The 55,673-nt window shown below is 71.6% G+C and carries 55 protein-coding genes and 1 tRNA gene (1 of these 56 only partly in view); 36 read left to right on the forward strand and 20 right to left on the reverse strand.

Translation table 11 applies throughout. The features are described from left to right. Nucleotides 1-128 precede the first annotated feature (128 nt). Nucleotides 129-314, forward strand: coding sequence for a DNA-binding protein (locus ACIBQZ_RS00250; protein ID WP_396086240.1), 186 nt, complete (start codon nucleotides 129-131; stop codon nucleotides 312-314). A 196-nt stretch (nucleotides 315-510) separates the two neighbouring features. Here the strand turns inward: ACIBQZ_RS00250 and ACIBQZ_RS00255 are convergent, their stop codons facing one another. Further along, a complete protein-coding gene (locus tag ACIBQZ_RS00255; protein ID WP_396086241.1) occupies nucleotides 511-1,008 on the reverse strand; it encodes a hypothetical protein in 498 nt (165 codons plus the stop codon). Between the two features lie 181 nt (nucleotides 1,009-1,189). After that, nucleotides 1,190-1,558: an STAS domain-containing protein gene (locus ACIBQZ_RS00260; RefSeq protein ID WP_396086243.1), complete on the reverse strand. Its 369-nt coding sequence runs from the start codon at nucleotides 1,556-1,558 to the stop codon at nucleotides 1,190-1,192. 227 nt (nucleotides 1,559-1,785) lie between these two features. On the opposite strand from ACIBQZ_RS00260, the gene ssd reads away from it, so the two are divergent. The 7 genes from ssd (at nucleotide 1,786) to ACIBQZ_RS00295 (ending at nucleotide 7,076) form a co-directional block, all read left to right on the forward strand. Next, nucleotides 1,786-2,883 carry a septum site-determining protein Ssd gene (gene ssd / locus ACIBQZ_RS00265; protein ID WP_396086244.1) on the forward strand — a complete coding sequence of 366 codons (1,098 nt, stop codon included), beginning with the start codon at nucleotides 1,786-1,788 and terminating at the stop codon, nucleotides 2,881-2,883. Nucleotides 2,884-3,071: 188 nt separating this feature from the next. Next, nucleotides 3,072-4,232: a TadA family conjugal transfer-associated ATPase gene (locus ACIBQZ_RS00270; protein WP_396086245.1), complete on the forward strand. Its 1,161-nt coding sequence runs from the start codon at nucleotides 3,072-3,074 to the stop codon at nucleotides 4,230-4,232. Then, nucleotides 4,229-5,008, forward strand: coding sequence for a hypothetical protein (locus ACIBQZ_RS00275; protein ID WP_396086247.1), 780 nt, complete (start codon nucleotides 4,229-4,231; stop codon nucleotides 5,006-5,008). Before ACIBQZ_RS00270 ends, ACIBQZ_RS00275 begins: the two co-directional genes overlap by 4 nt. A gap of 208 nt (nucleotides 5,009-5,216) precedes the next feature. Then, a complete protein-coding gene (locus tag ACIBQZ_RS00280; RefSeq protein ID WP_396086248.1) occupies nucleotides 5,217-5,915 on the forward strand; it encodes a type II secretion system F family protein in 699 nt (232 codons plus the stop codon). Between the two features lie 26 nt (nucleotides 5,916-5,941). After that, nucleotides 5,942-6,118 carry a DUF4244 domain-containing protein gene (locus ACIBQZ_RS00285; RefSeq protein WP_396086249.1) on the forward strand — a complete coding sequence of 59 codons (177 nt, stop codon included), beginning with the start codon at nucleotides 5,942-5,944 and terminating at the stop codon, nucleotides 6,116-6,118. Further along, nucleotides 6,115-6,501, forward strand: a complete 387-nt coding sequence (locus tag ACIBQZ_RS00290; RefSeq protein WP_396086250.1) for a TadE family type IV pilus minor pilin — start codon at nucleotides 6,115-6,117, stop codon at nucleotides 6,499-6,501. Before ACIBQZ_RS00285 ends, ACIBQZ_RS00290 begins: the two co-directional genes overlap by 4 nt. Nucleotides 6,502-6,746: 245 nt before the next feature. Next, nucleotides 6,747-7,076, forward strand: a complete 330-nt coding sequence (locus ACIBQZ_RS00295) for an Rv3654c family TadE-like protein (RefSeq protein WP_396086783.1) — start codon at nucleotides 6,747-6,749, stop codon at nucleotides 7,074-7,076. On the opposite strand, the gene ACIBQZ_RS00300 is transcribed toward ACIBQZ_RS00295, so the two are convergent. After that, the gene (locus ACIBQZ_RS00300; protein WP_396086252.1) at nucleotides 7,025-9,433 is read right to left on the reverse strand and encodes a DEAD/DEAH box helicase; all 2,409 of its coding nucleotides are present in this window, start codon (nucleotides 9,431-9,433) and stop codon (nucleotides 7,025-7,027) included. The two genes, ACIBQZ_RS00295 and ACIBQZ_RS00300, sit on opposite strands and share 52 nt — an antisense overlap. A gap of 142 nt (nucleotides 9,434-9,575) precedes the next feature. Here ACIBQZ_RS00300 and ACIBQZ_RS00305 point away from each other — a divergent pair, with 142 nt between their 5' ends. The 6 genes from ACIBQZ_RS00305 (at nucleotide 9,576) to topA (ending at nucleotide 17,818) form a co-directional block, all read left to right on the forward strand. Continuing rightward, entirely contained in the window at nucleotides 9,576-9,947 is a 372-nt protein-coding gene (locus ACIBQZ_RS00305) for an STAS domain-containing protein (RefSeq protein ID WP_396086254.1), read from the forward strand. Continuing rightward, nucleotides 9,944-10,384 (forward strand): ATP-binding protein, encoded by a 441-nt coding sequence (locus ACIBQZ_RS00310; protein ID WP_396086255.1) that lies wholly within the window; start codon nucleotides 9,944-9,946, stop codon nucleotides 10,382-10,384. The genes ACIBQZ_RS00305 and ACIBQZ_RS00310 overlap by 4 nt, the downstream gene beginning before the upstream one ends. Nucleotides 10,385-10,692: 308 nt before the next feature. Next, complete coding sequence (locus ACIBQZ_RS00315; protein ID WP_396086256.1) at nucleotides 10,693-13,059, forward strand: sodium-translocating pyrophosphatase; 2,367 nt, start codon at nucleotides 10,693-10,695, stop codon at nucleotides 13,057-13,059. A gap of 75 nt (nucleotides 13,060-13,134) precedes the next feature. Further along, a complete protein-coding gene (locus ACIBQZ_RS00320) occupies nucleotides 13,135-13,665 on the forward strand; it encodes a hypothetical protein (protein ID WP_396086257.1) in 531 nt (176 codons plus the stop codon). Nucleotides 13,666-13,859: 194 nt separating this feature from the next. Further along, on the forward strand, nucleotides 13,860-14,795 hold the full coding sequence (locus tag ACIBQZ_RS00325) for a hypothetical protein (RefSeq protein ID WP_396086258.1): 936 nt from the start codon (nucleotides 13,860-13,862) through the stop codon (nucleotides 14,793-14,795). 197 nt (nucleotides 14,796-14,992) lie between these two features. Beyond that, nucleotides 14,993-17,818, forward strand: coding sequence for a type I DNA topoisomerase (gene topA, locus ACIBQZ_RS00330; RefSeq protein ID WP_396086259.1), 2,826 nt, complete (start codon nucleotides 14,993-14,995; stop codon nucleotides 17,816-17,818). Here the strand turns inward: topA and ACIBQZ_RS00335 are convergent. Together ACIBQZ_RS00335 and ACIBQZ_RS00340 are read right to left on the reverse strand one after the other, a co-directional pair. Next, complete coding sequence (locus ACIBQZ_RS00335) at nucleotides 17,805-18,734, reverse strand: DUF559 domain-containing protein (RefSeq protein WP_396086260.1); 930 nt, start codon at nucleotides 18,732-18,734, stop codon at nucleotides 17,805-17,807. The two genes, topA and ACIBQZ_RS00335, sit on opposite strands and share 14 nt — an antisense overlap. A 49-nt stretch (nucleotides 18,735-18,783) precedes the next feature. Further along, entirely contained in the window at nucleotides 18,784-20,073 is a 1,290-nt protein-coding gene (locus ACIBQZ_RS00340; RefSeq protein WP_396086261.1) for a D-arabinono-1,4-lactone oxidase, read from the reverse strand. A 137-nt stretch (nucleotides 20,074-20,210) separates the two neighbouring features. Between ACIBQZ_RS00340 and ACIBQZ_RS00345 the strand changes: the two genes are divergently transcribed. Next, on the forward strand, nucleotides 20,211-20,840 hold the full coding sequence (locus ACIBQZ_RS00345) for a TetR/AcrR family transcriptional regulator (protein WP_396086262.1): 630 nt from the start codon (nucleotides 20,211-20,213) through the stop codon (nucleotides 20,838-20,840). A gap of 88 nt (nucleotides 20,841-20,928) precedes the next feature. Here ACIBQZ_RS00345 and ACIBQZ_RS00350 read toward each other — a convergent pair whose 3' ends face one another. After that, entirely contained in the window at nucleotides 20,929-22,134 is a 1,206-nt protein-coding gene (locus tag ACIBQZ_RS00350) for an amino acid deaminase/aldolase (RefSeq protein WP_396086263.1), read from the reverse strand. Nucleotides 22,135-22,340: 206 nt separating this feature from the next. Here ACIBQZ_RS00350 and tmk point away from each other — a divergent pair, with 206 nt between their 5' ends. The 5 genes from tmk to ACIBQZ_RS00375 all read left to right on the forward strand — a co-directional run bounded on the left by tmk (nucleotide 22,341) and on the right by ACIBQZ_RS00375 (nucleotide 27,526). Next, nucleotides 22,341-24,992, forward strand: a complete 2,652-nt coding sequence (tmk, locus tag ACIBQZ_RS00355; RefSeq protein ID WP_396086264.1) for a dTMP kinase — start codon at nucleotides 22,341-22,343, stop codon at nucleotides 24,990-24,992. Further along, the gene (locus ACIBQZ_RS00360; protein WP_396086265.1) at nucleotides 24,989-26,182 is read left to right on the forward strand and encodes a DNA polymerase III subunit delta'; all 1,194 of its coding nucleotides are present in this window, start codon (nucleotides 24,989-24,991) and stop codon (nucleotides 26,180-26,182) included. The genes tmk and ACIBQZ_RS00360 overlap by 4 nt, the downstream gene beginning before the upstream one ends. A gap of 102 nt (nucleotides 26,183-26,284) precedes the next feature. After that, nucleotides 26,285-26,611: a YbaB/EbfC family DNA-binding protein gene (locus tag ACIBQZ_RS00365; protein ID WP_396086266.1), complete on the forward strand. Its 327-nt coding sequence runs from the start codon at nucleotides 26,285-26,287 to the stop codon at nucleotides 26,609-26,611. A gap of 1 nt (nucleotide 26,612) precedes the next feature. Further along, nucleotides 26,613-26,909 carry a hypothetical protein gene (locus tag ACIBQZ_RS00370; protein ID WP_396086267.1) on the forward strand — a complete coding sequence of 99 codons (297 nt, stop codon included), beginning with the start codon at nucleotides 26,613-26,615 and terminating at the stop codon, nucleotides 26,907-26,909. Then, nucleotides 26,909-27,526, forward strand: a complete 618-nt coding sequence (locus tag ACIBQZ_RS00375) for a hypothetical protein (RefSeq protein ID WP_396086268.1) — start codon at nucleotides 26,909-26,911, stop codon at nucleotides 27,524-27,526. The genes ACIBQZ_RS00370 and ACIBQZ_RS00375 overlap by 1 nt, the downstream gene beginning before the upstream one ends. 367 nt (nucleotides 27,527-27,893) lie before the next feature. On the opposite strand, the gene ACIBQZ_RS00380 is transcribed toward ACIBQZ_RS00375, so the two are convergent. Next, complete coding sequence (locus ACIBQZ_RS00380; RefSeq protein ID WP_396086269.1) at nucleotides 27,894-29,528, reverse strand: hypothetical protein; 1,635 nt, start codon at nucleotides 29,526-29,528, stop codon at nucleotides 27,894-27,896. A 151-nt stretch (nucleotides 29,529-29,679) separates the two neighbouring features. Between ACIBQZ_RS00380 and ACIBQZ_RS00385 the strand changes: the two genes are divergently transcribed. Continuing rightward, entirely contained in the window at nucleotides 29,680-30,516 is an 837-nt protein-coding gene (locus ACIBQZ_RS00385) for a stage 0 sporulation family protein (RefSeq protein ID WP_396086270.1), read from the forward strand. Here ACIBQZ_RS00385 and ACIBQZ_RS00390 read toward each other — a convergent pair. Further along, nucleotides 30,507-32,270, reverse strand: coding sequence for a metallophosphoesterase (locus tag ACIBQZ_RS00390; RefSeq protein WP_396086784.1), 1,764 nt, complete (start codon nucleotides 32,268-32,270; stop codon nucleotides 30,507-30,509). The two genes, ACIBQZ_RS00385 and ACIBQZ_RS00390, sit on opposite strands and share 10 nt — an antisense overlap. A 189-nt stretch (nucleotides 32,271-32,459) precedes the next feature. Here ACIBQZ_RS00390 and ACIBQZ_RS00395 point away from each other — a divergent pair. From ACIBQZ_RS00395 to ACIBQZ_RS00435, 9 genes are all read left to right on the forward strand, one after another. Continuing rightward, nucleotides 32,460-32,536: transfer RNA gene (locus ACIBQZ_RS00395), tRNA-Thr, on the forward strand. 374 nt (nucleotides 32,537-32,910) lie between these two features. Then, nucleotides 32,911-33,984 carry a hypothetical protein gene (locus tag ACIBQZ_RS00400; RefSeq protein ID WP_396086271.1) on the forward strand — a complete coding sequence of 358 codons (1,074 nt, stop codon included), beginning with the start codon at nucleotides 32,911-32,913 and terminating at the stop codon, nucleotides 33,982-33,984. Between the two features lie 318 nt (nucleotides 33,985-34,302). Further along, nucleotides 34,303-34,779 carry a CoA-binding protein gene (locus ACIBQZ_RS00405; protein ID WP_396086272.1) on the forward strand — a complete coding sequence of 159 codons (477 nt, stop codon included), beginning with the start codon at nucleotides 34,303-34,305 and terminating at the stop codon, nucleotides 34,777-34,779. Between the two features lie 113 nt (nucleotides 34,780-34,892). Beyond that, the gene (locus tag ACIBQZ_RS00410; protein WP_396086273.1) at nucleotides 34,893-35,846 is read left to right on the forward strand and encodes an ATP-binding cassette domain-containing protein; all 954 of its coding nucleotides are present in this window, start codon (nucleotides 34,893-34,895) and stop codon (nucleotides 35,844-35,846) included. Further along, on the forward strand, nucleotides 35,806-37,521 hold the full coding sequence (locus ACIBQZ_RS00415; RefSeq protein ID WP_396086274.1) for a hypothetical protein: 1,716 nt from the start codon (nucleotides 35,806-35,808) through the stop codon (nucleotides 37,519-37,521). Before ACIBQZ_RS00410 ends, ACIBQZ_RS00415 begins: the two co-directional genes overlap by 41 nt. Next, complete coding sequence (locus ACIBQZ_RS00420; RefSeq protein WP_396086275.1) at nucleotides 37,521-38,315, forward strand: alpha/beta fold hydrolase; 795 nt, start codon at nucleotides 37,521-37,523, stop codon at nucleotides 38,313-38,315. Before ACIBQZ_RS00415 ends, ACIBQZ_RS00420 begins: the two co-directional genes overlap by 1 nt. Nucleotides 38,316-38,418: 103 nt before the next feature. Beyond that, a complete protein-coding gene (locus ACIBQZ_RS00425; protein WP_396086276.1) occupies nucleotides 38,419-39,411 on the forward strand; it encodes a phosphotransferase enzyme family protein in 993 nt (330 codons plus the stop codon). Nucleotides 39,412-39,559: 148 nt separating this feature from the next. Further along, nucleotides 39,560-40,312 carry an ABC transporter ATP-binding protein gene (locus ACIBQZ_RS00430; protein WP_396086277.1) on the forward strand — a complete coding sequence of 251 codons (753 nt, stop codon included), beginning with the start codon at nucleotides 39,560-39,562 and terminating at the stop codon, nucleotides 40,310-40,312. Nucleotides 40,313-40,315: 3 nt separating this feature from the next. Further along, entirely contained in the window at nucleotides 40,316-42,829 is a 2,514-nt protein-coding gene (locus ACIBQZ_RS00435) for an FtsX-like permease family protein (protein WP_396086278.1), read from the forward strand. 10 nt (nucleotides 42,830-42,839) lie between these two features. Here the strand turns inward: ACIBQZ_RS00435 and ACIBQZ_RS00440 are convergent, their stop codons facing one another. The 3 genes from ACIBQZ_RS00440 to ACIBQZ_RS00450 are packed head-to-tail and all read right to left on the reverse strand — an operon-like array spanning nucleotide 42,840 to nucleotide 45,204. Continuing rightward, the gene (locus tag ACIBQZ_RS00440; protein WP_396086279.1) at nucleotides 42,840-44,030 is read right to left on the reverse strand and encodes an MFS transporter; all 1,191 of its coding nucleotides are present in this window, start codon (nucleotides 44,028-44,030) and stop codon (nucleotides 42,840-42,842) included. Further along, nucleotides 44,027-44,641, reverse strand: coding sequence for a TetR/AcrR family transcriptional regulator (locus tag ACIBQZ_RS00445; protein WP_396086280.1), 615 nt, complete (start codon nucleotides 44,639-44,641; stop codon nucleotides 44,027-44,029). The genes ACIBQZ_RS00440 and ACIBQZ_RS00445 overlap by 4 nt, the downstream gene beginning before the upstream one ends. Continuing rightward, nucleotides 44,638-45,204 carry a sugar O-acetyltransferase gene (locus ACIBQZ_RS00450; RefSeq protein ID WP_396086281.1) on the reverse strand — a complete coding sequence of 189 codons (567 nt, stop codon included), beginning with the start codon at nucleotides 45,202-45,204 and terminating at the stop codon, nucleotides 44,638-44,640. The genes ACIBQZ_RS00445 and ACIBQZ_RS00450 overlap by 4 nt, the downstream gene beginning before the upstream one ends. Before the next feature lie 64 nt (nucleotides 45,205-45,268). On the opposite strand from ACIBQZ_RS00450, the gene ACIBQZ_RS00455 reads away from it, so the two are divergent. Continuing rightward, on the forward strand, nucleotides 45,269-46,432 hold the full coding sequence (locus ACIBQZ_RS00455; RefSeq protein ID WP_396086282.1) for a geranylgeranyl reductase family protein: 1,164 nt from the start codon (nucleotides 45,269-45,271) through the stop codon (nucleotides 46,430-46,432). 7 nt (nucleotides 46,433-46,439) lie between these two features. Here the strand turns inward: ACIBQZ_RS00455 and ACIBQZ_RS00460 are convergent, their stop codons facing one another. From ACIBQZ_RS00460 to ACIBQZ_RS00490, 7 genes are all read right to left on the reverse strand, one after another. After that, on the reverse strand, nucleotides 46,440-46,994 hold the full coding sequence (locus ACIBQZ_RS00460; protein ID WP_396086283.1) for a DUF6226 family protein: 555 nt from the start codon (nucleotides 46,992-46,994) through the stop codon (nucleotides 46,440-46,442). Between the two features lie 201 nt (nucleotides 46,995-47,195). Then, entirely contained in the window at nucleotides 47,196-47,393 is a 198-nt protein-coding gene (locus ACIBQZ_RS00465) for a DUF397 domain-containing protein (protein ID WP_396086284.1), read from the reverse strand. Between the two features lie 186 nt (nucleotides 47,394-47,579). Further along, a complete protein-coding gene (locus ACIBQZ_RS00470; RefSeq protein WP_396086285.1) occupies nucleotides 47,580-47,777 on the reverse strand; it encodes a DUF397 domain-containing protein in 198 nt (65 codons plus the stop codon). A 66-nt stretch (nucleotides 47,778-47,843) separates the two neighbouring features. Beyond that, entirely contained in the window at nucleotides 47,844-48,755 is a 912-nt protein-coding gene (locus ACIBQZ_RS00475; RefSeq protein ID WP_396086286.1) for a helix-turn-helix domain-containing protein, read from the reverse strand. Between the two features lie 177 nt (nucleotides 48,756-48,932). Next, nucleotides 48,933-49,379, reverse strand: a complete 447-nt coding sequence (locus tag ACIBQZ_RS00480) for a DUF6232 family protein (protein ID WP_396086287.1) — start codon at nucleotides 49,377-49,379, stop codon at nucleotides 48,933-48,935. A gap of 276 nt (nucleotides 49,380-49,655) precedes the next feature. Next, nucleotides 49,656-50,090, reverse strand: coding sequence for a DUF6232 family protein (locus tag ACIBQZ_RS00485; protein ID WP_396086288.1), 435 nt, complete (start codon nucleotides 50,088-50,090; stop codon nucleotides 49,656-49,658). 258 nt (nucleotides 50,091-50,348) lie between these two features. After that, a complete protein-coding gene (locus tag ACIBQZ_RS00490) occupies nucleotides 50,349-50,753 on the reverse strand; it encodes a DUF1304 domain-containing protein (RefSeq protein WP_396086289.1) in 405 nt (134 codons plus the stop codon). 123 nt (nucleotides 50,754-50,876) lie between these two features. On the opposite strand from ACIBQZ_RS00490, the gene ACIBQZ_RS00495 reads away from it, so the two are divergent. After that, nucleotides 50,877-51,341 carry a DUF2231 domain-containing protein gene (locus ACIBQZ_RS00495; protein WP_396086290.1) on the forward strand — a complete coding sequence of 155 codons (465 nt, stop codon included), beginning with the start codon at nucleotides 50,877-50,879 and terminating at the stop codon, nucleotides 51,339-51,341. 29 nt (nucleotides 51,342-51,370) lie between these two features. Next, entirely contained in the window at nucleotides 51,371-51,916 is a 546-nt protein-coding gene (locus tag ACIBQZ_RS00500) for a type 1 glutamine amidotransferase domain-containing protein (RefSeq protein WP_396086291.1), read from the forward strand. 101 nt (nucleotides 51,917-52,017) lie between these two features. On the opposite strand, the gene ACIBQZ_RS00505 is transcribed toward ACIBQZ_RS00500, so the two are convergent. Together ACIBQZ_RS00505 and ACIBQZ_RS00510 are read right to left on the reverse strand one after the other, a co-directional pair. After that, complete coding sequence (locus ACIBQZ_RS00505) at nucleotides 52,018-52,506, reverse strand: NUDIX domain-containing protein (protein WP_396086292.1); 489 nt, start codon at nucleotides 52,504-52,506, stop codon at nucleotides 52,018-52,020. 13 nt (nucleotides 52,507-52,519) lie between these two features. Then, nucleotides 52,520-53,584, reverse strand: coding sequence for a Ku protein (locus ACIBQZ_RS00510; RefSeq protein ID WP_396086293.1), 1,065 nt, complete (start codon nucleotides 53,582-53,584; stop codon nucleotides 52,520-52,522). A gap of 93 nt (nucleotides 53,585-53,677) precedes the next feature. Here ACIBQZ_RS00510 and ACIBQZ_RS00515 point away from each other — a divergent pair, with 93 nt between their 5' ends. The 3 genes in view from ACIBQZ_RS00515 to ACIBQZ_RS00525 are tightly spaced (at most 32 nt apart) and all read left to right on the forward strand, a layout consistent with a single transcriptional unit that may run on beyond the window. Then, entirely contained in the window at nucleotides 53,678-54,628 is a 951-nt protein-coding gene (locus tag ACIBQZ_RS00515) for an ATP-dependent DNA ligase (protein WP_396086294.1), read from the forward strand. Between the two features lie 30 nt (nucleotides 54,629-54,658). Further along, nucleotides 54,659-55,570: a non-homologous end-joining DNA ligase gene (gene ligD, locus ACIBQZ_RS00520; protein ID WP_396086295.1), complete on the forward strand. Its 912-nt coding sequence runs from the start codon at nucleotides 54,659-54,661 to the stop codon at nucleotides 55,568-55,570. A gap of 32 nt (nucleotides 55,571-55,602) precedes the next feature. Beyond that, nucleotides 55,603-55,673, forward strand: the 5' end (the start) of a protein-coding gene (locus ACIBQZ_RS00525) for a PadR family transcriptional regulator (RefSeq protein WP_212991311.1). The gene runs 271 nt beyond the window's last position; only the first 71 of its 342 coding nucleotides appear in the window; the start codon lies at nucleotides 55,603-55,605; the stop codon falls past the right edge of the window.

The raw sequence follows: 55,673 nt of genomic DNA on the forward strand, positions 1-55,673 counted from the left end.
GGGAAGCAGTTGCCCGAAGAACTCCTCTCGGGGGATTGCCGACGATCGCGGCGTACTGTCGCGCGCCTCCCGACGGACCCTCGCGCCCTCCGCCGCATAGCGTGATCGTCGTGGGGAAGCTGAGGGTCATGGGCGCGGCAGAGATCGCCAACCGCCTTAAGGTCACCCGCCAACGCGCCTACCAAATCACCAGTCGCCGCGACTTCCCCGAACCGATCGCGCATCTTGCAATGGGCCAGGTCTGGGAGACTGAGGACGTCGACGCGTGGATCCGTGAGAAGCGACCCCACCTCGACGACGCTGACGAAGCCTGAGCACGTTACGCCGCGACGGATTCGCCGTGATTCGTATACATCCGCTCGGCGTGCGCTACTACACCCGGGGACGAACCGCGCGTCTCGGCGGCGTTGGCATCCGGCACGGAGGCACCGCGCGCCTTCCTCTCATGCCGAGATGCGGACGGCGCCTCATCACGACGTGGGCCAGCTTCCCCATACAATCGCGAGGGGCCTAGGCGACGACCTTTACTATGACGGATTCGTTGGCTGAGGCTGCTTTGGCGAACAAAGCAGTCAGTTCCTCGGTGTCCCGGACGAGCGCTTGCGCCCATTCGTCGTCGAACGGCCGGCTGTACCCCACGTCCTGCGCAGTGTCGGACAGTTCCGCGCGAAATCGGTGTACCCAGGTTGCCGGCTGTGCTCGTGACAGGAAGTCGGCCACCGCGACAACCTGCGCGCCGGTCAGCACGCCGACCATGTCGTCCTCCACTCCGTCAGCGCCGTCCACGGTGAGCCAGGCACTCTCCGCGTCCGCGCCGCCGCCGGCGCCAAGCCGAAGAAGCTTGTCCATCAGGGCGGCGGTGTCCGTCGTGCCCACCGTGATCCCGGCGTCGCTCTCATATTCAAAGGACGCGTCAAACCAATACGGCACAACCTCATACAGTTCAGCGGCGCCAAGTCCGTCTACATCGCCCTCGGCGACTCGCCGCCAGAAGTAGTCGACTCCCACGCCAGCATCATGTCGGTGTCAAACATTGCGAGCAAGCCCAGGCGCGCCAACAATTGCTGCATCCCTTGTCTGGCTCTGTCATCGTCACGGCAGATCGCAGGTGGAGTCAGTTCTCACTCGCAGAGTCAACCCGCGTTGAGCCGCGCGTCAAATTTCCCGCGCTGGTTGCTTCGCTGGTTGGCTATGCGCCGGTTGTCGAGCTCAGGGAGCTTTCCTCGTCGGCGAGGTCTTCCTGGTCGGTCATGCCGAAGAGCTCGCACAGCCCGGTCACGGTCAGCACCCGGCGGAATCCCGGATTCGGGTTCACCACGACGAAGCCGATATCACGCTCGGCCGCCGCCCGATAACCCTCGATCAGTGCGCCGAGGCCGGTCGAGTCGATGAAGGTGGCCGCGCGGAGGTCGACCCGCAGCACCGGCGGGGACCATTCGGCGACGACATCCCGGAGCGCCTGGGCGACCTCGTCGGCATTGGAGAAGTCGATCTCTCCCAGGACGGCCACGAGTGCCGTGCCGTCATCGCCGAGCGTGCACTCAGTCGGGTGCTCCATGCCAACTCTCCATCGGTCCGGGTCGGCACCAACATACCCAACCCCCTGGCTTCTCACCCCCTATGTATCGGCTGCGCGACCTGGCCGCGATAGCAGATCAACGGCCGCAGTGTGCGTTGTCCACAGCACCGGGGTTATCCACAGAACGGCGCCGAGCCGGTTGAGCGGTGCCGCGCCGGGACGCGACTGTGGGCGCCCAACCCGCCCGTCGTACCCGTGGAGCCGCGATGTCAGCCCGCACCCCCGTCCGTTCCGGACCGCGCCTGCCGCTCGTCGTGACCGCCGACCCGGACCTGCTGGACGACCTGCTCCGCCTCGCCGCGGCCGGTGGCACCGAGGTCGACGTCGCCCCGGACCCCGCGTCGGCCCGGCCCCGCTTCGCCACGGCCCCGCTGGTGATGATCGGCGCCGACCAGGCCGTGGCCTGCCTGCACGCCCGCCTGCCTCGCCGCCCTCGCACGGTCGTCGTGGGCCACACCGCGGCCCTCGGAGCGGTCTGGGAGGCCGCCCGCAGCCTCGGCGCCGAACACCTGGCCGAGCTCCCCACTGCCGAGCCGTGGCTGGTCGACCGCTTCGCGGAACGCGCCGCCCCGGCAGCACCCGGCCGGGTCCTCGCGGTGATCGGCGGCCGAGGCGGCGCGGGAGCGAGCATCCTGGCGGCCGCCCTGGCGGTGACCGCGGTCAGCGAGGGCCACCGCACCCTGCTCGTCGATGCCGACCCGGCCGGCGGCGGCCTGGACCTGGTGCTCGGCTGGGAGGGCATGTCCGGCCTGCGCTGGCCGGCCCTCGCCGGAACGGGCGGCCGGGTTGACCCACCGGCGCTGCTCAAGGCACTGCCGCACCGAGGCGACCTGGTGCTGCTGTCGTTCGCCCGCGACGAGGTGCTCCCGGTGCCCGGCGAGGCGATGGCGGCAACGCTCGACGCCGCCCGCCGAGGCCGCGACGTGATCATCGCGGACCTGCCCCGCCAGCTCGACGACGCGGCCACGCTGGCCCTGGAAGCCGCCGACCAGGCAATCATGATCGTGCCGGCCGAGCTGCGGGCGACGGCGTCGGCGGCCCGGATCGCGGCGGTGCTCCGGACGCACTGCGAGAACCTGGCGGTGGTGGTCCGCGGGCCGGCGCCCGGGAAGCTGAAAGCGCGCGAGGTGGCTCGCTCGATAGGGCTCCCGCTGGCGGGATCGCTGCGGCCTGAGGCGGCAATCTGCCAGGCGTTGGAGCGGGGTGATGCGCCGGCGGCTGACGGGCGAGGGCCGTTGGCGGAGCTCTGCAAGCGGCTGATCCGGCAGCTGATGGGTGCTGACCGGGCGGGGGTGGCCGCGTGAGCACGCCGCCTTGGTCCGGTGCGGTCGGCCGGCATGCGTTGTCGGGTCCTTTGGTTCCGCTTGGTCCGGCTTACCGGGCCGTTGGTCGGCCTGGTCCGGCTGTGGGCCGCGCTGGGTCGGCTGCGGCTCAGCTTGGGCCGGGCGGGAGTGGCTCGGGCAGGGGCGGGTCGGCAGAGGTTGCCGAGCGGGTGCGGCGGCGATTTGCCGCCGACGGTGTGGAGGCGACTCCGGCCGCTGTGGTCTCCGCGGTGCGCGCCGAGCCGGGCGCGGAGGTGCTCGGTGACACCGTCGTGCTCCGGCTGGCCGGCCGGGTGCACGACCAACTCGTCGGTGCCGGGCCGCTGGCGCCGCTGCTGGCCGATCCGACGGTCACGGACGTGCTGGTCAACGGAGTGCAGGTCTGGGTGGACCGGGGCGCCGGGCTGGAGCGTGCGGCGGTCACCCTGGGCGACCCCGATGATGTGCGGCGGCTGGCCCAGCGGCTCGCGGCGGCTTGCGGGCGGCGGCTGGACGACGGTCAGCCGTATGCCGATGCCCGGCTCGCCGACGGCACCCGGCTGCATGCGGTTCTGCCGCCGGTGGCTACCAGTGGGCCGTACCTGTCGTTGCGGACGTTCCGGCAGCGGCCGTTCAGCCTCGGTGAACTGGTTGAGCACGGCACGGTGCCCGCGGGGCTGGCTCCGCTGCTCGCCGCTGTCGTGGCTGCGCGGCTGGCGTACCTCGTCACCGGTGGCACGGGTTCGGGCAAGACGACGCTGCTCGGCACGCTGCTCGGGCTCGTACCGCCCACCGAACGGATCGTGCTGGTTGAGGACGCCGCGGAGTTGCGGCCGGTGCATCCGCACGTGGTGGCGTTGCAGGCGCGCACCGCGAATGTCGAGGGCGCCGGCGCGGTCGGGCTCACCGATCTGGTGCGGCAGGCGCTGCGGATGCGGCCGGACCGGCTGGTGGTCGGCGAGTGCCGGGGCGCCGAGATCGTCGACCTGCTCGGGGCGCTGAACACCGGGCACGAGGGCGGGGCGGGGACGCTGCACGCGAATGCGCCGGCGGACGTACCGGCCCGGTTGGAGGCGCTGGGGATGCTCGGTGGGCTGCCGCGGGCGGCGTTGCATGCGCAGGTGCTGGCGGCGCTGCAGGTGGTGTTGCAGGTGCGGCGTACCGAGCGTGGCCGGGTCCTGGAGTCGGTGGGAGTGCTGCTGCCGGCGGGGGACCAGCGGCTGGTGACCGTCGTACCCGCCTGGCAGCTCGGGCGGGGAGCGGGCCCGGGCGCGGCGACGCTGGCCCGGCACCTGGCCGACCGCGGTGTCGCCGTTCCGCCGATCCTCCAGGCCGGGGGAGTGCGGTCGTGAGCGGGCCGGCGTGGGCGTTCGCGATCCTGCTGCTGGCAGCCGCGGCGACCGTGGCGGCCTGGCCGGCGGGCACGGTGCTCCGGCGGCTCCAGGGCCGGCGACCACTCCCATGGCACGCCGTCGACCTTCGCCGGCTGTGGTCCCAGATCCACGCGCTCGTCGAGGGATCGCCACGACGGGCAGTAGGCGCTGCCGTGCTGCTCGGCGCGACGGTCGGCCTGTTGCTGGGCGGTCCGGTCGCGGCGCTCGTGCTTGCCCTGTACGGCGCGCTCGGAGCCCGAGCCGCAGTGCGTCGCGCCGCGCATCGTCGGGCCGCGGTGGCACGGTCCCGCAGCCTGGACGACCTGAACGCGCTCGCCGCGGACCTGCGGGCGGGCCTCGCGGTGGGTCCCGCCCAGGGCACACTGCCCGGAAGCGGAGCCGTCGTCGACCCGCCGGAGGCGCGGCTGGCCGAGCTCACCGCGGCCGTGTGGCGGCTGGCCGAGCAAACCGGCGCGCCCGCCGCCGATCTGGTCGAGCGGATCGAGGCCGACGCCCGGGCCGGCGACCGGTCCCGGGCCACCGCGGCGGCTCAGGCGGCGGGTGCCAGGGCGACGGCCCTGCTGCTCGCGGCTTTGCCGATCGGTGGCATCGGCCTCGGGTACGGCATCGGCACCGACCCCTTGCACGTGCTGCTGCGCACGCCGCTGGGCGGGCTGTGCGCGGTTGCCGCCGTCCTGCTGCAAGGAGCGGGCCTGCTGTGGGCCGACCGCCTCGCGAACGGCCCGGCCCGATGACCGAGCCTCTGTGTGGCGCCGCTGAGTTCCTGCGGCTCGGTGGGCCGGCTCAGGTGCCGTTCCGGCTCTGTTGCGCCGCCGCCCTGCTGCAAGCCGCGCAGGCGCCGGATGCGACCCCTGCGCCCTGTCCCCGGCGTCGGGAGTCTCTGGTGGCCGCCGTTCCCGGGGATTCCGGGTTCGCCATGTCCGCTGTCGAGGTGATCCCTTGATGACGCTGCTCGGGCTGGCCGCCGTTGCCGGGCTGCTCGGCCTGTCGGTCGTCCGGCGGCGCGCGGTCAGCCGCCGACTCTCGCGGCTGCGTGAGCCCCGGCGCGGCCGGAGCCCGCGGGTTGTCATCGCCGCAGCCGCGGGGCTTGCGGTGGTGGCGGTGGTCGGCAGCTGGTGGGCCGTGCCGTTCGGGGTCGCCGCCGGGGTCGGGGTCGACCAGTTCCTGCGGCGCCGCGAGCCGGCCGAGGTGCGGGCGGCGCGGCTGCGGGCGGTCGCCGACCTGCCGCTGGGCGCGGATCTGCTCGCCGCGGTCCTGCGCGCGGGCGCGCCCGTCGACCGGTCGGTGTCGGCCGTCGCCGCCGTGCTCGGCGGGCCGCTCGGCGAACGGCTCGATCGGGTCGGCCGGTCGCTGCGGCTGGGCGCGGAGCCGGCCGAGGCGTGGGCGCACCTCGCTGAGGTGCCCGGCGCCGACCGGCTCGTCGCGGCGGCCGTCCGGTCCAGCGCCAGCGGGGGAGCGCTGGCCGGCGCCCTGACCCGGCTCGCCGACGACCTGCGCGGGGACCGTTCGGTGGCCGTCGAGGCGGCCGCGCACCGGGCCGGCGTCCTCATCGTGCTGCCGCTCGGGCTCTGCTTTCTGCCCGCCTTTGTGCTCGCCGGCCTGGTGCCGGTCGTGGTCGCCGTCCTCGGCGACGTCCTGTGACAACCCACCACAAGAAGGAGAACCACGTGCGCAGACTCATCGTCCGCCTGGCCGGCCTGCGGGGCGACGACGGCATGAACACCGCCGAGTACGCGGTCGGCACGCTTGCCGCCGTCGCGTTTGCCGGCGTCCTGCTCAAGGTCCTCAGCAGCCCCAGCGTGCAAGCCTCGCTGACCGGCGTGATCAACGGGGCCCTGAAGTGAGCGGGCGCCGGTGGCCCGGCCGCCTGCGGGCGCTCGGCTGCGACCGGGGTGCGTTCACCGCCGAACTGGCGGCCGGGCTGCCGGCGCTCATGCTGCTCCTGCTGGCCGGGCTGACGGCGGTCAGCGCGGTCACCGCCCAGGGCCGCTGCGTGGACGCCGCCCGCGAAGGCGCCCTGGTCGCGGCCCGCGGCGGCCCGGGCATCACGACCGCGGCCCGGATCGCTCCGGCCGGCGCCCAGATCACCCTGGCAGAAGGCGAGGAAACGGTGACGGTCACGGTCCGCGCCCCGGTCCCGATCGTGGGTGGCCACTTCCCAGCAATCACGGTACGGGCCGAAGCGGTCGCCGCTCGAGAACCCGACCTGATCGGCGCAGTTCCATGAAAACCACCCGACCTGGACCCGGCGGTGGTTATGAACCCGGTCCCGAACTCGGTCCCGGTCCCGAACTCGGTCCCGATCCTGAACTCGGTCCCGACCCGGAACCCGGCCGAGGCCGCAGACCCAGACGCAATCCCGACCCGGAACCCGGTCGTGATCCTGGACCGGAACCCGGGCTCGGAGCGCGAGCCGGCGGCAGGCGAAGTTGGTGTGCTCGGGGACGAGCGTGCGACCGCGGAGCGGCGTCAATCTTCGTGCTGGCGATCGGGCTGGTGCTGGTCGCCGCCGGGGTTGCCGGAGCCGCTGTCGGTGCCGCGCGGGTGGGCCGCCATCAGGCCCGGACGGCCGCCGACCTGGGTGCCCTCGCCGGCGCGGCGCGGGCCGTCGAGGGTGCAGCCGTCGCTTGCGAGCGGGCGGCGCGGCTCGTCTACGCGAATCATGCCCGGCTGACCTCCTGCCGCGTGGACGGCTTGGAGATCGTCGTTGAGGTGCAGGTGACCGTGACGCCCCTGCCCGGTCTTACCCGCTACGCGTCCGCTGCTGCGAGGGCCGGGCCGGTTTCCGTGCCCGCCGGATGAGTGGGCAGGGCCGCCAGCACCGCGTCCAGCACTTTGACCGCGCCCCTCTTGTCCAGGGGGTTGTTGCCGTTGCCGCACTTCGGGGACTGGACGCAGGACGGGCAGCCGGTTTCGCACCCGCAGCTGGAGATCGCCTCCCGGGTGGCCCGCAGCCAGGCCGCCGCCGTTCCGTAGGCGCGTTCCGCGAAGCCCGCCCCGCCCGGGTGGCCGTCGTAGACGAACACCGTCGGGGCCTCGGTGTCCTGGTGGTTCGCCGTGGAGAGGCCGCCGATGTCCCAGCGGTCGCACGTCGCCATCAGCGGCAGCAGGCCGATCGCGGCGTGTTCCGCGGCGTGCAGGGCTCCCGGCACGTCCGGCGGCTCCACGCCCGACCTTGCCAGCAGGTTCGGCGACAGCGTGAACCAGACCGCCACCGTGCGCAGTTCTCGGGGTGGCAGGTCGAGGGGGCGGGTGTCGATCACCTCGCCGGAGCCGATCCGGCGGCGCTGGTACGAGACCACCTGGTTGGTCACGTCCACCTCGCCCAGGAACAGGCCGACCGGGCCCGCGTCCACGTACTCGCGGATCGAGACCACCGACAGGTCCGTCACGTCGCGGGCGTGGGTCGACCAGTCCGGTTCCGCGGCGTGGACCAGGGCCACCGCGTCCGCCAGATCGAGGTTGTCCACCAGGTACGACACGCCCTGGTGCAGGTACACCGCGCCGGTGTGCAGCATGGCGTGGGACGAGCCCTGGTCGACCGTGCCCAGCAGCCGGCCGGTTGCCGACTCGACAACCGAGACCGGGGCGCCGCCGGTGCCGCGCAGGTCCACGTCCGGGCGGCCGCGGTGGGTCCAGTACCAGCCCGACGGGCGGCGGCGCAGGGCTCCCGACTCGGTCAGGGCCTGCACCGCGGCCAGCGCCGGCGCGCCGCCGAACAGGTCCAGGTCCGTTTTCGTGAGCGGGGCCTCCGCGGCCGCGCAGCACAGTTGCGGGCCCAGGACGTACGGGTTGGTCGGGTCCAGGACCGTCGCCTCGACCGGTCGGCCGAAGAGCGCCTCCGGGTGGTGCACCAGGTACGTGTCCAGCGGGTCGTCCCGGGCCACCAGCACCGCCAGCGCCTCGCCCCCGGCCCGCCCGGCCCGGCCCGCCTGCTGCCACAGCGACGCCCGGGTGCCCGGATAGCCGCAGATCAGCACCGCGTCCAGGCCCACCAGGTCGACGCCCAGCTCCAGCGCGTTCGTGGAGGCCAGCGCCAGCAGGTCGCCGGTGAGCAGCGCCCGTTCGATCGCGCGCCGGTCCTCCTTCAGGTAGCCGGCGCGGTAGGCCGCCACCCGGGCGCCCAGGCCCGGCACCGCCTCGTCCAGGGCGCGCCGGGTCATCGTGGCGACCACCTCGGCGCCGCGGCGGGAGCGGACGAACGCCAGCGTCCGGGTGCCCGCCACCACGGCGTCGGTGAGCAGGTCGGCCGTCTCGCTCAGCGCCGAGCGGCGTACCCGGGGCAGTTCCGCCGCCAGGTCGTCGAGCTCGGGCGGCAGCAGCGGCGGTTCCCACAGCGCGAAGGTCGTCGCGCCGCGTGGTGACGCGTCCTCGGTCACCGCCCGGACCGGCAGGCCGGTGAGGCGGCCGGCCGCTTCCGCCGGGTCGCCCGAGGTCGCCGACGCCAGGATGAACGTCGGCTCGCTGCCGTAGCGGGCCGCGACCCGGCGCAGGCGGCGCAGCACGTGTGCCACGTGCGAGCCGAAGACCCCGCGGTACGTGTGGCACTCGTCGATCACCACGTACCGGAGACGGCGCAGGAAGGCGCCCCAGCGCGCGTGGCCCGGCAGCAGCGCGTGGTGCAGCATGTCCGGGTTGGTCAGCACGAAGCGGGAGTGCTGGCGGATCCATTCGCGCTCCTCGCGCGGGGTGTCACCGTCGTATGTGGCCGGCCGGACCCCGTCCACGCCGAGCCGGACCAGCGCGCGCAGCTGGTCCGCCGCCAGCGCCTTGGTCGGCGACAGGTAGAGCACCGTCGCGCGCGGGTCCTCGACCAGCGCGGTCAGGGCGGGCAGCTGGTACGCCATCGACTTGCCCGACGCCGTGCCGGTCGCCAGCACCACGTGGCTGCCCGCGCGGGCCAGCTCGGCCGCCGACACCTGGTGCTCCCAGGGCTCGACGATCCCGCGGCCGGCCAGCGCGGCGACCACGGGCGGCGCCGCCCAGTCCGGCCAGGGCACCGGGCGGCCGGGCCGGGCCGGCACCTGTTCCACGTGCTTGACCGGGGAAATCCCGGCCGGATCGGCGCTGCGGGCGCGCAGCCGGTGCAGCAACTCCGCAGGTCCGAGCGTGGCCGACGCACCGCGTGCGGCGGGAATGCCGGGGACGGTCGTGGTCACGTCTGCACTGTGACATCGGTATGCCCCGAACCTCAAACGGGTACGACGGGAGGGTGCGACGCGTCGGCGCTGGAGCGACGGTGGTTAGATTCGCTGTGGAGATCGGCTACCTGAAGGCTTTGCCCCCGAGGGAGGAGGACCGATGGAGCTGTCGCTGACGACCCGTACTGTCGGCGAGCACACGGTGCTCGACGTCGGTGGTGAGGTCGACGTCTACACCGCGCCGCGCCTGCGTGAGCGGCTCGTGGAACTGGTCGACGGTGGGTCGCGCAACGTCGTGGTGGATCTCGCCCGCGTTGACTTCCTCGACTCGACCGGCCTGGGTGTGCTGGTCGGCGCCCTGAAGCGGCTGCGCGCCGCGAACGGCACCTTCGGCCTGGTGTGCTCGAAGGAACCGCTGCTCAAGATTTTCCGGATCACCGCGCTCGACCAGGTGTTCCCGATCTACCCCTCCGTCGAGGCGGCCACCTCGACTTCGGCCGGCGATCGCGACGACACCCCCCCGACGGCGTGATGGCGACGGTTCGGCTGTCGTTCTCGCCGGCGCCTGTTCACGTGCGCACAGCTCGGCTGGTGGGCGTGGCGGTGGCCCGGCGGGCGGGGGTGGCCGAGGAGTTGCTCGACGAGGTCCGGCTGGCGATCGGTGAGGCCTGCACCCGCGCGGTCGCCCTGCACCGCCAGTACGGCCTGCCCGATCTCGTCATGGTGGAGATGTCCGACACCGACGCGTACACGGTCCGCGTGATCGACCGTGCCCCGATCGAGGCCAGCGTGGGCCTGGCCAAGCTGCCGCCGGACGAGCTGGCCGACGAGTCGCTCACCGACGAGGCGCTGACCACCGGCGTGGGTTTCGCCCTGCTCGCCGGCTTCGTGGACGACCTGCAGGTGCGCCCGGTCGACGAAGGGGCCGGCACCGAGGTCCGGATGGTCTGGCCGGTGCACCGCCGCTGAGGTGGTATCACCACTCGGCGCACAAAGCGCGCCGCTCGGCGCAAGGCATGGGAAAACGCCACCAGGGGGGCGGAGCCTAAGCCGTAACCGATTCGGGTGCCAAGCGCTAACACAGCGGTAAACATCACCCTGACACGGCCGGATCCAGGTGTGACCATTACCACGTTCGGCCGCTACAGTACGCCGGTAATCCATTACTGCTCCCTGGTCCCGCGTCCGCGGGACCGGGTTGTCGTCTCCTCGAGCAGGGAGTGCTCCCGGCAGTTTCGTCCACTGCCCGGGTGCGGTCGGTGTACAGGAGGACATTGATGTCCGGGACCTCCATAACCCTCGCTGCGGAAAGCAGTGCGGGGTCGCTCAGCAGTTCGAACGTCACCTTTGTCATCGTCGCGATCGCCTTCGCGCTGGTGGCCCTGGCCTTCGCTGCTGTCTTCGTCAAGTCGGTGCTCTCCGCGGGCCGCGGCACGACCAACATGCAAGAAATCGCGGGGGCGGTGCAGGAAGGCGCTTCGGCGTATCTGTTCCGGCAGTTCAAGACCCTCGCCATCTTCGTGGTCATCGCGGTGGTGCTGCTGTTCCTGCTGCCGGTGCACAACACCGACAGCGAGACCGCGGTGAAGGTCGGTCGGTCGCTGTTCTTCATCGTCGGCGCGGTCTTCAGCTCGTTCATCGGCGGCGCGGGCATGGCGCTCGCGACCCGGGCCAACCTGCGGGTCGCCGCGGCGGCCGGTGAGCCCGGCGGCCGTGAGAAGGCGATGGGTATCGCGTTCCGCACCGGTGGCGTGGTCGGCTTCCTCACCGTCGGCCTGGGCCTGTTCGGTGGCGCGCTGGTCGTCATGATCTACCGCGGCGACGCCCCGACCGTGCTCGAGGGCTTCGGCTTCGGCGCCGCGCTGCTCGCCATGTTCATGCGGGTCGGCGGCGGCATCTTCACCAAGGCCGCCGACGTCGGCGCCGACCTGGTCGGCAAGGTCGAGCAGGGCATCCCCGAGGACGACGCGCGGAACCCCGCCACCATCGCCGACAACGTCGGCGACAACGTCGGCGACTGCGCCGGCATGGCCGCCGACCTCTTCGAGTCGTACGCGGTCACGCTGGTCGCGGCGCTGATCCTGGGCCAGGCCGCGTTCGGCCAGGACGGCCTGATCTTCCCGCTGATCGTCTCCACGGTCGGCGTGGTGATCGCGATCGTCGGCGTGTTCATCACCCGGCTGCGGGCCTCGGACAAGAGCGGCCTGACGGCGATCAACCGCGCCTTCTACATCTCGGCCGTGCTGTCGGCGGTCATCGTGGCGATCGTCAGCTTCGTCTACCTGCCGAACAGCTTCGCCGGCTTCGGCGCCGAAGCGGGCATCGACCAGGACGTGATCGACAGCGGTCGCAACCCGCAGTGGGTCGCGATCGGTGCGGTTGTCATCGGCATCGTGCTGGCCGCCGCCATCCAGGCGCTGACCGGCTACTTCACCGAGACTCAGAAGAAGCCGGTGCAGGACATCGGCAAGTCGTCGCAGACCGGCGCGGCCACCGTCGTGCTCGCCGGCATCAGCGTCGGCCTCGAGTCGGCCGTCTACTCGGCGCTGCTGATCGGTGCGGGCGTCTTCGGCGCGTACCTGCTCGGCGGCGCCTCGATCACGCTGTCGCTGTTCGCGGTCGCGCTGGCCGGCACCGGCCTGCTGACCACGGTCGGCGTCATCGTCGCGATGGACACCTTCGGCCCGATCTCCGACAACGCGCAGGGCATCGCGGAGATGTCCGGCGACGTCGACGAGCACGGCGCGCAGATCCTGACCGAGCTCGACGCGGTGGGCAACACCACCAAGGCGATCACCAAGGGCATCGCGATCGCCACGGCCGTGCTGGCCGCGACCGCGCTGTTCGGGGCGTACACGAACACCCTGCAGTCGTCGCTGGCGGACGCGGGCATCTCGGCCGACCGGATCGGCGTGGAGATCCTCGGCCTGCTGAACATCTCCGACCCGCGCAACGTGGTCGGTCTCCTGATCGGCGTCGCGGTGGTGTTCCTCTTCTCCGGCCTGGCGATCAACGCCGTGTCCCGCTCGGCGGGCGCGGTCGTGATGGAGGTACGCCGCCAGTTCCGCGAGTTCCCCGGCATCATGGAGCGCACCCAGCGCCCCGAGTACGGCAAGGTCGTCGACATCTGCACCCGGGACGCCCAGCGTGAGCTGCTCACCCCGGGTCTGCTGGCGATCCTGGCGCCGATCGCGGTGGGCTTCGGCCTGGGCGCCGGCGCGCTGGCCTCGTACCTGGCCGGTGCGATCGGCGCGGGCACCCTGATGGCTGTCTTCCTGGCCAACTCGGGTGGCGCGTGGGACAACGCCAAGAAGCTGGTCGAGGACGGTGCGTACGGGGGCAAGGGCTCCGAGGCGCACGCGGCCACGGTCATCGGCGACACGGTGGGTGACCCGTTCAAGGACACCGCCGGCCCGGCCATCAACCCGCTGCTCAAGGTCATGAACCTGGTGTCGCTGCTGATCGCCCCGGCCGTGGTGACCCTGAGCATCGGTACGGACGCCAACGACCCGGTGCGGATCACCCTCGCGGTGGTCGCGGCGCTGATCGTCGCGGGTGCCGTCGTGTGGAGCAAGCGCAAGCCCATCTCCATGGGTGAGCCCAGCCCCACCGCGGAGACCAAGTCCGAGCGGATCAGCGCCTGATCCGAGCACGTCGACGGAGGGCACCCGGCATTCGCTGGGTGCCCTCCGCCAGCTCTTGGCCGTACGCTGCACTCCATGCGCACGGCCCGCACCACACCCTTACTCCTCGTTCTCTCGCTCGTCGTGACAGTGGGTGGTTGCGCGGGCGGTCCCGCGCCCCGCGCCTGGGCCGCCTCGGTCTGCACGGTGCTCGCGCCCTGGCGTTCGGAGATCGGCACCCTGGCGACCCGCACCCAGCAGCAGATGACCGCCGAGACCACCCCGGCGCAGGCGAAAGAGAACCTGACCCGGCTCTTCGGCGGCGCGGAGTCGGCCAGCGAGAAGGCCCGGGCCGGGGTGCAGAAGGCCGGCGTGCCGGACGTCGAGCAGGGCAAAGAGGTCGCCGAGAGCTTCGCGGCCTCGCTGGGCGCGATGCGCGACGCCTACGGGCGGGCCCGGGCCGGCATCGAGGCGCTGGCGACCAGCCCGTCGAAGGACTTCTACAGCAAGGTCGGCTCGGTGGTCGACACCCTCAACGTCGAGTACAAGCAGAGCGAGCTGGACACCAGCCGGCTCGACTCGGAAGAACTGAAGCAGGCGTTCGACGAGGCGCCGGAATGTCGATGACGGAGCGCTCTCAGCCATGACCGATTGCACCGAGCGTCGCTGGCTGGCGGTCGGCCGCGGCCGTGACCGCGAGGGCCATGAGGGCATCGCAAAGGAAGCTCTGCGATGACCGATTGCACCGAGCCTCGCTGGCTGGCGGTCGACGACGGCCGTGACCGCGAGGGCCATGAGGGCATCGCAAAGGCAGCTCTGCGATGACCGAGCCGGGGTGGCCGCTGATTCCGCGTGAGGTTCTGCCCGCGCCGGTGCAGCCCACCCCGAAGGGCCGGCGTCGGGCCGCGCTGACCGTGCCCGCCGGTCGGCAGCTGTCGATCTTCGGGGTGGAGGCGGCCGAGAAGTCGCTGGCCGATCTGGCCGGTCTGCTCACCGGCCCGGGGCGGCTGGGCCGGATGGGCGGTACGGCCCGGGTCGCCGTGCGGGTCGACGCGGCGTGGCGGGTCCATGTGCTGGTCGAGGAGCTGGTCGCGCGGGGTTTGGTGGTCACCTGGGCGCCGGTGACCCCCGACGAGGCGGACGAGCACGTGGCGGAACTCACGGCCGAGCCGCTGGAGCTGACCCTGGCGGCCGCCGAGGAACAGCCCGAGGACCCGGCCGAGCAGTCGCCGAACCCGGCCGACGACCCGGCCGAGCAGTCGCCGGAGCTGGCCGACGACCCGGCCGAGCAGCTGACGGAGGCGGCCGACGACCCGGCCGGAGGCGGGCCGGAGAGCGCGACCACCGACGAGCCGGCCGACGTCGTAGCCGGGACGGTAGATAAGAAGGTGAACGCGGAGCCCCGTACCGTTTCTTTTGAGGTTCGGACCGCCTACAGCAGCAGGTTGAACGGGCTCGCCCGGGCCTGGCCGCCGGCCGGCGACCGGCTCTTCCTGACCGGGGCGCAGCTGCGGCTCTGGGTTGCCGCGGCCGGGGCGCCGCGGCCGGAGGGGTACGCGCTGGGTCTGGATCCCGACGGGAATCTTGACAAAGTCGCGGACGCGGCCCTGACCCGGCTCGGTCTCGCCGGCACGGTCCAGGCCGGTCCGGCGTACGTCATCGCAGGTCGCAGGCGTCTCGCCCGGCTCGCCGAGCTGGTCGGCGAACGGCCCGCCGCGGCACCCGAAAGGCTGTGGCCGGGCGGCGCAGCTGCATGAACTTCGGAGATTGTGTCCGACACGACGCCTTGTTCCCGGTGTACGGTGTCGCCGTCGGAAGCATGCGGTGGCCGGACCGTTACCATCCGACTTCTCCGTGCCCGGGGAATGCAGGCTCGTCCGGCGCGTTACGTTGAACGTCCGCGTGTCCGTCGTCCGCGACCGGGCGACGATCGATCGAGAAGTGTGGGAGTGCCGTGCCGGAGAAAGCCAGGACGACCCGTCTGGTCATCGTCGAGTCCCCGTCGAAGGCCAAGACGATCGCCGGCTACCTGGGGCCCGACTATTTCGTCGAGGCCTCCTTCGGCCACGTCCGGGACCTGCCGAAGAACGCCGCCGACGTGCCCGCCAAGTACAAGGGTGAGCCGTGGGCGCGGCTCGGCGTCGACGTCGACAACGGCTTCCAAGCGCTCTACGTGGTCTCCGCCGACCGCAAGCAGCAGATCGCCAAGCTGACCAAGCTGGCGAAAGAGGTCGACGAGATCCTGCTCGCCACCGATGAGGACCGCGAGGGCGAGGCCATCGCCTGGCACCTGGTCGAGACGATCAAGCCCAAGGTCCCGATCAAGCGGATGGTCTTCCACGAGATCACCAAGGCGGCCATCCAGGCCGCGGTCGCCAACCCGCGCGAGATCGACCAGGACCTGGTCGACGCGCAGGAGGCCCGGCGCATCCTCGACCGGCTCTACGGGTACGAGGTCAGCCCGGTCCTGTGGAAGAAGGTGATGCCCCGCCTGTCCGCCGGGCGCGTCCAGTCCGTGGCGACGCGCATCGTGGTCGAGCGCGAACGGCAGCGCATGGCGTTCCGTTCGGCGGAGTACTGGGACATCAACGCCCAGCTGGCGGTGCAGGGCAAGGCTGAGGGCACCCGCTCGTTCAGCGCCACCCTGATCGCGCTGGACGGCGACCGGATCGCCACCGGCCGCGACTTCGAGCCGACCACCGGCAAGGTCAAGCCCGGTGCCGGCGTGGTCCACCTGGACGGCGACGGGGCCCGCGGGCTCGCGGCGCGTCTGGAGGACCGCCCGTTCACGGTCACCCGGGTCGAGGAGAAGCCGTACCGGCGCAAGCCGTACGCGCCGTTCATCACCTCGACGTTGCAGCAGGAGGCCGCCCGCAAGATGCGGTTCTCCTCGTCGCAGACCATGCGCACGGCCCAGCGGCTGTACGAGAACGGCTACATCACCTACATGCGTACGGACTCGGTGAACCTCTCCGAGACCGCGATCAGCGCGGCCCGTCGCCAGATCGCCGAGCTGTACGGCGCGAACAACGTGCCGCCGCAGCCGCGCCGCTACACCGGCAAGGTCAAGAACGCGCAGGAGGCGCACGAGGCGATCCGCCCGGCCGGGGACAACTTCCGGACGCCCGGCGAGGTCGCCAAGGAGCTCTCCACCGACGAGTTCAAGCTGTACGAGCTGATCTGGCGCCGCACCGTCGCCTCGCAGATGACCGACGCGGTCGGTAACTCGATCTCGGTGCGGATCCGGGCCATCTCCACCGCCGGCGAAGAGGTCGACTTCGGCGCCAGCGGCAAGACCATCACCGACCCGGGCTTCCTGCGCGCCTACGTGGAGTCGTCCGACGACGAGAACGCCGAGGCCGAGGACGCCGAGCGCCGCCTGCCGAACCTGAGCAAGGACCAGCCGCTGACGGCCGAGGAGCTCAACGCGGTCGGCCACCACACCTCGCCGCCCGCCCGTTACACCGAGGCGTCGCTGGTCAAGGCCCTGGAAGAGCTGGGCATCGGCCGCCCGTCCACGTACGAGTCGATCATGCGGACGATCCAGGACCGGGGGTACGTGGAGAAGCGCGGCCAGGCGCTGATCCCGTCGTTCATCGCGTTCGCGGTCGTCGGCCTGCTCGAGGGGCACTACCCGCGGCTGGTCGACTACAACTTCACCGCCGCGATGGAGACCCAGCTCGACGACATCGCCGGCGGCGACCACGCGTCGCTGGACTTCCTCACCTCCTTCTACTTCGGCAGCGATGTCGGCGCGGACGACTCGATCGCCAAGGCCGGCGGCCTGAAGAAGATGGTCACCGAGAACCTCAGCGAGATCGACGCCCGCGCGGTCAACTCGATCCCGCTGTTCACCGACGACCAGGGCCGCAACGTGGTGGTCCGGGTCGGCCGCTACGGTCCGTACCTGCAGCGGGCGTTGCCGGAGGTCACCGAGGAGGCGCCCGAGGACCGGGTGTCCATCCCCGAGGGTGTCGCGCCGGACGAGCTGACCGTCGAGAAGGTCACCGAGCTCTACCTGGGCGGCGGCGGCGAGCGCAGCCTCGGCGACGACCCGGTCACCGGCGAGTCGGTGTCGCTCAAGTCCGGCCGCTACGGCCCGTACGTGCAGAGCGGCGAGCGCAAGTCCTCGCTGTTCAAGTCGCAGACGCCGGACACGCTGACCCTCGAGCAGGCGCTCAAGCTGCTGGAACTGCCCCGCACGGTCGGCAAGGACGAGGCGGGCGTGGAGATTCTGGCGGCCAACGGTCGCTACGGCCCGTACGTGAAGCGCGGTGACGACTTCCGCTCGCTGGAGAGCGAGGACAAGCTGTTCACCGTCACGCTGGAGGAGGCGCTCGCGCTGCTCTCGGCGCCGAAGGCCCGCCAGCGCCGGGCCGCCGCGCCGCCGCTGCGCGAGATGGGCAACGACCCGGCGACCGAGAAGCCGATGGTGATCAAGGAAGGCCGCTTCGGCCCGTACGTGACCGATGGGGAGTTCAACGCATCGCTGCGGCGGGGGCAGACGCCGGAGGAGCTGACGGTTCAGCAGGCTTCGGAGATGCTGGCCGAGAAGCGGGCGAAGGGGCCGGCACCCAAGAAGAAGGCTGCCGCCAAGAAGGCGCCGGCCAAGAAGGCCCCAGCCAAGAAGGCCGCTGCGGTGGACGCGACCCCAGTCAAGAAGGCGCCCGCCAAAAAGGTGGCCGCCGCCAAAAAAGCAACCCCCGCCAAACGCGCCACCAACGCCTCCCCCGCCGCCAAAAAAACCGCCCCTACGCGCGCCACAGTCAACGCCGAGTAGATCTTGGTAATCGGTGGCCCCTCTGGGGGCCACCGATTACCAAGATCTTCTGGGGCGGGCGCCAGCCGGCAGCGATGAGGGCGGCGCGAAGCTGGGCTGCGACGGCAGTGGGCGAGTGGCGGAGCGCCCACGCGGGGAAGCGCAACACCCGGTCACCGGTGATCCACAAGTCGTTCTGGCGCTGCATGTCGGCCCAGGCGTGCCGGGGATCAAGGTGCTGGCTGCCGTCGATCTCGATGTGCACACGCCAGTCCTCGTAGTAGGCATCAAGGTAGCGGCGGCGGCCGGTCGCGTCACGTCGGACGACCTGGCGGGCCGGCTGGGGCAGGTCGTTGACGTGGCACAGCCGGCCCAGATCGATCTCCGCGAGCGAGTGCGCGCCACCGGTGGCGTCGCGTGCTGTGTTCAGGATCAGCTGGCGGCGGGGCACCCGGGTGAGCCGGCGCAGCACGGTCTCCACGCCTCGGAGAGCTACCAGCCGCTGCTGGAACGCTGCCGCTACGACGGCCCGTGCGTGATCGTCCGTTCGCGCCCATGAGGCCGCGTCGACAACCGACCGTGCCATTCTCGTTCGTGGTGGCCTTCCGATGGCAACGTCCGGGTGTGTCGTGCGGTGCACGACGACGGCCGGTGGGAGTCTCACGGGCCGGCGGCCGTCCGGCACGAGGACATGGATGTTCTTGTCCTCGTAGCCGCGCAGTCCACCGACCTCGGCCGCGCTGACGCCGGCGAGGGCCGCGCCCTCTCCGGCGGCCAGCACCGCGATCCACCGGTGCTCTCCAGTGGAGATCGGCCCGCTGTGGGTGACCAGGACCGACCGGTGCGGCTGCTGCCAGCGCCCGGACGCGACGCGGTGGCGCACGGCCTTCCGGGACAACTGCGTGAGGGCCTGCGCCATGGAGATTACCGAGTCCACGGGACCAGGGTGGCGGAGGCGGCGGGCCTGTGGATGGGGCTGTGGATAACTAGCCCAGGACACGGTCCAGGTAGGCGTTGGTGAAGACCCGGGCCGGGTCGAGCTGGTCGCGGACCGCGCGGAAGTCGTCAAATTTCGGGTACGCCGCCCGCAGTGATTCCGCGTCGCGATAGTGCATTTTGCCCCAGTGCGGGCGCCCGCCCAACGGCGCGCACACCGCCTCGAACGCCCGGAAGTACGGCTCGTACGGGCTCCCGGCAAACTGGTGCACCGCGATGTACGCCGAGTCCCGCCCGTACCCGTGCGACAACCACACGTCGTCCGGCCCGGTGAACCGGACCTCGACCGGGAACTGCACCTTGAACGGCAACCCGTCGATGATCCGGGGCAGCGCCGACAGCGCCTCGCCCAGACATTCCCGGGGGATCTCGTACTCCATCTCGGTGAAATGCACCCGGCGGGGCGTGCAGAAGACCCGGTCCGAGCGGTCCGTGTAGGTCCTCGCCGTCAGCGCCCGTGCGGCCACCGCGCTGATCGCCGGCACGGTCGCCGGGATCGCCCGGCCCAGCCGGCAGGCGCCCTGGTAGACCGTGTTGGCCAGCAGCTCGTCGTCCAGCCAGCCGCGGAACGCCGACAGCGGCCGGTCCGACACCGGCACCTTGTTGTTCCGCTTGAGCTGGGCCCGGTCGGTGTACGGGTACCAGTAGAACTCCAGGTGATCGTTCTCGGCGATCCCCTCGTCGAGGCCGGCGAGCACCTCGGCCAGCGGCAACGGCCGTTCGTCGGCCAGCAGCACGAACGCCGGTACGCAGCGCAGGGTCACCTCCACCAGCACACCCAGGGCGCCGATGCCGAGCCGGGCCGCCGGGAACAGCGGTGAGCTCGCGTCGATGCGCTGCACCGCCCCCGTACCCGTGACCAGGGTGACCGCCTCGACGCAGGAGGCCAGCGTGGAGTATGCCTGGCCGCTGCCGTGCGTACCGGTGGAGATCGCGCCCGCCACCGTCTGCTGGTCGATGTCGCCCAGATTGGGCATCGCCAGGCCGTGTTCGGCCAGGACCCGGTTGAGCCGGTGCAGCGGCATGCCGGCCTGCACGGTGACCAGTTCGCCGTCGACCGCGACCAGCTCGCCCAGCCGGTGCAGCAGCAGCCGGCGGTCGTCGGCGACCGCGATGTCGGTGAACGAGTGCCCGCTGCCCACCGCCTTCACTTTGTGTCCGGTGGCGGACGCCTCCTTGACGAGGGCAGCCACCTCGTCGACAGTGCCAGGGGTCAGCACCTCGGTGGCAATGGACTGCTGGTTGCCACCCCAGTTGCGCCAGTGCAGAGACATAGTCATTCCGGCTTTGTCCTCCCGACGAGCGGACAGTCGCACAAAACCGGGAATGCCGCGTGTCCCCGGCGTCCCGTCGATGCGTCTCGCTCGTTGATCCGAGTAACGTTCCGATTATCACTGCTGAGAGGGAGTGGCGACGCGTGTCGACACCAACCGTCACCACCGGACCGCTGCGGCGGGTTCCGGTGCAGGGCAGAAGCGTTGCCCGGGTCCAGCGCATGCTCGACGCCTGCGCGGAGCTGGTGGACGAGGTCGGGTACGAGGGCCTGACCACGACCCTGCTCGCTGAGCGGGCCGAGGTCGCCATCGGCTCGGTCTACCAGTTCTTCCCCGACAAACGGGCCATCGTTCAGGCCCTTGCCATGCGCAACATGGACGCGTACCTGCAGTCTCTGTCGGCACGCTTCGCCAACGAGACGTTCGCCCACTGGTGGGACGGCGTGGACGCGGCGATAGACGCCTACATTCACATGCACCGCAGCGTGCCGGGCTTCCGGACGCTGCACTTCGGCGACGTGGTGGACCTGCACCTGCTCGACGCCGAACGCGACAACAACGCGGTCATCGCCGACCGGCTGGCCGAGCTGCTGGTGGAGCAGTTCCAGCTGATGGACCGGGCGCGGCTGCGCTTCGCCCTGCTCATCGCGGTGGAGGCGGCGGACGCGCTGATCAAGCTGGCGTTCCGGCGGGACGTGACCGGTGACGAGGCCGTGCTGACCGAGGCCAAGGCGCTGATCCGGGAATATCTGCACCGCCACGTCCCGGCATGACCGCCTGCGCCGAACCGATGCTGCCGTGAGCGAGAAACGGCCGCGACGGTGAGGGCCGGAAGGGCATGCCGGGCCGGCGCCGCGTGAGCTAACCGAGGAACGCATACCCCTCTCCCCGGTACGTCGGGGTCGGCGCCGCGGTGTCGCCGTCAACGAGGTGCACCCCGTTGACGTGCTCACACAGCTCGCCGGCCTTGGCGTGGCGGAACCACACCCGGTCGCCCGGCCGCAGGCCCGCGGCCGCCGGCCCGGTCAGTGGCGTCTGCACCTCGCCGGCGCCCTCGTCCCGCAGGAAGCTCAGCCCCTCCGGCAGCCACGGGGTGGGCTGGCGGGACGGACCGGTCGGCCCGGAGGCGATCCAGCCGCCGCCGAGCACGGTCGCGATGCCCGGCGCCGGGCGGCGGACCACGGTGAGCGCGAAGAACGCCGCCGGGGTGGGCCGCCAGCTGCGGTAACCGTCGAACAGGGTGGGGCCGAACAGCCCGGAACCGGCGGCGATCTCGGTGACCGAAGGGTCGGCGGCGGTCGCGGCCATGCTGCCGGTGCCGCCGCCGTTCACGAACTCCAGGTCGACGTGCTCGCGGACCGCCCGGACCGCGGCCATCCGGCGGCGCAGCAGCTCCGGCAGCGACCGGCGCTGCATCATCCGGATCGCCCGGGCCCGCAGCGCCTGCCCGGGCGGTGCGTCGCCGAGCCCGGCGATCTGCGCCTCGTAGGCCATCATCCCGACCAGCTTGAAGCCCTGCCGTTTGACCAGCCGGGCGGCGAGCGCGCCGGCCTGGGCGGCGGAGTGCACGGGGGAGCGCCGCACGCCGATGTGCAGCGGCCCGGCGGGCCGCCAGGAAGCGTCGAGCTCCAGGCAGACGCGCACGTCCGGGCGCCGCCCGGGCGCCGCGACGGCGTCGATCAGGTCCAGGTGGGCGGGGCTGTCGGCCATGATCGCGATCGCGGCGGCCAGCTGCGGATCCGCGGCGAGCTCGGCGATCGCGGTCCGGTCAACCGTGGGGTACGCGACCAGCACGTCATCCGTGACACCGCTGCGGACCAGCCAGATCGCCTCCGGCAAGGTGTACGCCATCACGCCGGACCAGCCGGGCCGGGCGAGCACCCGTTCGAGCAGGGCCCGGACCCGGACCGACTTGCTGGCGACCCGGATGGGTTTGCCGGCCGAGCGGATCGACAACGCGCCGGCGTTGGCGTCGAAGGCGGCCAGATCCACCACGGCGACCGGGGTCTCCAACCCGCTGGTCGCGCGGTCCAGTCGTTGCTGCAGGGCGGTGCGTTCGACGATCACGCCAGCAACTTATCGGCTCGCGGCCGTATGCGAAACACCTTCATGAATGCGCCACCCGAACGGGCGCAACCACGATGAGCTGGGTACGCCCGTTAGAGTGCTTCGAGCAGTGACCACGGGGAGGTAGGGCCATCAACACCGAAACGAGCTCGGCCCGCAAGGACGCCGGCCCGGTAGACCTCTCCGGTGCCGCGGCGCTGCGTTCCGTGCTGCGGATCCGCCCGTTCCGGCGGCTCTGGCTGGTGCTCAGCGTGGCCTCGTTCGGCGACTGGATCGGCACGCTGGCCACCGCGCTGTTCGCCTCCCAGCAGGTCACCGGCAGCGTGGCGCAGGGCAGCGCGTTCAGCAGCACGATCGCGATCCGGCTGCTGCCGGCCCTGCTGCTGGGCCCGATCGCCGGCGTGATGGCGGACCGGTTCGACCGGCGCTACACCATGGTCATCTGCGACATCCTGCGCTTCTTCGTGTACGGCTCGATCCCGGTCGTCGCCCTGCTCAGCGACTCCGGCGGGCTGATCGTCACGTGGGCGGTCATCGCCACCTTCATCGGCGAGACGGTCACCCTGCTGTGGATCCCGGCCAAGGAGGCCGCGGTACCCAACCTGATCCCCAAGGCCCGGCTCGAGGTCTCCAACCAGCTGACGCTGATCACCACGTACGGCATCACCCCGATCCTCGCGGCGCTGGCGCTGGCCGCGCTCGACGGCGTGGTCCGCGGCCCGATCGGCGGGCTGCCCGACTGGGCCGAGCCGGTGCAGATCGCGCTCTGGATCAACGCGTTCTCCCGGGCCGCCACCGCGGCAGTGGTGTTCTTCGGCATCAAGGAGATCAGCGAGGGCCATCGGGAACGCAAGGAGAAGAACGCCGAGACCTCGATGTTCCGGCAGTTCACCGAGGGCTGGAAGTACATCGGCGGCACCCCGTTCGTCCGCGGCCTGGTGCTGGGCATCTTCGGCGCGTTCGCCGGCGCCGGCATCGTCATCGGCACCGCCCGCTTCTTCACCGCCTCGCTCGGCGCCGGTGACGCCGCGTTCTACCTGCTCTTCGCCACCCTGTTCATCGGGCTGGCGGCGGGCATCGGGCTGGGCCCGATGATCGTCAAGGAGCTGTCCCGGCGCCGCTGGTTCGGCATGAGCATCGTGCTCGCCAGCGGCGCGGTCGGCTTCCTGTCGGTGGCGTTCCACCTGTCGATGGCGCTGTTCGGCGCGCTGTTCGTCGGCGCGGGCGCCGGCATGGCGTTCCTGGCCGGAGTCACCCTGCTCGGCGGCCAGGTCAACGACGAGGTCCGCGGCCGGGTCTTCGCGGTGGTGCAGATCGGCGCCCGGCTCGTGCTGCTGCTGGCCATCTCGCTGGCCGGCGTGCTGGTCGGCCTGGGCAGCTCCCGCACGATCTCGGCCGGCAGCGTGTCCGTCGACATCTCCTCCACCCGCATCCTGCTGCTGGTCGCCGGCGTGATCGGCGTCTGGACCGGAATCAGCGCGTTCCGCCAGATGGACGACAAGCACGGCGTACCGGTCCTGGCCGACCTGTGGAGCTCGATCCGCGGCCGGCCGCTGTCACCGGGCGAGGACTTCACCCGCCACGGCATCTTCGTGGTCTTCGAGGGCGGCGAGGGCGCCGGCAAGTCGACCCAGGTCACCCGGCTGGCCGAGGCGGTGAGCACGGCCGGCCACGACGTCGTGGTGACCCGCGAGCCGGGCGCGACGGACATGGGCGCGCGGATCCGCAGCCTGGTGCTGTCCACCGGCGAAGGCGCGGACGCACCGTCACCACGCGCCGAGGCCCTGCTCTACGCCGCCGACCGGGCCCACCACGTGGCCACCGTCGTCCGCCCGGCCCTGGCCCGCGGCGCGATGGTGATCAGCGACCGGTACGTGGACTCGTCGCTGGCGTACCAGGGCGCCGGCCGCACCCTGCCGGTCCAGGAGATCTCCTGGCTGTCGTCCTGGGCGACCGGCGGCCTCAAGCCGGACCTGGTGGTGCTGCTCGACGTCGACCCGGCCGTGGGCCTGGGCCGGGTGGACAGCCGCGGCCTGGGCGCGGACCGGCTGGAGGGCGAATCCCGCGCGTTCCACGACCGCGTCCGGTACGCCTTCCTCGACCTGGCCTCGGCCGACCCGAAGCGCTACCTGGTGCTGGACGCGTCGCGGCCGGCCGATGAGATCGCCAACGCGATCGCGACCCGGATCAACACGATGCTCAGCTCGGGGGAGGAAAGCCACCCGGAGCCGGCGTCGACGGCGGTGCCACCGGGACCGGACCTGAACGCGCCGGACCTGGCGGACACCACGGTGATCCCCTCGCACACGACAATGCACCTGCCCCGACCGGACGACCCGAACGCGACGATGGTGGTCCGGCCGGCTGGTGATGATCCGCACGCGACGATGGTCGTGCGGCCGGCCAGTGACGATCCGAACGCGACCACGGTGGTCCGGGCGGCTGATGATCCGAACGCCACGATGGTGGTGCGGCCTGCGGATGACGCCGGCGCGACGGTGGTGGTTCGGGCGGCAGATGATCCCAACGCGACCATGGCAGTTCGGGCGGCAGATGATCCCAACGCGACCATGGCGGTTCGAGCAGCCGACGATCCGAGCGAGACGATGGTGGTCCGGCCGGCCGATGACTCGAACACGACCATGATCGTCCCGGCCTCGGCGGATGCGACCACAGCATCGCCGGAGCCCGAGCCCGGCGAAGAGCCGGTCGCCGACCCCGCGCCCGGCGCCGACGGTGACGATGAGACGCCGATCGAGGTGCTCGACGAGCTGACCGGGAACCGGGCGCGTGCCGCCGCCGACGACAAGCCATCGGCTGGGCAGCCGCCCCCGGGCGAGCGAGAATCGACGCCATGAGTGTGTTCGCCGACCTGGTCGGGCAGGACGAGGCCGTCGAGACGCTGCGCCGGGCCGCCGCGGCCGCCGCCCGGATCGTGACCGGTGGCGCCGACGTCGGGAACGGCGCGATGACCCACGCCTGGATCTTCACCGGTCCGCCCGGGTCGGGTCGCTCGGTTGCCGCCCGCGCGCTGGCGGCCGCCCTGCAGTGCGAGCGTGCGGGCTCCGGCTGCGGCGAGTGTCACGGCTGCCACACCGTGCTCGGCGGCACCCATGCCGACGTGCGGTTCGTGGTGCCCGAGGGACTCTCCATCGGCGTCAACGAGATGCGGGCGCTGGTGCTGCGCGCCGGCACCGCCCCGTCCGGCGGGCGGTGGCAGGCGGTGGTGATCTCCGACGCCGACCGGCTCACCGAGGCAGCCGGGAACGCGCTGCTCAAGGCCATCGAGGAGCCTCCCCCGCGTACCGTGTTTCTGCTCTGCACCCCGTCGACGCACCCGGACGACATCTCGGTGACCATCCGCTCGCGCTGCCGGGTTGTCGCGCTGCGGCAGCCGCCCGCCGAGGCCGTGGCCGAGGTCCTGGTCCGCCGCGACGGCGTCGCGCCGGACGTCGCGGCCTGGGCCGCGGCGGCCGCTCAGGGCCACGTCGGGCGGGCCAAGCGGCTCGCCAACGACCCCGAGGCCCGCAGCCGCCGCGAGGCCGTGCTCGCCGTGCCGCGCCGGCTGTCCAGCGTCGGCGCCTGCTTCGACGCGGCCTCCGCGCTGATCGAGGCCGCCGAGGCGGAGTCGGCGACCGCGTTCGCGGAAAACGACAGTACGGAACGCGCGGCGCTGGAACAGGCGCTGGGCGCCGGCGGTACGGGCCGGGGCGCGGCAGGCGCGATGCGCGGCGCCGCCGGCCAGATCAAGGAGCTGGAGAAGCGGCAGAAGTCCCGCTCGACCCGCTCGCAGCGCGACGCCCTGGACCGCGCCCTGGTGGATCTCGCCGGCTTCTACCGCGACGTGCTGGTCACGAACCTGCGGGCGCCGGTCGCGGTCGTGCACACCGACGCCGCCCAGCAGTCGGCCGCGGCGGCCGGGAAGTGGACCCCGGAGAGCACGCTGCGCCGCCTGGAAGCGGTCCTGGCCTGCCGCGACGCCATCGAGCAGAACGTGAAGCCGAGGATCGCCGTCGAGGCGATGATGCTCAACCTCTGGCGCGGGTAATCCACAGGGGGCGCGACGAGGGCTGCGCGAGGTTCGCCGGAACAGGTACGGTGCCGGTGTCGTAACGCAACCATGGTGGTACTCCCGGTAAGGAGCCTGTGGATGCCCCGCGAGATCGACGAGGCATGGATCGACGAGGCGATCGAACGCTACCGCCGCCTCGACGCGTTGCGGGCCGAGTTCGAGAAGGCGGTCGCGGGCCACGTGGTGTCGGTGCACTCGCCGGACAACTCGATCGAGGTGCTGGTCACCGCGGCGGGCGACATCACCGACGTGCGCATCCGCGGCAGCCTCCAGCACCGCACGGCGGCCGACCTGGCCCGGGAGGTGCAGGCAGTGGTGACCACCGCGACCGACGCGGCCCGCTGGGCCCGGGAAAAGCTGCACGACGAGGTGTTCGGGGCGTTCCGATCGCTGGGAGACCGCTGACATGGACAAGCTGGCCGAACGCCTGGAATCCACCGCGGACGCGCTGACCACAGTGGACCACTCGCTGGCCGCCCACGCGTCCTCCCCGGGAGCCTTCGGCGCGCAGGACGAGGGAATTCCGGGCCGGCTGGGCCGAGAGCTGCACAACCGCTGGCTCGCGGTGCTGGCTGCCCGCTCCCACGAGGCGACTGCCGCGGCGGCGCACCTGAGCACGCTGGCTGCCGACGTACGGCTGGCCGCCAAGGCCTACACCGAGACGGACACCGAGGTCGACCGCCGCATCCGCCGGGGAATGTGATGGACCGGCTGGACCGCCTCATGAACACGGCCGGGCCGCTGCTCCGCCGGGTCGACGACATCCTGGCGGCGACGGGCGCGCCACCGGACCACCGCGTGTGGACCGAACTGCGCCGGGTCCGCCTGCTGCCGGGAGACGCCGCGCGGGCGGTGGCGGCGCTGCGCCCGGAGGAGTTGACCGAAGCGGGGCCCGAGCTGCGGGCGGACGCAGGGGCGTATGCGGTGCTCGCGGCGTCACTGCCGGCGCCGGGGGAGTGGAGCGGGTCGGCGGCGGAGGCCTACGACGCAGCGCGGCAACGGGCGGCGGCACAGCTGAGCGGCGGTCCGGAAAGCCTGGACGATCGGCTGCGAGCGACCGCGGACCTGGCGGACGAGCTGGTCACCTGGATGCGATCCACGCGGGACGCGGTGGCCGGGACGCTGGCGGAGGTGCTCACGTCGAGCGAGGCGGTGACGTTGGCGGAGACCGAGGTGGACGTTGCGGCGGGCCGCGGGCAGGAGGCGGCGGCGGAGGTCGCGGCGCAGGTGCTGCAGGCGGTCGGGGACAGCTATGAGGTGGGTGCTGACCTGCTGCATACGTCGCGCGGGCTGGCCGAACCGTTGGCAGCCATCGGCTGACGCCGGCGCTGCGGTTGCTCCTCGGGCAGCTTGCCGACAGCTTTCCGTCGGGCCGGTTGCCTTCCTCTGGTCGGTTGTCGACCGTGGGGGCCGGGTCGGCGACGGACAGCGGCCGCACCGCAGCGACGGGCGCCGCCCTCGGATAGCCGGTTCCGAGGACGGCGCCGCGTCTCCTGCACCCCCCGCAGGCTCACGTCACACTCAACGCCTGCTGTCGCTCTTTGTCGCCGGCTGACACCGGGAACCGGCCGCTCGTCGCCACAGGACAGCACCTGCGGGGGGTAGTGGGATCACTCCGTCGGTCAGCAGGTTGCACCACGAAGGACCTTGTCGGAACGGTTTAGCGGCGGTATCGGCCCGGCCCGCCTCAGGGACGCGGGCGACCGCGCAGACCGAAGATGAGCGCACCCGCGCCGGCGATCAGCAGGGCCACGCCCGTCAACGCCAGCACGTCCACCCGCGGGCCGGTGATCGGCAGGCCGCCACCGCCGCCGCCGGTCGCGCCGGAAACGCCGCCTGCGGGTTCGGGTGCCACGGCGGCCGCCTCCAGCAGTCCCATGTCGAGGTCCAGGACGAGGCCGGTGCGGTTGGTGGCGCTGTCCGCGTACGCCTGGCGGTCCGGACCCTTGGCGATCACGATGGTCATCGCGGTGGCCTTGGCGGCGATGGCGTGGCCGGAGACGGCCTGGCGCACGTCGCCCAGCGAGATCTTGACGGTCGTGCCGGGCCCGTCGGCCGGCGCGGCCTCGGTGCCGGAATCGGTGGCCAGCGGCGGAACGCCGGGAATGACCGGCACCGGAAGCGGCCCGGCGGACTCGAGCGCGCCGATCTGCGGAAGCCCGGCGAACAACCCGGCGGTGCCGTCCTTGTCCGGGTTGCTGGTGGGCTCTTCGGGCTTGCGGGCAATGTCGTTGCTTGTGCCCTTGGCGGCCGCGTCTCGCTCACCGGCGAAGGCCGGCCGCGCACCTGGCTGACCGGGATTCACCGGACCAACTGCCACCGAGCCGCCGCCCACACCTCCCCGGCCCGCGCCGGACTCCGCAGCCTCCGACTTGCCCGCGCCGGACTCCGCAGCCCCCGGCTTGCCCGCGCCGGACTGACCGGCTCTCCGCCGATCCCCGTCGTCGTCCGCGACAACCTCGTCCAGCCGCAGCTCGACGCTGTCGCCCGCCGTGTCCATCCGAGCCGTCTCGAAGCCTTCCCCCGACACCTCGACAACCGCCGGCTCGTACCGGACCTCGCCCCCGTCCGTGCCCGACATCGTGGCCAGCAGCGACGGCGGCTTCACCAGCTTGATCTTCACCGCGCCGCCCAGCACCTCGATCGTGCCACCGGACATCGAGGCCGCGGCGGCTGCCCGCGCGGCCGGGCCGCGCCGCTCCATCGCCGTCGTGCTCCGGCCGGAGATCTTTCCCGGTACGCGCACCAGCGACCCGTCCCCGTCCTCGAGCACCCCGGCCCGGCGCAGTTCGGCCTCGGACCGGGTGGCCTCGCCCGCGGCGTTCCCGCAGGCCATCCGGGGGTCCCACCGGGCGTGCACGGTCAGTTCACTCCTGCCGACGCGGAACGGGCCGGCCTCGATCGCCTTGTCCACGCGGTGCTCGGGCGTCTTGTGGCTCGGCGGGGCGGCCTGCTGGAAGACCTCGGTGAGCGCCTTGCGATCCGTGGGCGCGCCGTCGAGCACCCGGCCCAGCGCGGCGGCGTTGATCGGCGATTGCGCCACCAGGGCGGACTTGGCGTCGCCCAGGCCGACGTCCTTGAGCGGCTTGCCGGTGCGGCCGGCCGGGCCGAGGTCCAGGGTGCCGATGCGCATGAGCTGGGTGCCGGACTGCGCGGCGTACCTCAGCGCCTGTTCGCAGGGAGCCGGCGCGGCGGCCGCGGGCAGCGGCACGAGCAGGGCCCCGACCACCCCGAGCGCGGCGGCCTTCAGCCGGGCCCGGGCGATGCTGGAAACGGCCTGGTCGGGCTCGGCGGGCGTCGCAAGATCAACCCGTGCTGGCACGGCGGGCATCATGAAAAAGTCCTCCCCCAAGGATCACCGCAACGAGCGGTGTCTACGGCATGGCCCAACGAGAGTCGATGCGCGGGGTTGCGCGGATCTATGTAGTTCTGCGCTATTTCGCACCGCCGGTCCGTCGCCGTAGGGTGTCTCCATGGGCATGCTGTGCGCGGTCAGCTTCAACCGGTACGGCCGTCTCTACTACCTCGATCCGGGCGAGTTCTCGCCCCAGGTCGGCGACCGGGTGCTGGTGCCGACCGACGACGGGCCCGAGGTGGCGGAGTGCGTCTGGGCAGCGCAGTGGGTCAGCGAGGACACCGACGGTTTCCCCAAGGTCGCCGGTCTCGCGGACGACCGCGACCTGCGCCGCGACGAGCTGCTGCGCAAGCGCAAGGCCGAGGCGAAGGTCGCGGCCAAGAAGCTGATCAAGGCGCACGAGCTGCCGATGAAGGTCGTGGCGGTCGATCACGTCCTGGAGCAGGGCGGCGCGGGTGGCGCCCGCACGACGATCTACTTCACCGCGCCGCACCGGGTGGACTTCCGCTCCCTGGTCCGCGACCTGGGCGCCACCCTGCACTGCCGGGTGGAGCTGCGGCAGTTGTCGGCCCGGGACTCGGCGCGGGTCCAGGGCGGCATCGGCTCCTGCGGTCGGGACCTGTGCTGCGCGACCTTCCTGACGGACTTCGAACCGGTGACCATCCGGATGGCAAAGGACCAGGACCTTCCGCTGAACCCCCTGCGCATCTCAGGCGCCTGCGGCCGCCTGATGTGCTGTCTCAAATATGAGCATCCGCTGTACCAGAAGTTTCAGGCTTCGGCCCCGTCGGTGGGTGCCCGCGTGACCACCCCCGAGGGCGACGGCCGGGTCGTGGCCCACAGCGTCCCGAAGGACGCGGTGGTGGTGCGGATGGACGCCGATGGTTCCCGCTGCTCGTGCAGCCGGGCGTCGGTATGCGGCCCCCGGCAGGACCACGAGGAGCGCTACAACTGATCGGCCGCGCGCTTCGCCGAGCCGGGAGGCCCGAGCGTCTGCCCGGCAGGGGCTGGACGTGCGGGTGAGTCGGGAGCGGGTGTTGCCGGATCTGCCGGGCCGTCCACGACGACCGGCGGCTCGATCAGGTGGGCCGGGAGCGGCTCCTCGGGGCGCAGCCAGGAACTGTCCGGCGCGCCGTGCGGGTCGGCCACCCACTGGCGGCAGATCCTGGTGATGCCGATCGGGTACACGGTCAGCGTGCCGTCCGCGGCGATATGCAGGCGCAGGAAGCTTTTAGCGTCTTCGATGCCCTGGCCGGCGAACAGCTCGTTGACGTTGACGTCGAAAAAGCTCGCGATCAGCAGATAGAGCGACACCAGCTGGGTGGCCAGGTAGGCGATCACCGGCCCGTAGAGCACCGCGGCCACCGCCAGCGGGCCGGGCCAGGCCCAGTCGTGGAACGGCAGATGGAGCCACGCCCAGGCGCCGCCGGCGGCCAGCCCGATCTGGGCGAAGCCGTGGGCCAGGCCGAGGATCCAGTGCCGGGCGTGTTTGTCGGAGCTCGGGCTGGGCGGCTGCGCGAACAGCACGGCCCCGGCCAGCATCAGCACCAGCATCAACACCAGCGGGATGCTGAACAGCCGCTGGATGATGCCGCCCTGGCTGCCCGCGCCGGCCATCGCCAGCATGGTCAGCGTGTGGACGATGCCGAGCATCGTCGCGAAGCCGGGGTTGCGCACCGGCACCTTGCCGAAGACACCCCAGCTCATCCGCCGGGACTGCGCGGCGCTGGGAAAACGCGACACCAGCGCATACTTCCGGCTGCGGCTGGCGTTGCGGGTCAGTGTCTCCTTGGGCGGCACGGTGAGCGTCTCCGGCAGCTGGTGGGTGCCCAGGAGATAGGCGCCGCCGCCACCGCACGTGATCAGCTCGCGGTCCTCGCCGGTGTAGCGCGCGTAGTGGTGCAGGTCGCCGGAGACGAGCAGCCGGACGTGGGCCCCGGTCGGCGCGAGGATGGTGCGGATGAAGTAGTCGACCGCGTCGTATGCCTCGGGCTTCTTGGCGGCCTTGACCCAGGTCGGCGACGGTGTCATCAGGATGACCCGATCGTCGGGGCCGAGGCGCTGGGCGGCCTTTTCGAAGTAGAGCAGCTGCGGGTCGTCGATGTAGGCGCCGAACTGCTCGTCGATCGCGAACAGCCACCACTGGGCGGGCAGCTCCACGGCGAAGTAGGAACGGTGCTGCTGGGTGCGCCATCCGCCGATGTGCCCGTCCTTGCGGCGGGCGAAAAGGCGGAGGAAGGCGGTCAGTCCGTCGTACCAGTCATGGTTGCCCGGCAGGGCGAAGAGCGTGGGTCGCGGCCCGTCGGTCGGCGCCTCCGGCAAGGCCGCGCGGTACGGCCCTTTCATCCGGCTTTCGTAGCCGTCGCCGTTGGCGACCGGATAGACCTGGTCGCCGCCCATGAGCAGCACCTGCCCGCGCGGCAGCACCCGGCCGTCGACCTCGAGCTGCGGCTGGGCCAACAGGTATGCCACCGAGTAGGTCGCGTGGAAGCCGTCACCCAGGTCGGCGACGTAGTCGAGCCACAGCTCCCCGTCGGTGCCCGGCTGCCGGAAGAAGTCGCCGGAGAGCGCGTTCTGCAGCTCACGCTTGTCGAGATAGGCACCGAAGAGAACCGCCAGCAGGCTGCGCAGACCGGTGTTGAGCAGCAGCAACGGCGCCAGCCACCCGACCGGCCGCTGGGGCGTGAAACCGAGCTGCTGCGGATCCATGCTCACCGGACGCCGAGCGGCGGAGGGCTCGGCCTCGGCAGACCGCCGCCGCTGCCGCCGGGGCGGCTGTTGATCGCTCACGAGAGGCAGACTAGCCCGGGGGTATGACACCCGGCGTCCGCTTCCGGCGCGCCACGATCGGACCCGGCCAGGAGCACGCCGGCCGATGCAGTAGACTCAACGATCGTTGCCGCCTTAGCTCAGTCGGCTAGAGCGACGCACTCGTAATGCGTAGGTCGACGGTTCGATTCCGTCAGGCGGCTCCAAGCGCGGCGAAGGCCCGTGACCAGGCGATAGGCCAAGGTCACGGGCCTTCTTCATGGCCCGGCAAAAGCGGCCTCAGAGCCCCGGGGTAGCGCCATTTGGTTGCCCTCCATCAATGCTGAGACAACCCGATACCGTCCTCTGCGCCACGTCCACATAGATCCGCGTCGTCTGGTGATCATCGGGACCGGGGTCGGTGGCGCTACCGCTCGGTTCACGCCGATCGGCTCACGCGGGCTGATCCACCCGACCAGGACGGTCCCGCACGCCGCCGCCGCGCTGCACCACTCCACCGCGGTCGCGCGCCAGATCTGCTGGAGAGTCTTCGGGTGGAGGTGTTTGTCCGTCGGCTTGGCTCGGCGCTACGATCCGAGACATGGGCGCGCCTGATGTCCAAGCACTACGGCGCAGTGCGTCCGACTTGTTGGTCGAGCAGTTGGCAGCCTCGAAGGACCCTGTCCTGGCCTACAAGTCGAGCCTTCTGGCTGGCCTGGATCCCCTTTCGGCGAAGGCCCGATCGATGCGGGAGCGCATCCCCGGCTCCCCGATCGCCCGGGCCTTGCTGCAGGTGTTCGAGCAGGACGCCAAGACGCAGCACCATACATACCGAAAGTGGCAAGGCCCGCACTGGACGCTGACCTGCCTAGCCATGATCGACTACCCGGCCGGCGACGAGCGGCTGCGACCGCTGGTGCGCCAGGTGCACGACTGGCTGTTCTCGAAACGTTTCCTCCAGCCGCCCATGACGGTCGTCTTTCCTGGTCAGGAGGACCGGGTTCGGCACTGCGCGTCCATGGACGGCAACGCGATCTGGTACGCCGTGCGTCTCGGGCTGGAGGAGGACCGCACCCGCGATGCGGTGGACCGGCTGATCGGCTGGCAGTGGCCCGACGGCGGCTGGAACTGCGACAGGCGCCCCGAGGCCGTCTTTCCTTCCTTCCAGGAGTCGCTGATCCCGGCACGCGGGCTGTGGGCATACGGGCGCGCCCACGACTACGCGCCTGCTCTCGAGGCGGCGCTGCGGGTGGCCGACCTGATGCTGCAGCGGCGCCTGCTGTGGCATCGGTCCGATGGCAGCCTGATCGTGCCCGACTGGGCCGGCAAGCCGGGTCCGGACCGGATCCACTACCCGGTCCAGTTCTTCGACGTGCTGTTCGCGCTGCAGGTGATGGCCGACCTCGGGCGCCTCGGTGACCCGCGCTGCACCGATGCGTTGGGGCTGCTGGAATCCAAGTTGCTGCCGGACGGAGGCTTCCCGCTGGAGGCGCCGAACACGGTCACCGCCGATCACGTGGTGAGTCGTGGCAGCTATGCCGACTGGGGACCCTCGGGGCTGCGGCGCTGCAATCCTCTGGTAACCCTCGCCGCGCTGGCCGTGCTCCGCGCGGAGACCGCAGGTCACCACGCCGGCTCTACGGTGCGGGGGGTCACGGCCCACACCTCACACTGACGAGTGCAGTCGTACAGGCCGAGCACGACGGCGGCGGTGCCGGCGAAGGACAGTTGCGCCGCGACCGGGATATCGGGCCTCCGCTGACACGCCGGCCGGGCGCCCGCCGGCGGTTCACCCGATGTCAGGCGGGCCCAGCGTCCACCTGGGGCGCGCGGCCCCTGCCCCCGGACGATCGTCCCGCCCCGGCGGACCGCTCGCCGGTGCTCGTTCGTCCGCCCGGTACGGGAACAACGGTCCCGGCGCGGGGACGTTCGTCCCTGGTCTCCGGCGCGGCCATCGGCGCAGGTTGGGGTGACCAGCGAAGAGGAGACAATGATGACCACCATCAAGGAGGCCGCGTCCGAGTTCCTCGCCAACACCCGGATCGCGGTCACCGGGGTGTCCCGAAACCCGCAGGGGCACGGCAGCAACGTCGTGTACAAGCGGCTGCGGGATCGCGGGTACCAGGTCTTCGCGATCAACCCGAACGCCGACAGCGTGGAGGGCGACCCGTGCTACCACGACCTGAAGTCGGTCCCGGGTGGGGTCGAGGCGGTGGTGATCGGCACCCGGCCGGAGACCGCCGAGACCACCATGCGTGAGTGCGCCGACCTCGGCATCAGGCACGTGTGGATGCACCGCGGTCCCGGGCCCGGCAGCGTGTCCGAGCAGGCCACCGGGTTCGGCCGCCGGCACGGCATCGCGGTCATCGACGGAGGCTGTCCCTGCATGTTCGCGCCGACCGCTGATGTCGGGCACAAGGTGGCACGATTGGTGTTCACAGCCACGGGCAACGTGCCCAGGCACATCTGAGATCCGGCCGGTGCCGCCCTCCGCCCGGGCCAGGAACGAACAACAGGCTCCCGGGCGGGGAACGGCCTTTCGGCCCTGGCGCCTCCCGGGACGCCGAGGCGACGCTGGAGGGTATGGCGCGACACGTATCGATCGCGCGTCCGGAGCCGGCGGACTCGGCCCCGGCCGCGATCACCTGCACCGGTTTGACCAAGGACTACGGCAGCGGTCACGGCTTGTTCGATCTGGACCTGTGCGTGGCGGCCGGGGAGACGTTCGGCTTCATCGGCCCGAACGGTGCCGGCAAGACGACCACCATCCGGCTGTTGATGGACCTGATCCGCCCGGACCGGGGCAGCGCGACACTGCTCGGCCTGGACTCGCGTCGGGACAGCCTCGCGGTCAAACGCCGGATCGGATACCTGCCGGGTGAGCTGGTGCAGTTCCCGGGTGTGACCGCCGGCTATCTGATCGGCCTGCTGGCCGGGGTGCGCGACGGGGTCGACCCGGCCCGGATCGCCGCCCTCGCCGAGCGGTTCGATCTGGATCTCGGCCGCCGGTACGAGACCCTCTCGCACGGCAACAAGCAAAAGGTCGGGCTGATCCAGGCGTTCATGCACGACCCCGCTCTGATCATCCTCGACGAACCCACGCTCGGGCTGGACCCGCTGATCCAGCGCGAGTTCCGTGCCGTGATCGCGGAATCGGTAGCCCGCGGTGCGACCGTGTTCCTGTCCTCCCATGTGCTGTCCGAGGTGGAACTGATCTGCGACCGGATCGGGCTGATCCGCGCCGGCCGGCTGGAGCGGGTCGGGTCGCTCAATGACCTGCGCACGCTGCGTATCCACCGGGTGGAAGCGGTCTACACGGGCCGCCTCACCGCCGGCGACCTCAGCGGTATTCCCGGTGTCTCCGATCCGGCTGTCGATGACCACCACCTGAGCTGTGCGGTCCGTGGCACCGTTGCCCCGCTGCTGCGGGTCCTCGACGAAGCCGGGGTGGTGGAGCTGGACAGCCACGAGCTGTCGCTGGAGGAGGTGTTCCTCGGTGAGTTCGACCGTCCTGCCCAGCCGGCCGCTGGTCGTTGACACGTTGCGCGCGCACCGCTGGGGTGGCCTCGCCTGGATCGGCGGCGGCGCGGTCGCGATGGTCGCGATCGGGCTGGGCTTTGCCGCCGAGGTCAAACGGTTCGCCGGCGGCGCCGCGGAGATGGCCGCCGACATGCGTCCCGGGGTGGAGGCGATGCGGCTGCTGCGCTGGCCGGCCGAGCGCCTCGACACCCTCGGCGGCTATCTGACCTACCACAATGTCACGCTGTTCGGCCTGGGCCTGGCCGTTTATGCCGCCGTGCAGGGTGCGCATGCGATCCGGGCGGCGGAGACCACCGGCGTGCAGGCGGAACTCCTCGCGGCCGGCCGGAGCCGCACCGGGATACTGGCCGACCGGACGGTCGGCTTCGCCGCCACTCTCGCCGTGATCTGTCTCGGGCTGGGTGCGGGGCTTGCGGCAGCGATGGCCGCCGGGGGCGAGCCCGACGTCGGCGGGGCGTTCATCACCGCCGCCGCGGTCGGCCTCTGCGCCTTTCCGGGGTACGGGCTGGGCATGCTGCTGGCTCAGCTGACCTCCGACCCCAGGGCCGGCACCGGGCTGGCCGCGCTGGTGCTGACCGCGCTGTACCTGTTGACGAACGTCTGGCAGGACCTCGGCCTGCTGGGCGTGGTGCGGTACGCCTCACCGTTCTACTACGCGAACTTCTCCCGTGCACTTGTCCCGGGCTACGGGTTCCACGTTCCGTCGAGCGTCGTCCTGCTCGCCGCCGGCCTGCTGCTGCTGGCCGCCGCGGCCGGGGTGTACCGGCGCCGCGACTACGCCGCCGGCCTGTTCACCCGCCGCGCCCGCCGGACCCGGCCGGTGAGCTCGGTGCAGCGGCCGGCGCTGCGCACGGTGTGGTCGGCGACCTTGCTGCGCCAGCGCTGGTCCCTGCTCGCCTGGGCCGTCGCCGCGGCCTCCTATCTGGCGCTGATGGGTTGGCTGGAGCCCACCGTCGCGGACATGTGGGACAAGTTCTCCTACACCGACCGCGTCCTCGGTGCCGGCGCCGGCTACAGCGTCGCCGACCGCTACTTCGCGTTGACCGGGCAGCTCATCATGCCGATCGTCACCGCGTATGTCGTCACTCAGGCCGCCGGCTGGGTCGCCGACCTGCACCAGGGGCGCGTCGAAATGCTGCTGGCCGCGCCGGTGTCCTGGCCACGCCTGGTCGGGCAGCGGCTGCTTGCCACCCTGGCCGGCGCCGCCGTGGTGACCGTCGCGGGCGTCGGCGGGCTGGTCGCCACGGCCGCCGCGGTAGGCGCGCCGGTTGACGGGCCTGGGTTGGTGCGGCTGGCCGCGGACACGCTGCTGCTGGCCGCCGCCCTGGCCGCCGTCGCCGGCGTGGTGGTGGCATGGCTGCGCAGCACCGCCGCGGTCAGTGCGCTTGCCGTCTTTGTAGCCGCGTCATACCTGCTGGTGTACCTCGTCCCGCTGTTCGCCTGGCCCGACTGGGTCAACCGGCTGTCGGTGTTCGGCGCCTACGGCAACCCGTACCTGGAGCTGCCGGCGACCGGCGCCTTGATGGTCCTGGCCGCCGTCGCCGTTCTCGGCAATCTCGCCGCGGCCGCGCTGGCGCAACGGACCCCCAAGGTGGCTGAGGCGGCCGGGACACCACGTCGGCATCACCCGCGCCGGGGAAGGCCCGTCGGCGCACCCACCGGGGCGGGCTGATGAGGGACATCCGGGAAGGGCTGCTGTTCGGCGGTCTGCCCTACCGGGCGGCCGGCACCGGCCCGGCGGTGGTCGTGTTCCCCGGTATCGAGGGCGACAACGCCGACTCGTCCGGGCGGAGCCGCCGCCGGAACCTGCGCGTGTTCCGGCGGCTGAGCCGGCACTTCACCGTGTACGTCGTCAACCCCAAGCCCGGTCTGGCACCCGGATCAACCCTGTCCGACCTGGCCGGACACTACGCCGAAGCGATCAGGCGGGAGTTCGACGAGCCGGTGCACCTCATCGGGGTGTCCACCGGCGGGTCGATCGCGCAGGCGTTCGCCGTCGACCACCCGCACCTGCTCAACCGGCTGGTCCTGCTCTGCAGCGCCTGCCGGCTCTCGCCGTACGGCCGGCAGGTTCAGCGGCGGCTCGCCGATTTGATCCGGGCGGGCCGGCCCCGCGCGGCGTGGGCCGCCACCGGGCCGGCGCTGGCCGCCACCACCATCGGCGGCGCGCTGTTCACGATGCTGATGTGGCTGGCCGGCGGCCGGATGAACCCTGCGGATCCCGCCGACCTGCTCATCACCATCGCCGCCGAGGATATCTTCGACGCCGCCCCCGACCTGCCCCGGGTGCTCGCACCGACCCTGGTCGTCGGCGGCGCCCGGGACAGGTTCTACAGCCCGGAACTGTTCGCCGTGACCGCCGAGCTGCCGCCCAGCGCGCGGCTGTGCCTGTACCCAGGTAAGGGTCACGTCGGCACCGTCGCGCACCGCCGCGCCATCATGGAGATCGACCGCTTCCTGACCTAGCCGCTGGTTCGGCGTCGTGCGCAGGCTCCGCGGGTTGTCCGCCACGCCGCCGTTTCCACAGCCAGCGCCCGCACGAACCACGTCCACGGCACAATGCTGTCTCATGCAGGACAGGCCCACCGACCTGGCCGAGCCCGAGCTGATCGCCGCGTGCCGCGCCGGCTGGGGGCTCGAGGTCGTCGACGTCGCGTATCTGCCGGTCGGGGCCGGCAGCTACCACTGGTCGGTCACCGGCCGCGACGGCGCGGTGTGGTTCGTCAAGGTTGACGAGGTCGGGCGCGAGGCCGGTTTCGAGGCGTTCAGGCGGTCCTTCGAGACCGCGCTCGCGCTGCGTCGCGATTGCGGGCTCGACTTCGTCCTCGCCCCCGTTCCGGCCCGTGACGGCGCCGTGCTGCGCAGGCTCTCTTCCCGGTACGCCGTGACGGTGTTCCCGATGATCGACGGGTCCGCCGGGCACTTCGGTCCGCATCGGCGCGCGGATCGTCCCGAGATGGCCCGCCTGCTGGCCCGGCTGCACCTCGCCACCCCGGCTGTCGCGCACCTGGCCCCACGCGCCGACCTGCGCCTACCCGGCCGGGAACGGCTGCACGAGGCCCTGGCTGATCTCGACCGGCCGTGGACCGCCGGCCCGCACGCCGAGCCCGCCCGCCGGTTGCTGGCCACGCACGCCGACCGCGTCCGGCGCCGGCTGGTGACCTTCGACCGGCTGGTCGGCGAGGTGGGCGACCGCAGGGTGGTCACGCACGGTGAACCGCATCCCGGCAACGTCCTGTGGACGCCGGCCGGCATCCGGCTCATCGACTGGGGCAGCGTGCAGCTGGCACCGCCCGAACGTGACCTGTGGATGCTCACCTCGGCGTTCACCGACCTGATCGGCGGGGAAGCGGGCGGGGACGACGACGAGGTGCTCGCCTGCTACACCGAGGCCGGTGGCCACGCGGTCACCGCGGCCGGCATCGCCCTTTATGGACAGTGGTGGGCGCTCGCCGACATCGCCGCGTTCGTCGAGGACCTGCGCCGGCCGCATGGTGACGGCGCGGACGCCGCCGCGGCGCTGACCTACCTGACCGGCTACCTGGAGTCAGCGTTCGACTGACCGGATTCCTCGGCCCGCCGGATCGCCCGCACGCCCGCCGGTAGTGCCTGCGCTACCCCGACCCGGCAGCAGGCTGCATCGAGGCCGGCCCGCGATTTCCCTAGCGTCGGAGGAGACCGCACGAGACCGTTCCGGAGGGGCCGCAGCCATGCCAGACATCGCCGTCAGTGTCGAACGGGTCAGCAAGACGTACGGCGGGGAGCAACCCGTCGTCGCGCTGGCCGACGTTGATGCCTGGTTCCCGCGGGGGACCGCCACCGCCGTCATGGGGCCGTCCGGCTCCGGCAAGAGCACCCTGCTGCACTGCGCCGCGGGCCTGGACCGGCCGTCGGCGGGCCGGGTGCGGATCGGCGCCACTGACCTCTCCGGGATGTCCGAGAAGGCGCTGACCAAGCTGCGCCGCACCCGGGTCGGCTTCGTCTTCCAGGCGTTCAACCTGGTCGGCGCGCTGACCGTGGAGCAGAACATCCTGCTTCCCTCGCGGCTGTCCGGCAGCCGTCCGGACCGGGCCTGGCTGACCGAGGTCGTCGACCGGGTGGGGCTGGGTGACCGGCTGCGGCACCGGCCGGCGGAGCTCTCCGGCGGGCAGCAGCAGCGGGTGGCGATCGCCCGGGCGCTGGTCACCCGGCCCGAGGTGATCTTCTGCGACGAGCCGACCGGCGCGCTCGACACGCAGACCGCGGCCGGGGTGCTGGCGCTGCTGCGTTCGGCGGTGGACGACACCGGGCAGACCGTCATCATGGTGACCCACGACCCGGTCGCCGCGTCCTACGCCGACCGGGTCATGGTGCTCGCCGACGGCCGGATCGTGCAGGACCTGGCGCAGCCCGGCGCCGAGCGGATCGCCGAGCAGCTGGCCCGGCTCGGCCGTCGGATGCCCGTCGCGAGCCGGGAGGGCTGACCCGTGCTGGGACTGGCCGCGCAGATGCTGCGTTTCCGCAAGGGCAGCTTCGTGGCGACCTTCGTCGCCCTCGCCGCCGGGGTCATGATCCTGATGACCTGCGCACTCCTGGTGGAGTCCGGCTTGCGCTATCAGGGTGTGCCCCACCGGTACGCCGGGACGATCGCCGTCGTGGCGCCCGCCGACCTGACCGTCGCGGGACCGGAAATGTTCGGTGAGACCGAGTCCACCACGGTGTCGCTGCCGGAGGGTGGTCGCGTGCCGGAGTCGCTGGTGCCGGCCCTCGCGGCGGTGCCGGGCGTCGCGAGCGCGGTGGGCGACCACTCGATCGCGGTCACGCCGGTGGCGTCGCCGGGCACACCCGCCACGGGCCACGGCTGGGGCAGCGCCGCGCTGGCCCCGTACCGGATGGTCGTGGGCACCCAGCCGCGGGCGGACGGGGAGATCGCCGTCGACGAACGGCTCGCCGCAGGCGGAAAGCCCGGCGACGCGCTGGCTCTGCTCGTCGCCGGGACCGCGCGCACGTACCGGATCAGCGGAGTTGTCGCCGCGGCCGGTCCGCGCGCGCCGGTGTATTTCACCGATGCGCAGGCGGCGCGGCTCGACCCGCGCCCGGGCGGCTTCGACACGATCGGCGTGCTCGCCAAGCCGGGCGCCGACCGGGCGGAGGTGCTCGCCGCGGTGCGCCGGGTGGCCGCGGCCGCGTCCGCGAAGACCTATGTGGACGGTGAGCGAGGGTTGGCCGAGCAGCCCGAGGCGGCGGCCGCGCGGGCCCTCAGCGTGCAGGCCGGCAGCGCGTTCGGCGGGTACGCGGCGATGATCATCATCTTCGTGGTGGCCGGCACGGTCGGGCTGTCGGTCCGGCACCGCCGCCGCGACCTCGCCCTGCTGCGGGCCGTCGCGGCCACCCCCGGCCAGGTACGGCTGCTCATCCTCGGTGAGGTGGGCCTGCTCAGCCTGCTCGCCGCGGTGGTGGGCGTGCCGGCCGGCCTGGCCGCGACCGCCTGGACCCGCACCGAGCTGGTGACCCGCGGCTTCGTCCCGGACACCTTCGTGCTGCGCGGCGGCGTCCTGTCCGCGCCGGCCGTCACCGTGGCAGTGGCCCTGGTCGCGCTGACCTCGGCCTGGATCGCCGCCCTGCGCACGACCAGGATCCGTCCCACCGAGGCGCTCGGCGAGGCGGCCGTGGAACGCGCGCTCGGCGGCCGGGTCCGGATCGTCTGCGGGCTGGTCGCTCTCGGCGGTGCCGTGTCGCTGACCGGGCTCACCGGCGCCACCGACGGTGCGACCGCGCTGGGTGCCGCGACCGGCATGCTCTACACGTTTGTCCTGGCCGTGGCGCTGCTGGCGCCCTGGATCAACCAGGCCGCCGCCCGGCTGCTCGCGCCGGTGCTGCGGGCCGTGTGGGGCAACAGCGGCTACCTCGCCGCGGCGAACCTGCGGGCGAACGCGCGCGGCATGGTCGCGGTGCTGACCGCGCTGGTGCTCTCGGTCGGTTTCGGCGGCACCGTGTGGTTCCTCCAGGACAACCTGCAGCGCCAGACAGTGACCCAGAGCCAAGACGGCACCCTCGCCCAGCACGCGCTGGTCGGCGCCGCGGGCCTGCCGGCCGCGGCCACGAGGGCGGCGCGCCGGCTGCCGGGGGTGGTCGCGGCGACGGGGGTACGCCGGACCTCAGTGATCGTGCCCACCGACCTCGAGGCCCAGGCGGTGGTCGCGCAGGGCATCGACCCGCTGGGCGCCGACCAGACCATGGACCTGGGGGTACGGTCCGGAAGCCTGGCGGATCTGCGAGCCGGCACCGTGGCGGTGTCGACCACGCGGGCGGGCGCCGCCGGCTGGAAGCTCGGCGACGACGCGCGCCTGTGGCTCGGCGACGGCACCCCGGTGACCCTGCGGGTCGTCGCCATCTACGACCGGGGCTGGGGCTTCGGCGACGTCACCCTGCCCATCGAGACGCTTGCCGGCCACACCGCGACCGGCCTCGACGACCACGTGCTGATCCGCACCGCGCCGGGTGCCGAGGTCGACGCGGCCCTGGCCGGGCTGGCCCGGGCCTATCCGGCGAGCGCCGTGGCCGGCGCGGACCGGCTCACCGGCGAGCTGGCCGAGGACCTGGCGATCAGCGCCTGGCTCAACAAGCTGCTGATCGCCGTGCTGGTGGGTTACGCGGTGCTGGCCGCCGCGAACACCCTGGTGATGGCGGCGCTGGCGCGTTCGCGGGAGCTGTCCCTGCTGCGCCTGGTCGGCGTGACCCGGGGCCAGGTGCGGCGCATGGTCCACGCGGAACAGGCGGGCCTGCTGGGCGTGGCCCTCGCGATCGGCACGACCGTCGCGGCGGTGACGCTCTCGTCGGTCGTCCACGCCCTCTCCGGCGAGCGGATCCCGTACGTGCCGGCGCTGGGCGCGGTCGTCGTCGTGGGCGGGACGATCGTGTTGGCGCTGATCGCCACGATGCTGCCGATCGGCCGGGTGCTGCGTACCCGACCGGTCGAGGGCATCGGCATCCGCGAGTAGCGCCGCGGGCTCACGGCCGGGCCGGCGGCCGCAGCGCACCAGCCGCTGCGGTCGCCACCGCCAGCAGCACCGCCACCGCGCACAGCGCCTTCAGCACCGTCACGTGATCACCCAGGAAGCCGATCAGCGGCGGCCCGCCCAGGAACGCGCAGTAGCCGATCGACGCGACCACGCTCACCCGTGCCGGCGCCCGCGCCGGGTCGTCGGCCGCCGCGCTCATCCCCACCGGGAAGCCGAGCGAGGCCCCGATGCCCCACAGCAGCGCGCCCGCGAAGGCGGTCGCGGTGTTGGGGCCGAAGACGAAGAGCATCAGCCCGGCGAGGCTGAGCACCGCCAGGACCCGGACCACGACTACCCGGCCGTACCGGTCGAGCAGCGCCGGGCCGAACCACCGGCCCAGCGTCATCGCGGTCAGGAACGTGGCGAACGCCAGCGAGCCGATCGTGGCCGCGGCGCCGTACCCGTCGATCACCGCGACGCTGATCCAGTCGATGCCGGCGCCCTCGGCGAAGGCGAAGGCCAGCACGAACAGCCCGATCAGCAGCGTCCGGGGCTCGCGCCAGGTGGCGAGCGTGCGCCGCAGGCCGCTGCCCTCGTCGGCGGTGGGCGGGTGCACGTCGTCCGGCCCGAAGTCGCGCACCGCCAGCATCACCAGGACGCCGATCAGCACCGCCGAGCAGATCAGGTGGACGGTGACCGAGACGTGCAGCGCCACCGCGCCCGCCCCCACGAGCGCACCGGCCACCGTGCCGACGCTGTAACCGGCGTGGAAGCGCGGCATGATCGACTTGCCGAGGCGCCCCTCCACCACCGCGCCCTGCACGTTCATCGCCACGTCCCAGGCGCCGTTGGCGAAGCCGAACAGGAACAGCCCGACCACCACCGGCGCGATCCCGTACGGATAGCCGATCCCGACCGCGCTCAGCGCGACGAGCAGCAGCCCCGCCATCACGGTGACCGTGCCGCGCGAGCCGAACCGGGCCACGATGTGCCCGGCCAGCACCAGCGATACGATCGAGCCGGCGGCGATGGCCAGCAGCACCAGCCCGAGCCGGGACGGCGTCAGCCCGAGCCCGTCGCGGACCTGCGGGATCCGGGTGGCCCAGGAGGCCATCGCGAACCCGCAGCCGATGAACGCCAGGTAGACCGCCCGCCGGGCGGCCCCGACGTCGACGGAGGGTGCGGTCAGGGTGGTGGTCATGCGGTGGCTCCCAGCTGCCGGGCGACGATCTCACGGGTCTCGGCGCGGGTCGCGCCGGGGGTGGTGGCCAGGGTCTGGTGCATGACCAGGCCCTCGATGAGGGCGTCGATGCCCCGGGCGGTGGTCGGGTCGACAAAACGTTCAAGCACGCCGCGACTGGTGCGCATCCACGACTCGGTGACGCTGCGCAACCCCGGGTCACGCAGCGCCGCCAGGTAGAGCTCGTAGGCCACCGCCCAGTCGCGGGGATCCGCGTCCGCGTCGCCATGGATCAGGTCGGTGACCGCATCGATCAGCTGATCGCGGGTCGAGACGCCGTCGAACGCCGCCTCATAGGACCGCGACATGCGTTCCGCATGCCGGCGAAACGCCTGCGCCAGCAGATCCTCCAGGCCGTCGAAGTGATAGGTCAAAGACCCCAGCGGTACGTCCGCGGCGGCCGCGATCCGCCGATGGGTGGTGCCGGCAACCCCGTGGTCCGCGATGACATCCACGGTGACGTCGATGATCCGGTTCTTACGATCGGGGTCATACCGCCGCCCAGGCCGCGGCACCGCACCCGCCATGACCGCACCGGGTGCGCCGGGTGGCGTCGCGCCGGGTGGGGTCATGGCTCGACCTGGCGGATGACACGGGCCGGGTTGCCCACCGCTACGACGTTCGGCGGTAGGTCGCGGGTGACCACCGCGCCGGCGCCGACCACCGTGTTGTCGCCGATGGTGACGCCGGGCAGCACGATCACACCGCCGCCCAGCCAGACGTTGTCACCGATGGTGATGGGCAGCGCCGCCTCCCATTTGTCCCGGCGCGGGCCGGCCGCGATCGGGTGGGTCGGGGTGAGCAGCTGCACGTTCGGGCCGATCTGCACGTCGTCGCCGATGGTCACGGTCGCGACGTCGAGGCACACCAGCCCGTAGTTGGCGAACGTGCGGGCGCCGATCGTGGTCTGGTAGCCGTAGTCGCAGTGGAACGGCGGGCGGATCTCACTGCCCGTACCGAAACCGCCGAGCAGTTCGGTGAGCAGCTCGCGCCGGGCGGCACCGTCCGTGGGGTCCATGGTGTTGAGCCGGTGGCTCAGTGCAGCCGCCCGGACACCGTCGCGCGCGAGCTCCGGATCGTCCGCGAGGTACAGCTCGCCGGCGAGCATCCGCTCGCGCATCGTCAACTCGGCCATGCGTACAACCGTACACAACGATGTGTACTGCTGTACACATGCGTGATCGATAGACTTCCGGCTCGTGGACGCGCAGTGGGATGTCGCCGTGATCGGCGCCGGTCCGGGCGGCCTGGCGGCGGCGCATGCCGCGGCCGCGGCCGGAGCCCGGACGATTGTGCTGGAGCGCGCGGAGCATCCGCGCTACAAGACCTGTGGTGGCGGCCTGATCGGCACGTCCCTGGCCGCGGCGAGCGCGCGGATCTCCGTGCCGGCCCGGGACCGGGTTGCCGCCGTCACCTTCACCGTGCGGGGCCGCCGGGCGTTCACCCGTCGGTCGGCCGGTCAGCCGATGCTGACGATGGTCCGGCGCGACGACTTCGACCTCGCGTGGTGCCGGGCCGTCGTGGCGGCGGGCGCCGAGGTCCGGCAGCACGCTCAGGTCCGGGCGCTGGACCAGGACGTCGACACGGCCTCGGTGACCCTGGCCGACGGTGAGGTGATCACCGCCCGCTACGTGATCGGCGCGGACGGCTCGGCCGGGATCAGCAGCCGCCACGTCGGCGTCACGTTCGACCAGCAGGACCTGGGGCTGGAGGTGGAGCTGGCCGCGACCGAGGCGGACCGCGCCGCCTACCAGGGCCGGGTGCTGCTCGACTGGGGCCCGGTCCCCGGCTCGTACGGCTGGGTCTTTCCCAAGGACGACGAGCTCACGGTCGGCGTGATCATGGAGAAGGGCCGGGGCGCCGAGACCAAGAAGTACCTGGCCGACCTGCTCGACCAGCTCGGCCTGGCGGACCGCCGGGTGCTGCGCGACTCGGGTCACCTGACCCGCTGCCGCCGCCCGGACGCCCCGCTGCGGCGCGGCCGGGTGCTGCTGGTCGGCGACGCCGCGGGCCTGCTCGAACCGTGGACCCGCGAGGGGATCAGCTACGCCCTGCGCTCCGGTGGGTGGGCCGGCGAGGTCGCGGCGCGCGCCGACGATCCGACCCAACTGTCCGAATACGATCAGCAGGTGGAGCGCCACCTGGCACCCGAGATGGCGGCCGGCCGGCGCCTGCTGCGGGTCTTCGCCAGGCATCCCCGGCTGATCCACGCGGCGATGGCGAGCCCGATGGGCTGGCGCTCCTTCGAGCTGTACTGCCGCGGGGACCTCACGATGGCCAACGTGGTCCGCCGCCCGTCGATCCGCGCGGCGGTCAACCTGCTCGGCGGCCGCCCCGCCGAAACCCAGCCGCAGCCGGGTTAGGGCCGGGTCAGGGCGCGCGTCGGGGCCAGGGTGCCCACTGCACCGCGGCGGCGAAGCCCTCGCGCCGGGCCGCTCGGGCCTCGGCCGCGTCGATCGGCGCCTGTCGGGTGATGCGCAGCCCCGGCCCGATCAGCCGGGTCTCCAGCCATGACCCGGTCACCCCGCGCCGCACGCGTTCCCACAGCCCGCCCTCGACGTGCGCGGTCACCCTGGCCCGCAGGTCCTCGACCAGCACCACCGGGTCCTCCGCGCAGTCGTCGCAGCCGCAGTCGGGTGACGACTCGAAGAACCAGCGGCCCAGCCGCAGCACGATGCCCGGGAAGTCGGTGAAGGCGATCGACAGCGGCGCGGCGGCAGGGGTGCGCGGCATGAGCCGGACGATGCGCACGACCTCGGCGCCGGCTGTCGGGCCGACCGGCTCCTTGGTCTCGCGCCGGTCGACGATGTAGCGCTCGGTCAGCTCGTCGAGAACGTCCTCGGCGGCCTCGTGCAGCACAAGGAAGCGCCCTGGGTCGGAAACCCGGGACGAGAAGCTGTCCGGTCGAGATCCGGTGTCGCCCACCAGCGAAGTATGCCGCGCTCGGCCCGCGGCACTGCCGGGAACGCGAGAAGATCAGCGACCGGAAATGCCGCGCTCGGCCCGCGGCGCAGCCGGGATCGGCGATCGGAAGTGCCGCGCTCGGCCCGCGGCGCAGCCGGGATCAGCGATCGGAGGTGCCGCGCGCACGGCCGGGAACGCCAGATGCTCAGCGACCGGAAACGCTCACTCCGACCGGAACTCCCCGGCGGTGAAGGCCGCGGCGAAGACGGCCAGTTCCTCCTCGGTGAAACGCAGCGGCTCTTGATCGGGGTTCTTGCTGTCCCGGATCAGGTACCCACCCTCAAACGGGGCGATTTCGACGCAGGTCGAGTTGCCACATCGTTGACTCTTGCGCCACGCCGGCTGTTCCGTCGAGTTCATAGCCCGCTCCTCCGTGACCGGTTCCCGAGTAACACGGTAAGCGGTGTCTGGCATGCACGGCAGAGGGCAGCAATGAGTGAACCGTCATTGCTGTGATGAATGCGGCGTTTGTTGGTATATGTGAAGTTAGTTTGTCCGCTCTGCGCACAGATGACACGTCTTCAGTGCGCAAAGCGGACAGCGGCCTCAGAACCTGAACTCGCCCGCCTGGACACCCTCGACGAATGCCGTCCACTCCTCGACCGTGAACGACAAGGCCGGGCTGTCGGGGCGCTTGGAGTCGCGGATCAGGTACGTGTCGCCGTCCACCCTTGCCACTTCTACACAGTTACCGTTCGCGCACTTGCTGCTCTTCTGCCACGCGGGCACGCTGACGCTGTTCATTTCTGCCTTTCAGGTTGACCCGCGCGCGCACACGTATTCGACCGTGACCCGCTGACCGGGTCATGGCTATTGAGGATGCCGGTGGCGGTCTGTGTCGTCCGCTTCCAGCCGGAGGATCTCGGCCTGAATGAAGTCCAGGGTGGCGGATTCGCTCTGGGCTTGGCTCCAGACCAGGTCGTACCGATCGCGGTGTCGCCGCGTCGTGGAGGTGACCTCTATAACTTCATCCTTCATACCGTTCTCGTAGTAGAGAAGCATGCCCTCGTCCTCTGCGTCGAGCGAGAGCAGGTCGAAGGAGGCATTGTTGGTGACGGGCGCGTTCAGGCTGAAGGGCAGCATCCTGATTTTGACCATCCCGGCCGAAGCCAGGCGGTGCAGCTCCTTCATCTGATCGGTGTGGACCTGGGGCCCACCGATCGGCCGCATCAACACAGATTGGTCCAACAGCACGCACAGTTCAACGGAGCCGGCGCGAGAAAGTAGCGTCTGATGACGCTGCTGTCGAGCCTCGAGGTAGGCCTGAACTTCCTTCTTCTCCATCTCGTCGGCCCACACCTTGAACAGCGCTTCCCCATATGCCGGCAGCTGGAACGCGCCGGGCAGGAAGTAGATCGTGTAGTAGCGGATCTTCACCGCTTCCGCTTCGTACTCGATCAGTTTGCGATAGGCGTCGCTCAGCACCTCGCGCATCAGCGGTTTCTGGTACCAGACCTGGCGTTGCCGGGTGCGGGCCGTGCGTGCGTCGATCAGGAGCGCACTGATCATGGATTTCTCTTTGATCCCCAGATATCCGAGCAACGGCCGGAGATCGTTGGGAGCAATGGTGACGTCGCCGTTCTCGATCCGGATGACCTTGCTGAGCGACCATTCCATCTGGTCGGCGACCTGTTGCTGGGTCAGCTTGGCGGCTTCCCGGGCCTCGCGCAGGGCCAGACGCACGCGGCGGCGCGCGACGGTGGGCGAGACTGCCTCAGCCATAAGTCCTTCATCGTCGAAGTGACAGGGCGGGTGTGCCAAGGTGCGACCTCGCTCTTTGCCACTAGGCAGTCAGCGAGGTCGCGAGCCATGTTACTCATCGTCATATCAGCCCCGCGACGGGGGCGGACGGCTTTCATCAAACCGTGACATGTCACCCGCCTGGAACCGTCCGTGATGTTATGCCGCGGCCAGGTCTTCGCGGCCCCGGGTGCGCCGCGAGTTCTCCGTGCTTCTCCGTAGTGCCCGCGTCACCTGATTGAACACCCGGACATCCGGAGAGGAGTAAATGGTCACGGCTTGGCCGTGATACGACCCGACCAGGTGCCAGAGCCGGGCGGTGCGCCGGCCGGTGACCGACATGATCATCAAGCCGATCACGATCGCGGCCGCGGCGGCGGTGTAACCCACGGCGGGACCGAGGAGCATCCAGCTCGCGGCCGCGAGCAGGAGCAGTCCGGCGCCGGCGGCCAGGGCCGGTCCCTGACCCGAGCCGGTCAGCGGGCCCCGGACGATGACGATGTTGCGCAGGTCGCCGACGGTGAAGATGTGGGTGGAGGAAGTGCGCCAGACGAAGTGGTCGTCGGTCACGAGAGCGTCGGATCCGCGATAGTAGGTGCGCATCATGACTCCTTCCGTGCTCCTCGGCGAGGAGGGGAGGCGCCACGATTCGCGGCTCGGAGAGAATTCCCGCCTCGCGCAGTAGAGGGCCGGTGGAGCTCGGAAACCCCCGGAGGCCAGAACGGCACCCGGTTGCCGCCGGGTGCCGTTTGTCCCCCTCGAACTCCGCCCGTTCTGCCTTGAAAAAAATTAGACCACGGCCACGAGTCGGTCGGCTACGCCTCAACATGCCATATCGCAGATTGCGAACAAGCTGATTCGAGATTCTTTCGTCATCGGCGGTCAGGCCACGGCTAAGTCGGTCCAGGTGGCCGGCGGGTGCACGTCCTCGATGGCCCGTCGTAAAGCACGGCTGACCTGGTTGAACACCCGCTCGTCCGTGGACGAGAACAGCACCGTTTCGGACCCCCGGTAGGTCGCCCGCAGCTCCCAGGTCTGGGGCCGCAGCCGCCACATCACCACCCCGGCGGCCAGCGCCGGCATGCCCAGGGCCACCAGTGCCAGGGCGTACAGCGGGGATGCCTTCGCCAGTGGCCATGCCGCCACGGCGATCATCAGGAGGGCGGCGGTGACGTGTGTTGCGGACGGCTGCGACTGCTCCGTGCGGGCGATCCGCACGTTCCTCAGGTCGCGGATCGCGTACGGCCTCGCGGTGGCGCGGCCTGCGAAGACGGTGCTGGTCACCACGGCGTCGGGCCCACGGTAGTAGGTGCGCATGGCGAACTCCCTTCCCGTACTCCTTGCGAGTCCGGGGAAGGCGAGCCACCATTGGCGCAGAGAGAATTCCCCGCCTCGCTCGTGCTTCTCGAAGGCCGGACGACGGAGGCGACAACGGCACCCGGTTGCCGCCGGGTGCCGTTGCTTTTGCTTCCTCCTGCTCCGCCCTTCCTGCTGACTCCAGTAGAGCACGCCACCAGGCTGAGGGCCACACATCAACCTGCTATATCGCAGATTGCGTACAAGCCGTGTAGGCGCTCAGGCCGCCACCAGGACCGCCAGCAAGCCGACCGCGGCCGGGATGACCTGCACGAACAGGATCCTGCGAGTGACCGTCAGGGCACCATAAATTCCTGCCACCAGCACGCAGCACAGGAAAAATACCTGGAACGTCAGATCGTTGGTGATGAGGCCGTAGACCAGCCCGGTCGCCAGGAAGCCGTTGTAGAGGCCCTGGTTCGCGGCCAGCGTCGCGGTCTGCTCGGCGAACTCCTCGGTGGTACCGAACGTGGCCCGCACCCGATCTGTCCGCCACAGGAACATTTCCAGGGCGAGAATGTAAAAGTGGATGGCGGCCACCAGGCCGACCACGATCTGCACAACCAATGACATGGCGCACCTTCCGGCCGCCGGCGCGCACGGGCGCGGCCGGATCTTGGACACGATAGGACATGGTCGTGCATCGATGGATGTAACCATCGACACGGGGCGTTTCACCGCGACGATCCACGGGTAGCCGAACTGTCGACGCCGAAGACCGCGCAGGTAGGGGAGGGTACAGCCCGCATGGACAGCAGACTCCGGATCGCCGACCAGGCCGTCCAGCCGGTCCTGGTGATGTTCCCGCTCGGCCTGTTCGCGATGGCCGTTCTCTTTGATCTCGGCAACCTGTTCGGCGGCCCGGACATCCTCGGCGCGCTCGCCTACTGGAACGTCGTGGCCGGCCTGGTCGGTGGCGTGTTCGCCGCGGCGGCCTCGGCGGTCGACCTGATGTTCGTCCGCAACGGCACCCCGCAGAAGCGCACCGGCGTGCTGCAGGGCCTGGTCAACATGGGTGTCCTGCTGGTCTTCGCGGTCATCCTGATGGTGCGCATGCGCACGGCCGACCGGGTGGCCGGCGGCGGCCTGGTCGCGGTCGAAGTGCTCGCCCTGGCCGGCGCCGTCTTCGGCGCCTGGTACGGCGGCGAGCTGGTCAACCGGCGCCGCACCCCGGCGTTTGCCCGCGCCGAGGCCGGGAACCGGACGTACTGAACGAGTACGGACGGAAAGGGGCGTTGACCATGACGACTTCGATCAGCGGCAAGCGGGTCGCATTCCTGGCGACCGACGGCGTCGAGGAGGTCGAGTACACCCAGCCCCGGCAGGCGGTGGAACAGGCCGGCGGGACGGCCGAGCTCGTCTCGATCACCAGCGGCGAGATCCAGGCCGTCAACCACCTGGACAAGGCCGGCACCTACCGGGTGGACAAGCAGGCCAGGGACGCGGTCGCGAGCGACTACGACGCGCTGGTGCTGCCCGGCGGCGTCGCCAACCCCGACTTCCTGCGGGCCGACCCGGAGGCGGTGCGCTTCGTGCGGGAATTCTTCAGCGCCGGCAAGCCGGTCGCCGCGATCTGCCACGGCCCGTGGACGCTCATCGAGGCGGGCGTCGTGGACGGCCGCACCCTGACGAGCTGGCCCAGCCTGCGCACCGACCTGGCGAACGCCGGCGCCACCTGGGTCGACGAGCGGGTGTTCGTTGATGACGGCCTGGTCACCAGCCGCAAGCCGGACGACCTCCCGGCCTTCTGCGACAAGCTCCTCGAAGAGATTCAGAAGTCAAAATAGCCCGACGGTACGGAGCACAGCCAGGTCACGTGGCGCACGGGCGCAGGTCCGTGCGCCACGGCCGTGCCGGGCGGCCGCCGGGCTGACCCGTCGGGGCGGGGCTACTTCAGCACCATCCGGCCGGTGGCCTCGTACGCTGCCAGGTCGGCGAGGACCTCCTCGATGATCGTGGAGTGCGGGCCGGGCAGCGCGTCCAGCGGGAAGAAGCCGGCGTCCACCGACTCCTCGGTCACCTTCTGCAGCTCACCCTCCCAGGCGTGGATCCGGAACGACATCAGGATCTGCTGGTAGGTGTGGCCCCACTCGTTGGTGTACGTGTACGACGTGTGGAAGGCGAACGGGGTCAGCGCCGTCGCGCGCAGCCCGGTCTCCTCCCACACCTCGCGGATCGCGCACTCCTCCATGCTCTCGCCCAGCTCCATCGCGCCCGCCGGAATGGCCCAGCGGTGGTTGTCGGAGCGCTGGATCAGCAACAGCCGGTTCCGCTCGTCGAGGATCACGCCCCGGGCCCCCACGAACAGGATCGTGTCGGCATCGCCGACGCTGCTGCGTACCCGACCCAGATAAGACTCAGCCCACGTCAATGCCACGGGACCAGCCTAGCTACGCGGACTTCTTCGCCGCTTTGGTGGCCGGAGTGGTCTTCTTCGCCGGCGCCTTCTTGGCCGCGGTGGTCTTGGCCGCGGTGGCTTTGGACGCTGTGCTCTGGGCGGGCGCGGCAGTCGCCTTCGCGGCTGGAGTGTTCTTGGCCGGCGCCGACTTCTTGGCCGGTGCCGCCTTTTTTGCGGTTGTGGACCTGGTGGCCGTACCGGATGAGGTTTTGGCGGCCGACTTGGCCGCGCTGATCGGGGTGGCCGCGATGTCCCGGGCCCGCTCTTCCGGCGCTTCGCCGCGGGCCTGCTTGGCGCGTTCGACGCTGGCCTTGAGCGCGGCCATCAGGTCGACCGCCGCGGCCGGCGCCTCCTCGGCCTCCTCGGGCGCGACGACCTCGCGGCCCTCGACCTTCGCGTCGATGACCTCCTGGAGCGCGGCCCGGTAGTTGTCGGTGAACTCGTCGGCCTTGAAGCTGCCGGCCATCGAGTCGATCAGTGAGCTGGCCATGGCGAGCTCGGCCGGGCGGGTCTCGATGTCCTCGTCGAGGAAGCCGAAGTCGGGGGTGCGGACCTCGTCGGGCCAGAGCATGGTGTTGAGCACCAGCACGTCGTCGTGCACCCGCAGGGTGGCCAGCTGCTCGCGCTGGCGCAGCGCGACCTTGACGATCGCCACCCGGTCGGACTCGGTCAGCGCGTCGCGCAGCAGCACGTAGGGCTTCGCGGCCTGGCCCTCGGGCTCGAGGTAGTAGGCCTTGGCGAACAGCAGCGGGTCGATCTGCTCGGCCGGCACGAACTGGAGCACGTCGATCGCCCGCGAGGTGGTCAGCGGCAGCTCGGCGAAGTCCTCGTCGGTGAGGATGACCATCTCGCCGCCGCCGAGGTCGTAGCCCTTGGCGATGTCGTCATAGGTCACCTCCTCGCCGTCGATCGAGCAGGTGCGCTTGTACTTGATCCGGCCGCCGTCGGTGCGGTGCACCTGATGGAAGCGGATGTCCTTCTCCTCGGTCGCGGAGAAGAGCTTGACGGCGATCGACACCAGGCCGAACGAGACCGCGCCCTTCCAGATCGCTCGCATGTCGTCTCCCACCCCCCGTGAGCAGTGCCTCGATCAAGGATCGCATTAGTGAGACTCCTGCGTAAGGTGTTCGCTACTGCATATGGTGATCAGGTGCCGGCTGCGCCGCTCTCGCCGATGCTCGCGACCGCGGGCGCGCTGCCGCGTGGGCCGGGCTGGAGCTACGAGTTCAAGTGGGACGGCGTACGGGTGCTGTCGTCCTTCACCGGCGGCCCGCCGCTGCTCTGGGCGCGCTCCGGCGCCGCGGTGACGCTGGCATATCCCGAGGTCGCCGGCCTGTCGCTGCCGCCGGATTCGCTGCTGGACGGCGAGATGGTGGTGCTGGACGCGGCCGGGCGCCCGTCGTTCACCGCGCTGGCCGAGCGGATGCACGTCCGCGACCCCGGCCGGGCAGCCCGGCTGGCGGTGTCGCTGCCGGTCACCTACATGATCTTCGACCTGCTCCGGTACGCCGGCGAGTCGTTGCTGGACCTGCCGTACGAGCGACGGCGCGAGCGCCTGGAGGCACTGGACCTGGGCGAGGGGCCGTGGATGGTGCCGCCGGCGTTCACCGACGGTCCCGCCACCGAGGCCGCGGCCCGGGAGAACGACCTCGAGGGCGTCGTGGCCAAGCGGCTGGGCACGGGGTATCTGCCGGGCGCCCGCTCGCCGGACTGGATCAAGGTCAAGTTCGACCGGACCGGCGACTACGTCATCGGCGGCTGGCGGTCCGGGGTGCGCAAGCTCGGCGGGCTGCTGGTGGGTGTGCCCGGCCCGGACGGGCGGCTGCGGTTCCGGGGCCGGGTCGGCGGCGGCATCGGCGCGGCGGCCGAGCGGGAGCTGCTGGCCGTGCTCGCGCCGCTGGCCGGCCGCGAGTCGCCGTTCCAGGACGGCGCGGTGCCCCGGGAGGATGCCCGCGGCGCCCAGTGGGTGCGCCCCGAGCTGGTCGTCGAGGTGCGGTACGGCAACCGGACCCCGGACGGCCGGCTGCGGTTCCCGCGTTTCCTGCGGCTGCGCCCGGATAAGTCTCCCGAGGAGTGCGCCGAGGAGGACGAGGATGGCTGAACAGAGCCGACCCGCAGCGGAAAACCGAAAATGAAAACCCAGCGGTTCGCCGTGCGGATCGAGGGACGCGACCTGGAGCTGTCCAACCTCGACAAGCTGATGTACCCGGCGGCCGGCTTCACCAAGGGCGAGGTGATCGACTACTACACCCGCATCGCGCCGGTGCTGCTGCCGCACCTCCGCGGCCGTGCCCTGACCCGGATCCGCTATCCCAACGGCGTCGACGGCGCCCACTTCTTCGAGAAGAACGCGCCCGGCGGCACCCCGTCCTGGGTCCGGCTGGCGACACTGCCGGTGCCGGGCTCGACCAAGGCCCGCGAGACCATCGACTTCGTGGTCGTGGACGAGCTGGCCACGCTGGTCTGGGTGGCGAACCTCGCCTCGCTGGAGCTGCACACCCCGCAGTGGCGGATCGGCGAGGACCCGGACCTGCTGGTGGTGGACCTCGACCCGGGTGCGCCGGCCGGGCTCAAGGAGTGCTGCGGGGTCGCGATGCTGATGCGCGACCGGCTGGCCGAGGACGGCCTGAGCGCCTACCCCAAGACCTCCGGCAAGAAGGGCATGCAGCTGTGCGTGCCGATCGCCGGCACGCAGGACGCGGAGATCGTCTCGGAGTACGCCAGGCAGGTCGCCGAGGAGCTGTCCGCCCAGGTGCCCGGCTCGATCACGGCCAAGATGGCCAGGGCGGTGCGGCCCGGCAAGGTGTTCATCGACTGGAGCCAGAACAGCGCGGCGAAGACGACGGTGGCGCCGTACTCGCTGCGGGCCCAGGAGTCGCCGACCGCCTCGACGCCGCTGACCTGGGACGAGGTGGCCGAGATGGCGCTGGGTTCCGGGGTGGTGCGGCAGTTCGGCGCCGCGGAGGTGCTGGACCGGGTGGCCGAGCACGGCGATCTGCTGGCTGACCTGCTGGAGCCCGGGCCGCCCGTACCGACTCGTTGAGCTACCTTGCATGGCAAGGTACTGTGTGGCGCATGGCCGACGTAGCGCAGCTCTCCACCAGCCTCCGGCGCGGGACGCTCGAGTTCTGCGTGCTCGCGATGGT

The organism is Actinoplanes sp. NPDC049599 (assembly GCF_044465625.1).
GTDB lineage: Bacteria > Actinomycetota > Actinomycetes > Mycobacteriales > Micromonosporaceae > Actinoplanes.

Bases quoted from the DNA above. Each gene is read 5' to 3' on its own strand.
- ACIBQZ_RS00250 (WP_396086240.1), top strand. From the start codon at position 129: ATGGGCGCGGCAGAGATCGCCAACCGCCTTAAGGTCACCCGCCAACGC.
- ACIBQZ_RS00260 (WP_396086243.1), bottom strand. From the start codon at position 1,558: ATGGAGCACCCGACTGAGTGCACGCTCGGCGATGACGGCACGGCACTC.
- ssd (WP_396086244.1), top strand. From the start codon at position 1,786: ATGTCAGCCCGCACCCCCGTCCGTTCCGGACCGCGCCTGCCGCTCGTC.
- ACIBQZ_RS00280 (WP_396086248.1), top strand. From the start codon at position 5,217: ATGACGCTGCTCGGGCTGGCCGCCGTTGCCGGGCTGCTCGGCCTGTCG.
- ACIBQZ_RS00305 (WP_396086254.1), top strand. From the start codon at position 9,576: ATGGAGCTGTCGCTGACGACCCGTACTGTCGGCGAGCACACGGTGCTC.
- ACIBQZ_RS00315 (WP_396086256.1), top strand. From the start codon at position 10,693: ATGTCCGGGACCTCCATAACCCTCGCTGCGGAAAGCAGTGCGGGGTCG.
- ACIBQZ_RS00320 (WP_396086257.1), top strand. From the start codon at position 13,135: ATGCGCACGGCCCGCACCACACCCTTACTCCTCGTTCTCTCGCTCGTC.
- ACIBQZ_RS00325 (WP_396086258.1), top strand. From the start codon at position 13,860: ATGACCGAGCCGGGGTGGCCGCTGATTCCGCGTGAGGTTCTGCCCGCG.
- ACIBQZ_RS00340 (WP_396086261.1), bottom strand. From the start codon at position 20,073: ATGACTATGTCTCTGCACTGGCGCAACTGGGGTGGCAACCAGCAGTCC.
- ACIBQZ_RS00360 (WP_396086265.1), top strand. From the start codon at position 24,989: ATGAGTGTGTTCGCCGACCTGGTCGGGCAGGACGAGGCCGTCGAGACG.
- ACIBQZ_RS00365 (WP_396086266.1), top strand. From the start codon at position 26,285: ATGCCCCGCGAGATCGACGAGGCATGGATCGACGAGGCGATCGAACGC.
- ACIBQZ_RS00370 (WP_396086267.1), top strand. From the start codon at position 26,613: ATGGACAAGCTGGCCGAACGCCTGGAATCCACCGCGGACGCGCTGACC.
- ACIBQZ_RS00375 (WP_396086268.1), top strand. From the start codon at position 26,909: ATGGACCGGCTGGACCGCCTCATGAACACGGCCGGGCCGCTGCTCCGC.
- ACIBQZ_RS00385 (WP_396086270.1), top strand. From the start codon at position 29,680: ATGGGCATGCTGTGCGCGGTCAGCTTCAACCGGTACGGCCGTCTCTAC.
- ACIBQZ_RS00390 (WP_396086784.1), bottom strand. From the start codon at position 32,270: ATGGATCCGCAGCAGCTCGGTTTCACGCCCCAGCGGCCGGTCGGGTGG.
- ACIBQZ_RS00400 (WP_396086271.1), top strand. From the start codon at position 32,911: ATGGGCGCGCCTGATGTCCAAGCACTACGGCGCAGTGCGTCCGACTTG.
- ACIBQZ_RS00405 (WP_396086272.1), top strand. From the start codon at position 34,303: ATGACCACCATCAAGGAGGCCGCGTCCGAGTTCCTCGCCAACACCCGG.
- ACIBQZ_RS00410 (WP_396086273.1), top strand. From the start codon at position 34,893: ATGGCGCGACACGTATCGATCGCGCGTCCGGAGCCGGCGGACTCGGCC.
- ACIBQZ_RS00420 (WP_396086275.1), top strand. From the start codon at position 37,521: ATGAGGGACATCCGGGAAGGGCTGCTGTTCGGCGGTCTGCCCTACCGG.
- ACIBQZ_RS00425 (WP_396086276.1), top strand. From the start codon at position 38,419: ATGCAGGACAGGCCCACCGACCTGGCCGAGCCCGAGCTGATCGCCGCG.
- ACIBQZ_RS00430 (WP_396086277.1), top strand. From the start codon at position 39,560: ATGCCAGACATCGCCGTCAGTGTCGAACGGGTCAGCAAGACGTACGGC.
- ACIBQZ_RS00440 (WP_396086279.1), bottom strand. From the start codon at position 44,030: ATGACCACCACCCTGACCGCACCCTCCGTCGACGTCGGGGCCGCCCGG.
- ACIBQZ_RS00445 (WP_396086280.1), bottom strand. From the start codon at position 44,641: ATGACCCCACCCGGCGCGACGCCACCCGGCGCACCCGGTGCGGTCATG.
- ACIBQZ_RS00450 (WP_396086281.1), bottom strand. From the start codon at position 45,204: ATGGCCGAGTTGACGATGCGCGAGCGGATGCTCGCCGGCGAGCTGTAC.
- ACIBQZ_RS00465 (WP_396086284.1), bottom strand. From the start codon at position 47,393: ATGAACTCGACGGAACAGCCGGCGTGGCGCAAGAGTCAACGATGTGGC.
- ACIBQZ_RS00470 (WP_396086285.1), bottom strand. From the start codon at position 47,777: ATGAACAGCGTCAGCGTGCCCGCGTGGCAGAAGAGCAGCAAGTGCGCG.
- ACIBQZ_RS00475 (WP_396086286.1), bottom strand. From the start codon at position 48,755: ATGGCTGAGGCAGTCTCGCCCACCGTCGCGCGCCGCCGCGTGCGTCTG.
- ACIBQZ_RS00480 (WP_396086287.1), bottom strand. From the start codon at position 49,379: ATGATGCGCACCTACTATCGCGGATCCGACGCTCTCGTGACCGACGAC.
- ACIBQZ_RS00485 (WP_396086288.1), bottom strand. From the start codon at position 50,090: ATGCGCACCTACTACCGTGGGCCCGACGCCGTGGTGACCAGCACCGTC.
- ACIBQZ_RS00495 (WP_396086290.1), top strand. From the start codon at position 50,877: ATGGACAGCAGACTCCGGATCGCCGACCAGGCCGTCCAGCCGGTCCTG.
- ACIBQZ_RS00500 (WP_396086291.1), top strand. From the start codon at position 51,371: ATGACGACTTCGATCAGCGGCAAGCGGGTCGCATTCCTGGCGACCGAC.
- ACIBQZ_RS00510 (WP_396086293.1), bottom strand. From the start codon at position 53,584: ATGCGAGCGATCTGGAAGGGCGCGGTCTCGTTCGGCCTGGTGTCGATC.
- ligD (WP_396086295.1), top strand. From the start codon at position 54,659: ATGAAAACCCAGCGGTTCGCCGTGCGGATCGAGGGACGCGACCTGGAG.